Raw genomic sequence first — 40975 nt, 5'->3', positions numbered from 1 at the left:
CGGGCGCGCCGTCGTCGGGGAACGCCGGGGCACGCCCGCGCGGGCCCCCGGCGCGCGGCCCACGGTGTTCTGGGCCGGGCTCCCCGCCGCGCACTGGCACCACGGGCACTGGGACCACGGGCCGGCCGACCGGGCCGTCGCCGCGTACGACCACGCGGTCGCGGTGCTCGCCGACGCGTTCGCGGCCGGGGAACGCCGCAGCCGGGCCGCCGCGGCGAACGGCCGCGCGGCGGCGCTGCCGGGCCTCGCGCCCTCGGCCGTCCGGGAACGCGGACCGCCCGCCTCCACGGGTCCCGACGTTCCCCTTTCCTGACCGCGGCGCTCCGTAGGGGTGCGCCGCGGCGTACCCCTGTGGAGGCAAGTCATCTCTCGCCATGTTCCGGCGAACGCGTGCGCCGCGTTCGCCCGGCCGCTGTCGCGCCGGTGCGGGGTGGTCGCGTGCTGAGCGCGTTCACGCGGGCGTTCCGCACGCCCGACCTGCGGCGCAAGCTGCTGTTCACGCTGTTCGTCATCGTGCTGTTCCGGATCGGCCAGAACGTGCCGGTCCCCAACGTCAACGTCGCCGTGCTCCGCGACACGGCCGCCGCCGCGAAGAAGGGCGACCAGCTCTACGGGATGCTCGACCTGTTCAGCGGCGGCGCGCTGCTGAAGCTGTCGATCTTCGCGCTCGGCGTCATCCCCTACATCACCGCCAGCATCATCCTGCAGCTGCTGACGGTCGTGATCCCCCGGCTGGAGGCCCTGAAGAAGGAGGGCCAGGCCGGCACCACGAAGATCACGCAGTACACGCGGTACCTCACCGTCGGGCTGGCGACCCTGGAGGGCGCGGGGCTGGTCGCGATGGCCGCCACCGGGCAGCTGTTCCAGAACGTCCCGGGCGCCGGGTCCCTGCTGCACGACACCGGCGCGTTCGCGATCGTCACCATGGTGGTCTGCCTGGTGGCGGGCACCGCGGTGGTGATGTGGCTGGGCGAGCTGGTCACCGACCGCGGGGTCGGCAACGGCATGTCCATCCTGATCTTCACCCAGGTGGTGGCGGTCTTCCCGGCGCAGTTCTGGGGGATCTACAAGACCCAGGGCCCGTTCGTGTTCGTGCTGGTCATGCTGGTCGGCCTGGCCATCATGGCGGGCGTGGTGTTCGTCGAGCAGGGCCAGCGCCGCATCCCCGTCCAGTACGCCAAGCGGATGGTGGGGCGGCGCATGTACGGCGGGGCCGCGACCTACATCCCGCTGAAGGTCAACCAGGCCGGGATCATCCCGGTGATCTTCGCGTCGTCGCTGCTGTACCTGCCGATCCTGGCCACCCGGCTGTGGCCGGACGTGAAGTGGCTCCAGCAGGTCCAGCCGTACCTGCGGCCGGAGAACCCCTGGCACATGGCCGGCTTCTTCCTGCTGATCGTGTTCTTCACGTACTTCTACGTGGCGATCACCTTCAACCCGGTGGAGGTCGCCGACAACATGAAGAAGTACGGCGGGTTCGTGCCCGGCGTCCGCCCGGGGCGGCCGACCGCCGAGTACCTGGACCACGTGCTGTCGCGGATCACCGCGCCCGGGGCGCTGTACCTGGGGGCGGTGTCGCTGGTGCCGCTGGTGGTGCTGGCGATGCTCGGGGTGGGCGACCAGTTCCCGTTCGGCGGGACGAGCATCCTGATCGTCGTCGGCGTCGGCCTCGACACCGTCAAGCAGATCGAGGCGCAGCTCCAGCAACGCAACTACGAGGGGTTCCTCCGGTGACCCCGTAGCCGCACGGTGCGCGCCGCCCGCCCGGTGGGGCGGGCGGCGCGCCGTTCACCGCGTCAGCAGCGCGCGCGCCCGGGCGAGCGCGGAGTCGCGTCCGGCGGCGAGCTCGGCGTCGGTGAAGACGGGGGTGCGGACGGTGGGCGGCACGCCCCGGCCCTCGTGGGAGACGCCGCCGGCGGAGCGGTAGTCCTCGTTGCCGAGGGCGAAGATCCAGCCGTTGGGCAGCGCGCGGACCAGCACGTCGGAGAACACGCCCTGCGTGGTGGCGCCGACGCGGTGCGGCGCGGGGGAGCGCCCCGTCAGGCCGAGCGTGAACGTCTCGGCGGCGCTGACGCTGAGGTCGCTGGTCAGGACGGCGACCGGGCCGGTGTAGCGGGGCCGGTCGGACGGCCGTACCCGCACCGTCTGGAACGCGGTCCCCGGCGCGCGCTTGCGGTAGGCGACGTAGGGCCGGTCGGTCAGCCGGGACGCGATGCGCACGCCGAGCGCGTCGTGGCCGCCGCCGTTGTACCGCACGTCGATGATCAGGCCGCGCAGGGTGCGGACGCGGTCGCGGGTCAGGACGGCGTCCAGCGCCCGGTCCAGCTCGGCCCGCTGCCGCGCGTAGACGGAGTTCTCGCCGGCGTACCCGGTGAAGGCGGTGACGCGCAGGTAGCCGAGCCGCCGCGGCAGGTCGGCGTAACCGACCCGGCCGTTGGCCCAGGTGCGCAGCGGGACGCCGACGTTGCGCAGCACGGCCTTGTCCACGCGGGCGCGGAACGCGTCGTCGTGCCGGCGGGTGCCGGGGCGCCGCCCGGCGAAGGACCGGCCGCCGGCCGGGTCGGCCACGCCGGTGTGCGCGTCGCCCAGCGGCCGGATCATGTCGCTGAGGATCGTGAACAGCCGGTCGGGGGAGGTGTGCCCGGTGACCCGCGGCCGGTGGCGGGCGCGCAGGGCGTTCCAGTCGACCCCGCGGGCGGCGAAGAAGGGGTAGCGCTCGGCGAACGTCGTCCAGAACACGTCGAAGACCGTGCGGGGGTCCTTCGGCATGGGCCGGGTGCAGCGGTCCGGCAGGGACGGCAGGCGGCGCAGGTCCACCCGGCCCACCGAGCCGGGGACGGTGAGGACGAGACCGCCGCGCGGGCCGGGGCGCAGGACCATCTCGGTGCCGTCGTCGGAGGCGAACCGGACCCCGCCGGAGCCGCCCGGGCCGGCGCGCCGCAGCTCGCCGCCGGGCAGGCAGCTGATCGAGGTGGTCTGGTAGAGCCGCAGCCGGGCGCCGTCGACCACGGCGACCTGGCCGTAGGCGGCGGTCCGCCACACGCCGTCGGGAGGCCGGGCGGTCCCGGCGGCGGCCGGAACGGCCGGGGAGGCGAGGAGGACGAGGGAGGCGGCGACCGGCGCGCCCATCAGGATCCTGCACGGTGTCTTCGTCGGCATGGGAACGACGCTAGGCCGGTCGTACGCGTCACGCATCGTACCCAGGTCGCCACCTGGCGTAGGACCTCGGTCCTACGCCTGGGGCACACCCGGGGCGACCAGCCCGGACTCGTAGGCGGCGATCACCGCCTGGGCGCGGTCCCGCGCGCCGGTCTTGGCGAAGACGCTGGAGATGTGGTTCTTCACGGTGGAGGGGGTGATGGCCAGCTCGGCGGCGATGTCGGCGTTGGACCGCCCGCGCGCGATGAGGGCCAGCACCTCGCGTTCGCGTCCGGTCAGCGCGTCCAGGCCCCTCGGCGGCGTGCCGGGTCCGGTGGGCGCGGCCCGCACGAACGTGCCGATCAGCCGGGTCAGCAGGCGGGGCGCGACGGCGGCCTCGCCGCGGTGCACGGTCCGCACCGCCGCCGTCAGCTCCTCCGGGGACACGTCCTTGGGCAGGAACCCCGACGCCCCGGCGCGCAGCGCGCCGAGCACGTACTCGTCCAGGTCGAACGTGCTGAGCGCCAGCACCCGCGCCTCGGGGACCAGCCGGGCGATCCGGCCGGTGGCGGCCACCCCGTTCAGGCCGGGCAGGTGGATGTCCATCAGCACCACGGCGGGGCGCAGCGCGGCGGCGCGGTCCACGGCCTCGCCGCCGTCGGCGGCCTCCCCGACCACCTCCATGTCGGGCTGCGCCCCGATGATCATCCGGAATCCGGTGCGGACGAGGGCGTGGTCGTCCACCAGCAGCACCGAGATCGTCATGTCGCCTCCTGGGGCAGCGCGTCCGGGGGAAGGGGGAGGCGGGCCCGCACCCGGAACCCGCCCCCGGGAGCGGGCCCGGCGGTGAGCTCGCCGCCGCACAGGGCGACCCGTTCGGCCATGCCGCGCAGCCCGTGCCCGTGGCCCCGCCGGTCCGCGGGGGCCGGCGCGGGGGCGGGCCCGCCGGAGCCGTCGTCGTGGACCTCCGCCTCGACCGCCGTGTCGGTGTAGCGCAGCACGACCCGCACCCGGGCCCCGGCGGCGTGCTTGTGGGCGTTGGTCAGCGCCTCCTGCACGGCCCGGTAGACCGCCAGGTCGGCGGCCGGCGGCAGGGGACGGGCCCGGCCCTCGACGCGCAGGTCGGCGCGGACCCCGGCGGCGCGGGCCCGTTCGACCAGCGCGGGCAGCCGGTCGGCGCGGGCGTCCGGCTCGGGTTCGTCGTCGGCGCGCAGCACCGCCAGGAGCCGCCGCATCTCGGCCATCGCCTCGCGGGCGGTGCGCTCGGTGGTGACCAGCGCCTCGGCCGCCCGTTCGGGGTCGGCGGCCATGGTGGTGCGGGCCGCGCCGACCAGCACGCTCATCACGCTGATGTGGTGGGCGACGACGTCGTGCAGCTCGCGGGCGATGTGCCGGCGTTCGGCGCGGACGGCCTCGGCGGCCCGCTCGGCGCGCCGCCGTTCGGCGGTCTCGGCGCGCAGCCGCGTGTACTGGCCGAGGACGAGCGCCAGCAGCGCGGCCACCACGTTCGCCAGGTCGGTGGGGCTGTGGACGGCGTAGGCGGCGGCGCCCGCGCCGGTCGCCGCCAGGCCGCTCCACCAGCCGGTCCGGTACGGCAGGTACCGGCCGACGGCGTACAGCGCGACGAGGCTGCCCAGGCTGAGCGGGTCGAACGGCAGCTCCGGCAGCAGCAGCCAGCCGGTCAGGTCGGCCGCGACGATCACGGTGAGCGTGAGCAGGGGCCGGGTCCGCCGGACGAGGACCACGCCGACCTGCGCCAGGCCGAGCAGCAGCCCGGCGGGCAGGGCGAGGGGGACCGGACCGTCCGGCCAGCGCTTGACGACGATGTCCAGCAGGACGGCCAGCATCAGCAGCGCCAGAGCCGCGTCGGCGGCCCGGGCCCGCCGCTCTGGGGTGAGCGCCGTGACGAGCGCGTCGGCCCGGCGGCGCGCGACCGCGGTCCGGCGCGGTGCGGACGGCGGAAACGCCCTCGACCCCACGACCATGATCCTGAGCGTAGGACGGTGGGCCGCCCCCGTCGTCCTCCGCTGGGTGGACCCTGACCTGGGACTTCGGTACCACCCGCCGCACGGCGCGTCCGACGGGCGAGGGACGGGGCCGGTGCGGGTCAGGCGGTCGCGGGGGCGGCGGTGTCGCGGCGGGGGACCTGGCTGTAGTCCTGCCCGTCGAGTTTGGTGATGGCGTCGGCGGCGACACGGGTGACGCGGGCCGTCCAGGAATCGCCGTCGATTTCCATCCAGGCGATGCGCGCGCCCCAGGATCCCTCGGGGAGGCGTTCCCAGGCGAGCAGGTAGGCCGGGCCGTCAACGGTGCTGGACTGGACCATCGGAGGCACATGCGACATATGTTTCTTCTACCTGTCCGGTACGACATTCCGCGAGAGTCTTACGGCAATTCCCTTTTTCGTTTTCGGGAATTCCGCGGCGGCGGAGGGCGCCGGGGCGCGCGGGAGGGTTGTCGCTCAGCGTCGCGACAGCCACTCCGAGATCAGGTCGGCGACCATCGCTCCGCCCCGGTCGCTCAGGTGCAGGTGGTCGACGAGGAGTTCGAGGCCGTTGCCGCGGGCCACCTCGTCCCAGCTGTGGCCGAGCAGGTAGTGCCGGGCTCCGGCGAGGAAGGCGAGGGTGAAGCCGAACCCGTAGGGGGCGCCGTCTCCGCCGCGCCGCCGCAGGTGGTCGGTCATCCGCTCGTTCAGCGGCACGTAGTCGGCCCCGGTGCGGTCGGCGGTCTCCCTGAGGGCGGCGTTGTATCCGGCGGCCTTGCGGTTGAGGTCGCTGCCGATCTGCTCGCCGATCGGCGGGAGGGAGACCAGCGCGACCCGGGCGGAGGTCCGCGCCTTCAGGCGGCCGACGATCGCGGTGAGGTTGTCGCGGTAGCGCTGGAGCGGAACGCCGTCCCGCACGTCGTTGGCCCCGATCAGGACCGTGACGGCGGCGGGGCGGCAGGCGACGACGTCGCGGTCGAGGCGCTGGAGCAGGTCGGCGCTGGTGTCGCCGTTCTTCCCGGCGTTGACGAACTCGAAGGCCCGGTGTTCGGCCCGGTCGCGCAGGTCGCCGACCCAGTCGGCGCCCAGGGTGCCCTGGGTCATGCTGGCCCCCGCCGCCACGACGACGGGACGGCCGCCGGGGCGCGGACCGTCCGCGCAGGCGTCGGCGGGCGGGTTGGCGGGCGGGCGGACGAACGTGAGGTACCCGGCGGTCCCGGCCGCGCCGAGCGTTCCGGCGAGCAGCAGGCACAGCGCGATGACGATCCGCCTTCGCAGGCCGGCGCGCCGGGACGGGCGGACGGGGCGCCGTTCTTCGGTGCCGCCGGTCACGGTGGTGCGCATGATGCTCCTCCAGGGGGTTAGTGAACACTAACCCGTATCATGGGCTAGCGTTCACTAACCTGTCAATCGGCGGAGGGCACCGGATGAGCACGCGGGAGCGGATCCTGGACGCGGCGGCGGAGATCCTGCGGACGCGGGGCGTCGCACAGGCCACCACCAAGGAGATCGCGCAGGCGTCGGGGGTGTCGGAGCCGACGCTCTACAAGCACTTCCCGGACAAGGAGCGGCTCCTGCTGGCCGTCCTCCAGGAACGGCTGCCCGGACTGTCGCGGGTCGCGGTCCGGCCCGGGGAGGGCGAGGTGGAGGACAACCTCGCCGCGCTCGCGCACGCGGCCCTGGAGTTCTACCAGCGGTCGATCCCGATGCTGGGCGCGCTGCTGGCGGACCCGCGGCGCATGGAGTCGCACCGGGTGGCGATGGACCGGCACGGCGGCGGCCCGGGAAGGGCGGTCGCGGCGTTCGCCGCCTACCTGAGGGCCGAACGGGACCTCGGGCGCCTGCGCGCGGAGGCGGACCCGGACGCGGCGGCGGCGCTGCTGGTCGGCGGGTGCTTCCAGGAGGCGTTCCTGCGCTACTACGGTCACGGGCCGGAGGCCGCCGCCGCGCCCCGCGGGTTCGCCGAGGCGCTCGCCCGCGCCGTGGTCCGGCCGCTGCTGTGACCGCGGGGGGTCAGGTCGGGCTGTCGGCCTCGGACCGCCCGGACCGGGCGCGGTCGGTGCTGCGGTGCCAGTTGTGGAGGGAGCGCGCGCCCGCGCCGAACAGCAGGGCGGCCACGGCCAGCAGGACGATCTCGGGCGCGTTCGCGCCGCCGGCGTTGACGATCAGCAGGATGTCCACGCCCAGCAGGGCGATGCCGAGGAGGAGAAGGGCGTACCCGACCCAGAAACTGCGGTCCGAGAAATCCTCGCTCGCGGAGGAGCGCGGGATCCTCGTCCCTTCGGACGGGAGGTCCCCCGGGGTGTCGTTCATCTTCCACCTCCGTTCAGGAAAACGCGGTGCTCGCGCGTCAAGGGAAATCGGGACGGTGCCGGGGACTCTTTTGCGTTCCGGCTGCGGCGGCGCTCAGCGCGCGCCGTCGCGCCCCAGGCCGCGGAGGATCGCGACGGCCTCGTCCGCGCGGTCGCGCGGGACGAACAGATGGTCGTGGTGGTAGGCGGAGACCACGTTGCAGCTGATGCCCGCCCCGGCCAGCGCCGTGGAGATCGCGGCCATCATCCCGACCGCCTCCAGGGCGGAGTGGATCCGCAGCACGATCCACGCGCTGGGGAACGCGAACTCCAGACCGGCCGCCTCGGCCCGCTCACGCGGCAGGACCAGCGTGCGACCCTCGGGTTCCTCGAATATCAGCAGCGGTTCGACGTCGGGGGGAGTCGAGCGGTCGGGCGACGTGACGAACACGTATTCACCCGCGTGCAACTCCGGATCGAGTCCGGCCAGCAACTTCGCGAGGTCGGTTTCCCCGCTCATACACCCCCTCCCCTTGAGGTCCTACTGGGAAAACGACCCGCCGCCGGTTTTTGTTTCCGGCGGCGGGTCGGGCGAATTCTTGGTGTTTTCTTGAAGAAGGGCGGGCCGGTGCGTCAGTCGGTGTCGGACTCCAGGTCGCCCTCCACGCGCAGATAGAGCTGCTTCAGGGCTTCCAGGGTCTCGGCCTCCGGGTGCTCCCACATGCCCCGGTCGGCGGCCTCCAGCAGGCGTTCGGCGATGCCGTGCAGGGCCCAGGGGTTGGACTCCTCGAAGAACTTCTGGTTCTCCGGGTCCAGCGCGTAGGTCTGGGCCAGCTTCTCGTACATCCAGTCCGCGACGACCCCGGCGGTCGCGTCGTAGCCGAACAGGTAGTCCACCGTCGCCGCCAGCTCGAACGCGCCCTTGTAGCCGTGGCGGCGCATCGCGGCCAGCCAGCGCGGGTTCACCACCCGGGCACGGAAGACGCGGGAGGTCTCCTCGTTGAGGGTGCGGGTGCGCACGGCGTCGGGACGGGTGCTGTCGCCGATGTAGGCCGCGGGCGCCCTGCCGGTCAGCGCCCGGACCGTGGCGATCATGCCGCCGTGGTACTGGAAGTAGTCGTCGGAGTCGGCGATGTCGTGCTCGCGGGTGTCGGTGTTCTTGGCGGCGACGCTGATGCGGCGGTAGGCGTTCTCCATGTCGGCGCGGGCCGGGACGCCGTCCAGGTCGCGGCCGTAGGCGTAGCCGCCCCAGACCGCGTACACCTCGGCCAGGTCCGAGTCGTCGCGCCAGTTCCGGCTGTCGATCAACGGCAGGATGCCCGCGCCGTACGCGCCCGGCCGGGACCCGAACACGCGCATGGTGGCGCGGCGGCGGTCGCCGTGGGCCGCCTCGTCGGCGCGGACGTGGGCGCGCACGAAGTTGTCGGCGTCGGGCTCGTCCTGCGCGGCGGCCAGCCGGACCGCGTCGTCGAGCATCGCCACGGCGTGCGGGAACGCGTCGCGGAAGAACCCGCTGATGCGGACCGTCACGTCGATGCGCGGACGGCCGAGCTCGGGCAGCGGGATCGGCTCCAGGCCGGTCACGCGGCGGGAGGCGTCGTCCCAGACCGGCCGCACGCCGAGCAGGGCCAGCACCTCGGCGATGTCGTCGCCGGAGGTGCGCATCGCGGAGGTGCCCCACACCGACAGCCCGACCGACTGCGGCCACTCGCCGGTGTCCTCGCGGTAGCGCTCCAGCAGCGAGTCGGCCATCGCGCGGCCGGTCTCCCAGGCCAGCCGGGACGGCACGGCCTTGGGATCGACGGAGTAGAAGTTGCGGCCGGTCGGCAGCACGTTGATCAGGCCCCGCAGCGGGGAGCCGGACGGGCCCGCCGGGACGTAGCCGCCGTCCAGCGCGTGCAGCACCATGCCGATCTCGTCGACGGTCCGGTCCAGCCGCGGGACGATCTCGGTGGCGGCGAACCGCAGGATCTCCGCGACCTTCCCCTCGGCGACCTCGCCGGCGGCGTCCGGGTCCCAGCCCCGCTCCTCCATGGCCAGCACCAGGGCGCGGGCCCTGTCCTCGAACGCGTCCACCTCGCCCCGGTCGCGGCTGCCCTCGTCCAGGCCGAGGGCCTCGCGCAGGCCGGGCAGCGTCACCGAGCCGCCCCACATCTGCCGGGCGCGCAGCAACGCGAGGACCAGGTCGGCGCGGCCCTCCCCGGCCGGGGCCCGGCCGAGGACGTGCAGCCCGTCACGGATCTGGACGTCCTTCACCTCGCACAGCCAGCCGTCCACGTGCAGCAGGAAGTCGTCGAACTCCGCGTCGTGCGGCCGGTCCTCCAGCCCCAGGTCGTGGTCGAGCCGGGCGGCCTGGATCAGCGTCCAGATCTGGGCGCGGATCGCGGGCAGCTTGGCGGGGTCGAGCGCGGCGATGTTGGCGTGCTCGTCCAGCAGCTGTTCCAGGCGGGCGATGTCGCCGTAGCTGTCGGCGCGCGCCATCGGCGGGATCAGGTGGTCGACCAGGGTGGCGTGGGCGCGGCGCTTGGCCTGCGTGCCCTCGCCGGGGTCGTTGACCAGGAACGGGTAGATCAGCGGCAGGTCGCCGAGCGCGGCGTCCGGCCCGCAGGAGGCCGACATCCCGGCGGCCTTGCCGGGCAGCCACTCCAGGTTGCCGTGCTTGCCGACGTGGACGACCGCGTGCGCGCCGAACCCGTCCTGCAACCACCGGTACGCCGCCAGGTAGTGGTGGCTCGGCGGCAGGTCGGGGTCGTGGTAGATCGCCACGGGGTTCTCGCCGAAGCCGCGCGGCGGCTGGACCATCACCACGACGTTGCCGGACCGCAGCGCCGCGAGGACGATCTCACCCTCGGGATCATTGGAGTCGTCCACGAACAGCTCGCCGGGCGGCGGGCCCCAGTGACGCTCGATGTCCTCGCGCAGGTCCTCGGGGAGCGTGGCGTACCACCGCTTGTACCGGGAGGCGGGGATGCGGATCGGGTTGCCGGTGAGCTGCTCCTCGGTGAGCCAGTCGGCGTCCTGGCCGCCCGCCGCGATGAGCGCGTGCATCAGCGCGTCGCCCTCGCCGGGCAGCTCGTCGCCGACGTCGTAGCCGCGCTCGCGCATCGCCTCCAGCAGGGCGATCACGCTGGCGGGGGTGTCGAGGCCGACGGCGTTGCCGATGCGGGCGTGCTTGGTCGGGTACGCCGACAGCATCAGCGCGACGCGGCGCTCCGGCGCGGGAACGTGGCGCAGCGCGCCGTGCCGGACGGCGATCCCGGCGACGCGGGCGGCGCGTTCGGGGTCGGCGACGTAGACGCTCAGCCCGTCCTCGTCGATCTCCTTGAACGAGAACGGCACCGTGATCAGCCGCCCGTCGAACTCCGGCACCGCGACCTGCGTGGCGGTGTCCAGCGGGGACAGGCCGTCGTCGTTGGACTCCCACGCCTCGCGGCCACCGGTCAGGCACAGGCCCTGCAGGATCGGGACGTCGAGGGCGGCCAGCGCGCCGACGTCCCACGCCTCGTCGTCGCCCCCGGCCGACGCGAACGCCGGACGCGTGCCGCCCGCCGCCAGCACCGTGACGACCAGCGCGTCGACCTCGCCGAGCCTGTCGAGCAGCTCCCGTTCGGCGGTGCGCAGGGACGCGCAGTAGACCGGGAGGGCACGGCCCCCGGCGTTCTCGATCGCCGCGCACAGGGCCTCGACGAACGCGGTGTTCCCGGCCAGGTGGTGCGCCCGGTAGTACAGGACGCCGATCAGCGGCCCGTCGCCGCCGGCCGCCTCGCGTTCCAGGACGCCCCAGGTGGGCGTCGGGGTCGGCGGGCCGAAGCCGTGCCCGGTGAGCAGGACCGTGTCGGAAAGGAAGGCGAACAGGTCACCGAGGTTGGCGGGACCGCCGTAGGCGAGGTAGGCGTGCGCCTCCGCCGCCACCCCGGCCGGGACCGTGGACAGCTCCATCAGCTCGGCGTCGGGCTGCTGCTCGCCGCTCAGCACGACGACCGGGCGGGGCCCGGCCAGCAGCGCGTCCAGCCCCTCCTCCCAGGCGCGGCGGCCGCCGAGCAGCCGCACGACGACCAGGTCCACGCCCTCCAGCAGGGCGGGCAGGTCGTCGGCGGAGGTGCGGGCCGGATTGGCGAGACGGAAGGCGGCGCCGGACGCACGCGCGCTGAGCAGGTCGGTGTCCGACGTGGACAGCAGCAGGATCACGCTGGTCGAGTCCTCACCCGGGGTTTCCACGCCCCGAATCGCAGGGTCACTGCGACAACCGGAGTCTCCTGGCTCCCGGATCGACGCTCGCCCCGGCCTTCCCGCTGACGCAGTGGCCCTGGGTGGGGTCCGCTCCCCGGTGACAGTGGCGGGACCGCGCCGGACTCACACCGGCTTCCTCCGCTTTGTCGCTGCTCACACAGTAGTGCCCATGCTTGGCCATCCCGTGCGGCCCGTCAAGCCGGGGTGTCAGGCCGGGGGCTCGGACGGACGCGGGTTCGCGCTTAGTATCCGGGCTGTGTCTGCCTCTTCGTCTGCTTCCTCCCGTTCCGGTCCTGACTCCTGTCCCGGGCTGTTGCGGATCCACCGGGCCGCCGACGGCGGGCTGGCGCGGGTCCGGCTGCCCGGTGGGCGGGTGGACCGGCGAGGGTTCGCGGCGCTGGCGGATGCGGCCGTCGAGCTCGGCAACGGCGGGCTGGAGCTCACCTCCCGGGGGAACGTGCAGGTCAGGGGGCTCGCCGCCGGGGCGGAACGGGAGCTGAGCGGGCGGCTGTGCGACGCGGGGCTGCTGCCGTCGTTCACGCACGAACGGGTGCGGAACATCGTCGCCAGCGCGCTCAGCGGGCGTGACGGGCGGGGGCTGGCCGACGTGCGTCCGCTGGTGGCGGAGCTGGACGCGGGGCTGTGCGCCGATCCGGGGCTGGCGGAGCTGCCGGGGCGGGTGCTGTTCGCGCTGGACGACGGGCGCGGGGACGTGGTCGCGCTGCGTCCGGACGTGGGGCTGTACGCGGTCGCGGAGGACGTGTTCGCGCTGGTCGTGGGCGGACGGGACAGCGGGGTGCGGGTCGGCGCGGACGACGCGGCGGCGGCCGTGCTGGAGGTCGCGCGGGGGTTCCTGCGGGTGCGCGACGGCGAGTGGCGCGTCAACGAGCTGGACGACCCGCTGCGGCTGGCGCCCGGCGGGGCGGAGGCGGTCGAGCTGCCGCGGACGCCCGCGCCGCCGCCGCTCGGGGTGGTCGCGCAGCGGGACGGGCGTAGCGCCCTGTCTGGGCTGGTACCGCTGGGACGGCTGGAGTCCGCGCAGCTCGACGCGTTGCGGGCGGCGGACGAGCTGATCGTCACGCCGTGGCGGACCGTGGTCGTTCCCGATTTGACTGACGTGTCACACTCCTATGGCCTGGTCGCCGCCGACGACTCCCGTTGGGTCGGGCTCACCTCGTGCGCGGGACGGCCCGGCTGTGCCCGATCCCTGACCGACGTGCGCGCCGACGCCGCCGCGGCGCGCGCCGCGTGCGGGAGCGGGCTGCCCGTGCACTGGACCGGATGCGACCGCGGCTGCGGCCGCCCGGCCGGGCGGCACGTCGCGGTGGTGGCGACGCCGGGCGGGTACGAGGTGCGGCTCGGCGACGAGGTTCGCGCGCGGTCCCATGACCTGACGGCGACGGCGGCGGCCGTCGCGACGACACGGAGGAGCGAGTGATCGACTACGTTCGCGACGGCGCCGAGATCTACCGGCGCTCGTTCGCGACCATCCGGGCCGAGGCCGATCTGGCGGGGCTGCCCGGGGACGTCGCCCGGGTCGCCGTCCGCATGATCCACGCCTGCGGGATGGTGGACCTGGTCGGCGACCTGGACTACGCGCCGGGGGCCGTCGCGGCGGCGCGCGGGGCGCTGCTGGAGGGCCGGCCGATCCTGTGCGACGCGAAGATGGTCGCGGCCGGGGTGACGCGCAAGCGCCTGCCCGCCGGCAACGAGGTGATCTGCACGCTCGACGACCCCCGGGTGCCCGCGCTCGCCGCGAAGCTGGGCAACACGCGCAGCGCCGCCGCCCTCGACCTGTGGGGGGACCGGCTGGACGGCGCCGTCGTCGCGATCGGGAACGCGCCGACCGCGCTGTTCCGGCTGCTGGAGCTGGTCGCGGCGGGCGCGCCCCGGCCCGCCTGCGTGCTGGGGATCCCGGTCGGCTTCATCGGCGCCGCCGAGTCCAAGGTCGCGCTCGCCGAGTCCGACCTGCCGCACGTCGTCGTGCACGGGCGGCGCGGCGGCAGCGCCATGACCGCCGCCGCCATCAACGCCATCGCGAGTGAGGAAGAGTGATGACCGGACACCTGTACGGCGTGGGGCTCGGGCCCGGGGATCCGGAGCTGGTCACTCTGAAGGCGGCGCGGCTGATCGAGGGCGCCGACGTGGTCGTGTACCACTCGGCGCGGCACGGGCGCAGCATCGCGCGGTCGATCGCGGCGGCCCACCTGCGGGACGGGCAGATCGAGGAGCCGCTGATCTACCCGGTGACCACCGAGAGGGTCGGCGACTACCGGGGGACGCTGGAGGAGTTCTACGACCGGTGCGCCGAGCGGCTCGCCGAGCATCTGGACGCCGGGCGCTCGGTGGTCGTGCTGTGTGAGGGGGACCCGTTCTTCTACGGGTCCTACATGCATCTGCACAAGCGGCTGGCCTCGCGTTACCCGACCGAGGTCGTGCCGGGGGTGACGTCGGTGAGCGGGGCGTCGGCGGAGCTGGGGCGGCCGCTGGTCGAACGCGACGAGGTGCTGACGGTGCTGCCGGGGACGCTGCCGCCCGAGAAGCTGGCCGAACGGCTCGCCGCCACCGACTCGGCCGCCGTGCTGAAGCTGGGGCGGACGTTCGGGAACGTGCGCGAGGCCCTGGATCGGGCGGGGCGGCTGGACGACGCCTGGTACGTGGAGCGGGCGACGACCGACGAGCAGCGGATGCGGCCGCTGGCGGAGGTCGATCCGGAGAGCGTGCCGTACTTCTCGGTGGCGATCCTGCCCAGCCGGGTGCACGAGGAGACGCGGCGGGCGCTGCCGGAGCCGGTTCCGGCCGGGGAGCGGCGGGGCGAGGTCGTGGTGGTCGGGCTCGGGCCCGCCGGGCGCGAGTGGCTGACGCCGCAGGCGCAGGACGCGCTGGCCTCCGCCGACGACCTGATCGGGTATGGGCCGTACCTGGACCGCGTTCCGCCGAACCCGCGCCAGCGGCGGCACCCGTCCGGCAACACCGTGGAGGCCGAACGCGCCGCCCACGCCCTGGAGCTCGCCGAGCGGGGGCGGCGGGTCGCCGTCGTGTCGTCGGGCGATCCGGGCGTGTTCGCGATGGCGACGGCCGTGCTGGAGGTCGCCTCGGAGGAGCGCTGGCGGCACGTTCCGGTGCGGGTGCTGCCGGGGCTGACCGCCGCGCAGGCGGTCGCGTCCCGGATCGGCGCGCCGCTCGGCCACGACTACTGCGTGATCTCGCTGTCGGACCGGCTCAAGCCGTGGGAGGTGATCGCCGACCGGCTCGCGGCGGCGGCCTCGGCCGATCTGGCGATCGCGGTCTACAACCCGGCGTCCAGGACCCGGCGGCACCAGGTCGCCGAGGCCCGCGACCTGCTGCTCAAGCACCGTTCGCCCGACACGCCCGTGGTGATCGGGCGCGACGTGGGCGGGCCGGAGGAGAGCGTGCGGGTCGTGCGGCTGGCCGAGCTGGACCCGGCGGACGTGGACATGCGCTGCCTGCTGGTGATCGGCTCCTCGCAGACCCGGGTCGCCGAGCGCGGCGACGGCTCCCGGATCGTGTTCACGCCGCGCCGCTACCCGGCGTGACGCGACAGCCAGTCCAGGGCCTGGTCCACCGTTCCCACCGGCGCGACGCCGGGCGGGAGCGGTGGGCGGTCCACCATCACCACCGGGACGCCCAGCTCGCGGGCGGCGGTGAGCTTGGCCTCGGTCATCGGGCTGCCGCTGTCCTTGGTGACCAGGCAGTCGACGGCGTGCTCGCGCAGCAGCGCCCGTTCCTCGTCGAGGGTGAACGGGCCGCGCGCCAGCACCGTCGCGTGGCGCGGCGGCAGCGGCGGCTCGGGCGGGTCGACCGAGCGGATCAGGAACCAGCGCCGGTCGTCGCCGGCGAACGGCGCCAGGTCCTTGCGGCCGGTGGTCAGGAAGACGCGTTCGCCGGGCAGGTCCGCGGCGGCGGCCGCCAGGGTGGGGACGCGCCGCCAGTCGTCGCCGGGCCGTTCGGTCCAGCCGGGGCGGCGCAGCACCAGCAGCGGCAGGCCGGCGCGTTCGGCGGCCCGCACGGCCGAGTCGGTCATCACGGCGGCGAACGGGTGGGTGGCGTCCACCACCGCGTCGATCCGTTCGGCGCGCAGCCACGCGGCCAGGCCGTCCGGGCCGCCGAACCCGCCGACGCGGGTGCGGCCCTCGGGCAGCAGGGGCGCGGCGGTGCGGCCCGCCAGCGAGCTGACGACGTCGAAGGCGGGGTCGGCGTGCAGGCGTCCGGCGAGGTCGCGGGCCTCGCCGGTGCCGCCCAGCAGCAGGATGCGTCGGGTCACACTGGAAGACTAGGAGGGTGAGCGAACTCCGTTACGGCTGGACCACCGGCGCGTGCGCGACGGCCGCGACGAAGGCGGCCCACGCGGCGCTGCTGGGCGGCGAGTTCCCCGACCCCGTCGAGATCGTGCTGCCGAGGGGGCAGCGGCCCGCGTTCGCGCTGGCCGTGGAGGAGCGCGGCGACGGGTTCGCGATGGCGGGGATCGTCAAGGACGCGGGCGACGACCCCGACGTCACGCACGGCGCGCTGGTCCGGTCCACGGTGCGGCCGGGGCCGCCGGGCGGCGGGGTGACGTTCCGGGCGGGGCCGGGCGTGGGGACGGTGACCAAGCCGGGGCTGCCGCTGGACGTCGGGGAGCCCGCCATCAACCCGGTGCCGCGCCGGATGATGCGCGAGGTGCTGGGCGACGCCGACGTCATCGTGGAGATCTCGGTGGACGGCGGCGAGGAGCTGGCGCGCCGGACGTGGAACCCGCGGCTCGGGATCCTCGGCGGGCTGTCGATCCTGGGGACGACGGGGATCGTCGTCCCGTACTCGTGCTCGGCGTGGATCGACAGCATCCGGCGGGGCGTCGACGTGGCGCGGGCGGCGGGGTACACGCACGTCGCGGGCGCCACGGGCAGCACCTCGGAGAAGGTCGCCGCCGAGCTGTACGGGCTGCCGGAGGACGCGTTGCTGGACATGGGCGACTTCGCGGGCGCGGTGCTGAAATACCTGCGGCGGCATCCGGTTCCCCGGCTCACCATCGCGGGCGGGATCGGCAAGCTCGCCAAGCTCGCGAACGGGCACCTGGACCTGCATTCCAAGCGTTCGCAGGTGGACTTCGAGGCGCTGGCCGCGCTGGTGGACGATCCGGAGACCGCCGAGCGGGTCCGGGGCGCGAACACGGCGCTCGACGCGCTGCGGATCTGCCAGGCGGCGGGCCATCCGCTGGGCGACCTGGTGGCGGCCCGCGCCCGCGAGGTGGCGCTGGAGACGCTGCGCGGCGCGCCCGTCGCGGTGGACGTCGTGGTCATCGATCGCGCGGGGACCATCGTCGGCCGAGCCGGGTGACCAGCGGCGCCGCCGCCAGGAGGCCCGCCGCGGCCGCCAGGAGCCGGAAGCCGCCGAACGCCAGGACCGCCGTGCAGGCCAGGGACGCGACGGCGGCCAGGCCCCAGACCGCCGCGTCCACCGCGCCCTCCAGGCTCGCGCGGCCGACGGCCGGGAGGTCGCGGGCCAGCCGGGTGCTGCCGCCGATGAAGCACAGGTTCCAGCCGTACCCGAGCAGGAACATCGCCGCCGCCTGGAACGGGGCGCCGCCGGGGCCCGCCCCGGCCAGCGCGCTCGCCGCCAGGAGCGTCGCCAGGCCCGCCGAGGCCACGCGGTCCGCGCCGTACCGGTCGGTGAGGCGGCCGGTGAGCGGGGACAGGGCGAACATGCCCAGGGTGTGCGCCGACAGCACCGTCCCGATCGGGGCGAGGCCGTGGCCGTGCAGGTGCATCTGGAGGGGGACGGCGGTCATCACGGCGACCATGACGACCTGCGCGGTCGCCATCGTCACGAACGCCGACCGGGCGGCCGGGGAGCGGGTCAGGTCGCGCGGGCGCGGGACGGGAGGCCGCTCGGGCCCGCCGGTGACGGCCGTGGCGACGGCCGCGGCGGCGACCGCGCACACCGCCGCCGCCAGCAGGAACGGGCCGGTGTGCGCCGAGAGCCCGGCGGACTCCGCCAGATCGCCGGAGGGGGACAGCAGCAGCGGCCCGCCCACCGCGCCGACCGTCGCCGCCCACACCACCAGGCCGATGGCGAAGCCGCGGCGGTGCGGCGGGTGGAGCCCGGCGACCGCGTAGCGGGACAGCTGCGCGCTCGCGTTGCCGAGGCCGAGCAGCAGCATCCCCAGGCAGAGCGCCGGGACGTCGTGCCGGGCGGTCGCCCAGACCGCCAGGGCGGCCCCGGCGGTGGCGGCGAGGTAGCCGAGCGGCAGACCGCGGCGGCGGCCGACCAGCAGCGCGCCGACGCCGGTGCCGACGATGCCCGCCGTGACGGGCAGGCCGCCCCGGGCCGGGCCGAGGTGGTCGGTGGCGACCAGGGTGCCGGTCGCCGAGGTGACGGCCATGGCCGCGTTCATCATCGCCGTCCCGGCGCAGAGCGCCGCCGTGTCCCGTCGCTGTCGCACGCGTTCAACGCTAGGGAGGCCGCCCGCGGCGTTGAAGGCGGAAGGCAAGGCGTTGGAGGCTGGTCCCCTGGCGTTCGCAAGGTCGAGGGCGGGGAGGACTTCATGATCGATGGAGAGCTGGATCCGACCGACTGGCGCATCCTGGACGAGCTGCAGCGCGACGGCCGCCTGTCGTTCAACCGGCTCGCCCGCCGGGTGAACCTGTCGCCGCCCGCCGTGGCCGAACGCGTCCGGCGGCTGGAGGAGGCCGGGGTGATCACCGGCTACCGGGCCGTGGTGGACCCGGCGCGGGCGGGGCTGCCGCTGACGGCGTTCGTGCGGATGCGCTGCTCGCTGGGCCGCTGCCTGCTGCGCACGACGACCGCCGAGGACTATCCCGAGGTGACCGAGGTGCACAAGCTCAGCGGCGGGTCCTGCACGATGCTGAAGGCGCGGGTGGCGTCGATGCGGCATCTGGAGGGGCTGCTGGAACGCCTCGGCGAGCACGGCGAGATGCACTCGTCGGTGGTGCTGTCCACCCAGTACGAGGGCCGTCCCGTCGAGCCCCCGCCGGCCGGGGCCCGCCCGGTCACCGCCGCCGAGGGCTGGTCCCGCCGGGACGGTCCGGGGGCCCGCTGACGGCCCGGCCCGCCGACAGCGTCAGGCGGACCATGGGCAGCGTGGTCACCGGCGCCCCGGTCGCCCTCTCGATGACGGCGCGCAGGTTCCGCCAGGCCCGGGGACGGGCGCGGGCGTAGCGGCGCAGGGTCTCGGCGGACTCCTGCTCCGGCATCGGGACCGCCCGGGCGGGGACGCCGCGGCGGAGGCCGGTGGAGACGCGGACGTCGGGGTCCGCCAGGACGTTGCGGTACCACTGGGAGCGCTCGCCGAAGCCGGAGACGACCACGTACGTGTCGGGGGCCGGGCGGTCCACGACCTCCAGCACCACGTGACGCCGGGCGCCGGTGACGCGGCCGGTGTGCTCCAGCATCAGCAGGCGGGCGCCGAACACCGCCCCCAGCCCGGCCCGGTACAGGTGGATCGGGGCCCGCGCGAGCCGCCGCGTGCGCAGGGCCCGGGCGGCCAGCGCGGCGGGCCCGCCGGTCAGATCCATCCCTCCTGCCAGGCGTGGTGGGCGGCCGCGTGGCGGGTGGGGGCGTTGAGCTTGGCCATCGCGGAGGACAGGTAGTTGCGGACGGTGCCGGGGGCCAGGTGGACCTGGGCGGCGATCTCGTTGACGGACGCCCCGGTGCGGGTGGCGCGCAGGATGTCGAGCTCGCGGGCCGTCAGCGGGCAGGCGTCCTCGGTAAGGGCGGAGGCGGCGATGTCGGGGTCCACGTAGCGGCGGCCCGCCGCGATGTCGCGGATGATCTCGGCGAGGCGGGCGGCCGGGGTCGTCTTGGCGACGAAGCCGCTCGCGCCCGCCGCCAGGGCGCGGCGCAGGACGCCGGGGCGCGCGTGCCGGGTGACGATGACCACCTTGGTGGGCAGGTCGGCGCGGATCTCCTCGGCGGCGCGCAGGCCGTCGGCCGGGGGCATCTCCAGGTCGAGGACCGCGATGTCGGGGCGGTGCTCGCGGGCCAGGCGGACCGCGTCGGTGGAGGTGGCGGCCTCGGCGACGACCTCCAGGTCGGGTTCCAGGGCGAGCAGCGACGCCAGGGCGCTGCGCAGCAGGTCCTCGTCGTCGGCGATGAGCAGGCGGATCATGTCGGCTCCGTGGGGACAACGGCCGTCACCGTGAACCGGTCGTCGGTCCGCTCCCAGGTCAGGGTGCCTCCGGCGGCGCGGAGGCGGTCGGCGAGGGTGGTCAGGCCCGTTCCGTCCGAGGCGGTGCCCGGGGCGGCGTCCGGGGTGGCGGCGCCGTCGTTGGTGATGGTCAGGCGGGCCTCGGCGGCGGTGACCGCGTAGGCGATGCGGGCGTTGCGGGCGTGGCTGTGGCGGAGGATGTTGGTGACCGTCTCCCGCATCACCAGGCCGAGCAGGTGCCGGGCCGCGGGCGGCAGGTCGCCGGGGGACGGGTCGCCGGGGGACGGGTCGGTGCGGGCGTCGATGTCGGCGGCGGTCAGCACGCGGGTGGCGTTGGCGATCTCCTCGTCGAGGGTGGTGCGGCGGTAGCCCTGGACCAGGGCGCGGGTGTCCTGGAGGGCGGTGACGGCCAGGGTGTGGACCTCGGCCATCTCGGTGGCGGCGCGGGCCGGGTCGGCGGCGGCCAGACGCGCGGCCAGCTCGCTCTTGAGGGCGATCACCTGGAGGTGGTGGCCCTGGATGTCGTGCAGGTCGGCGGAGAAGCGGAGGCGTTCCTCCCGGACGGCCAGCTCCGCCGACAGGCGGCGGGCCACGTCCAGGCGGGCGGCGATGTCCCAGGCCCACAGCGGCCCGAGGACCGCCCACACGGTGAACGCCAGCAGCCCCACCGGGAACAGCGCCGCGTAGAGCGGGTCGTCACCGTGGGCCGGGGCCACCAGGGCGCCGGGGGCCGCGAAGACCGGCAGGGCGACGGCGAGCAGGACGGCGCGGCGGCGCAGCGGCAGGAACGCCGCCGCGACCGCCACCATCACCGCCGGGGCCAGCGCCCACCGCCCGTACTCCCGCGTGGACAGGGCGAGCGCCGCCAGGACGGCCGCGCCCGCGACCCCGACGGCCAGCCAGGGGACGGGCGGGCCACCGTCGTCGCCGATCCGGTGGCCGAGCAGGACCACGCTCGCCGCCGCCGTGGCGGCCAGGGCGGCCACGGCGACGGCGCGGGGCACCGGCGGCAGGTCCGGCAGCCACAGGGCCGTGATCAGGACCAGCAGGAACGCGGTCGTCCCCGGAACGGTCCACCACGTGTAACGGCGGAAGCCCGTCCAGCCCGTTCCGCTTTCGGCCGCGCCGTCGCTCATGGGGACATTGTGGGGCAGGAAGGGGCCCCGGTCGTGGACGCGTGACGGCTGTCATCGAAGAACGTGACATCCGCACGCCGGGGGGTGGGGCTTCGGCACTACGCGCGGCGTCCGCCGGAGCGCAGGCTGAGAGCGCGAAGACACCCCGCCCGAGTATGAGGGAGACCCGAGATGACACAGCCGACGGAGACGGCGCGCGGAGGCCGGATCGACGCGGTGAAGCGGCGCTGGCCCACCCTGGTGGCCTGCCTCCTCGCCCCCCTCATGGTCATGCCCGGCGACGACCCGGATCCGGGGGGCCAGGTGCGGGCCCTCGCCGAGGCGATGCTCATGCTGCCGCTGATCTACCTGATCGTGGCGAAGCTCGACCGCAGGCGCCTGACCTGGCCGGTGCTGTTCGGGGTCGCCGGCCTGTTCGTCGTGGCGAAGGCGCTGGACGTGGTCGCGCCGTCGGTCGTCCTCGGGGCGGTCGCGCTGGTCGTGCTGCTGTGGGGGATCGCCGGGGGGCGGTTGCGGCGCGGCGACGTGTTCACGACGCAGGCGGCCGGGCTGGTGGGGTTCGGGGCGCTGGTGCTGGCCGGGCTGGTCATGGACCCGGACGTGGGGCTCTACCTGGTGGCGGCGGGCTGGTTCCTGCACGGCGTCTGGGACTTCGCGCACATCCGGCTGCGGCGGACGGTGGCGTCGTCGTTCGCCGAGTGGTGCGGGATCGTGGACGTGCTGGTCGCCGTCGGGCTGATCGTGCTGCTGTAGGAACGCGGGCGGCCCGTCGCGGGAACGGGCCGCCCGGCGCCGTCACGGGCGCAGCAGGAGCTTGCCGACCGTCGCGCGGCCGCTGATGTCGCGGTGGGCGCGGGCGGCCTCGGCCAGCGGGTACTCGCCGTGGATCCGCAGGTGGAGGCGGTCCTCGGCGATCCAGGAGAGCAGGTCGCGGTAGCGGCTGAGGTACTCGTCCCGGTCGTCGGCGAAGTGGCGCAGCGTCGGGCGCGTCAGGAACAGCGAGCCCCCCTTGGACAGCCGCATCGGATCGACCGGCGGGACCGGCCCGCTGGAGCCGCCGAACAGCACCAGCGTCCCGCGCCGCCGCACCGCGTCCAGGGACCGGTCGAACGTCGCCCGCCCCACCCCGTCGTACACCGCGTGCACGCCCCGCCCGTCGGTGAGCTCGCGGGCCCGCGCGTCGAAGTCGTCGTAGCCGAGGACGTGGTCGGCCCCCGCCGCGCGCGAGATCTCCGCCTTCTCCGGCGTGGAGACCGTGGTGAGGACCGTCGCGCCGAGGATCTTGGCGATCTGGGTGAGCAGCAGCCCCGCGCCGCCCGCGCCCGCGTGGACCAGGACGGTGTCGCCGGGCCGGATCGCGTAGGAGTCGGTGGCCAGGTAGTGGGCGGTCAGGCCCTGGAGCGGGAGCGCGGCGGCCCGCGCGTCGGTCAGCGCGTCCGGAACGGGCAGCAGCCGGTCGGCCGGGGCGACCAGCCGCGCCGCGTAGGAGCCGGGGACGCCCTCCCAGGCGACCCGGTCGCCGGGCGCGACGCCGGTGACATCCGCGCCGACCGCGACGACCCGGCCGGAGCCCTCGGCGCCCGGCACCCACGGCAGCCGCTGCGGATAGGTGCCGTCGCGGCCGTAGACGTCCATGTAGTTGACCCCGGCGTAGGCGACGTCGAGGAGGACCTGCCCGGGACCGGGCGCGTCGGGGACGTCGATCTCGGCGGGCGTCAGGACGTCGGGCCCGCCGGTCTCGCGGACGACGATGGCGGTGGTGTTCATCGGTGCTGCTCCCGGTTGCGAAGGTGAAGGGTCTCGATGACGCGCTGGACGCGGAGCCCGGCGGCGAAGTCGGCCAGCGTCGTGGTCTCTCCCCGGACCGCGCGGGCGAACTCGGCGAGGCGCGCGCGTTCGTCGCCGTGCGGGCCGTCGTCGACCGGCACCGGCGTCCAGCCGTGCGCTCCGGCCGTCTCCAGGCGGCTCCAGCCGGTGATCCGGTACGACCGGCGGCTGCCGTACAGCGTCCACTCGTAGCTCTCGGGGACGGCCGCGACCTGCCCGGACAGCCGGACCGGAACATCGCCCGCCCGCAGCGTCGCGGCCGCGAAGCGTTCGGCGCCGGAGTAGTCGACCGCGGCGTCGGCCACGTCGAGCGGGCCCAGCAGGCGGTCGGTGAGGAACACGAAGTGGGAGGCGACCTCGCGCAGGAACCCGCCCTGCGCGGGCCCCGCGACCCACGCCGCGTCCCGCTGGAACGCCCGCGGCCACTCCGGGAACGCGAACCGCATCTCCACGCCGAGCACCTCCCCGGCCTCCCCGGCGCGCACGGCTGCCAGGACCTTCACGGCGGCGCGGCGGTCGGACAGGACGAAGTTCAGCGCGTTGGCGACGCCGGACGCCTCGGCCGCCGCGACCATCTCCGCGCCCTCGTCGAGGTCGACGGCCAGCGGCTTCTCGCAGAACACCGCCCGGCCCGCCTTCATCGCCCCGATCGCGTGGCGCGCGTGGGTCGCGGGCGGGGAGGCGATGTAGACGGCGTCGACGCCGTCGCCGGTCAGCGCCCTCTCGGGGGAGGCGGTGAACGCGAGGTGCGGATGCGCGGTACGGGAACGTTCCACCGCCGCCGGGGACGGGTCGGCGGCGAGGGCGACCTCGACGTCGGGGTGGTCGGCGGCGGCGTCGAGCATCGCGCGGCCCATCGCGCCCAGGCCGACGACGCCCAGGCGGATGCGCTGGTCGGTGTGCATGCGTCCAGGCTGGCGGCTTCCCAATCATCAGCACAAGCGATGATTTCTGAAGAATGGTTAAGTCAGGCTGTATCGTCGGGGTGTGCTCGACGTTCACCGGCTCATGGTGCTGCGGTCCGTGGTGGAGACCGGCTCGATCAAGGCCGCCGCCGTCCACCTCGGCTACACGCCCTCGGCCGTCAGCCAGCATGTGGCCGCGTTGCAACGGGAGACCGGGACGGCGTTGCTGGAGCGCCACGGGCGCGGGATCCGGCCGACGGCCGCCGGGCGGCTGCTGGCCGAGCACGCGCGCAGGGTGCAGGCCGACCTCGCCGCCGCCGAGACCGCGCTGAACGACCTGCGCCGGGGCGTGTCCGAACGGCTGGTCGTGCGGTACTTCTCCTCCGCCGGGGCCGCGCTGGTGCCCCCGGTCGTCGCGCGCTTCCGGAAGCGGTTCCCCGGCGTGCGGGTCGAGCTGCGCGTCGGGAAGGGGCTGGCGATGGCCGCCGACCCGGACGGCGCGGCCGACGCGGAGATCGTCCTGGCGGCCGACCTCGCCGGGATGCCGCCCGGGCTGCGGGCCGTTCCGCTGCTGGAGGACCCGTTCGTGGCGGTGCTGCCGCCGGACCACCCGCTGGCCGGGAACGCGACCGTGGAGCTGGGCGCGCTGCGCGGCGAGCCGTGGGTGGACAACGAGTGGCCGCCCGGCAACTGCCGCGAGGCGATGCTCCGGGGGTGCGGGGCGGCGGGCTTCACCCCCGACTTCGTGGTGGAGGCGCACGACTACGCGGCGGCGGTCGCGTTCGTCGCCGCCGGGCTCGGCGTGACGCTGGTGCCCGGCCTGGCGCTGCGGGCGATCTCCACCGAGGGCGTGGTGTGCCGCCCGGTCGAGCGCCCCACTCCCACCCGCCAGGTGTACGTCGTGGTCAAGGACCAGCCGCCGCGCCCGGAACTGGCGGCGTTCCTGGAGATCCTGCGAGAAATGGCCTGACGAGGACCGCAGCGGAGCGAGGATCTTCGTCAGGCGTTCTCGCCGGGGGGAGCGCCGGCTCAGGCGCGGCGGCGGGCCGCCGAGTACAGGTGGCTGTCGGTGAAGTTCTCGGCGGTGAGGACCCGGCCGACGACGATCACGGCGGTGCGGACGATGCCCGCCCGCTCCACCTGGTCCGCGATGTCGGCGAGGGTGCCGCGCAGGATCACCTCGTCGGGGCGGCTGGCGAACGCGACCACGGCGGCCGGGCAGTCGGCGCCGTAGTTCGGGACCAGCTCGGCGACCACCGCCCCGATGCGCTGCACGGCCAGGTGCAGCACGATCGTCGCCCGGGACCGGCCGAGGGTGGCCAGGTCCTCGCCGGGCGGCATGGGGGTCGCGCGGGCCGAGGTGCGGGTGAGGATCACCGACTGGGCGACCTCGGGGACGGTCAGCTCGCGGTTGAGGGAGGCCGCGGCGGCGGCGAACGCGGGGACGCCCGGCACCACGTCGTAGGGGACGCCCGCGGCGTCCAGGCGGCGCATCTGCTCGGCCATCGCGGAGAACACCGACGGGTCGCCGGAGTGCAGGCGGGCGACGTCGTGGCCGTCGGCGTGGGCCGCCACCATCTCGGCGACGATGTCGTCCAGGGTCATCTTCGCGGTGTTCACCAGGCGGGCGTCCGGCGGGCACCACGCCAGCATCTCCGGCGGGACGAGGCTGCCCGCGTACAGGCACACCGGGGACGCCGCGATCAGGTCCCGGCCGCGCACCGTGATCAGGTCGGGCGCGCCGGGGCCCGCGCCGACGAAGTGGACGGTCATCGCGCCGCCTCCCCCTTCACGGCCGTCCACGTGGTGACCGGCATCATCGTCCTCCATCCTGTGAAGCCGCCGACCGGGGCGGCGCGGGACACCTGGATCCGGGTCAGGTCGCCGCCGATCCGGGCCTGCCACTCGCCGACGAGGCGTTCGGTCTCCAGGGTGACGGCGTTGACGACGAGCCGGCCGCCGGGCCGCAGGGCCCGCCAGCACGTCTCCACCATGCCGGGGACGGTCGCGCCGCCCCCGACGAAGACCGCGTCGGGGGCGGGCAGGCCGCGCAGCGCCTCGGGGGCGCGGCCCTCCACCAGGCGCAGGCCGGGGACGCCGAGGGCGGCGGCGTTGGCGGTGACGCGGGCGGCGCGCTCGGGGCGGTGTTCGACCGCGACGGCGCGGCAGGAGGGGTGGGCGCGCATCCACTCGATGCCGATGCTGCCGCTGCCCGCGCCGACGTCCCACAGCAGCGCGCCGGGCGTGGGGGCGAGGCGGGCGAGGGTGAGGGCGCGGACCTCGCGCTTGGTGAGCTGCCCGTCGTGGTCGTAGGCGTCGTCGGGCAGGCCGGGGACGAGGGGGAGCGGGTCCCCGGCGCGGCAGTGGACGGCGACGATGTTGAGCGGGTCGACGGCGTCCGCGCCGCCGGGCGGGAGGGGGCCGACGCGTTCGTCGGGGGCGCCGAGGCGTTCCAGGACGGTGAGGTCGGCGGTGTGGCCGCGTTCGGCGAGCAGCGCGGCGACGCGGGTGGGGGTGGCGGCGTCGGCGCTGAGCACGAGGACGCGGCGGCCCGGCGCGAGGACCCGGTGCAGCGTCTCCAGCGGGCGGCCCACCGCGCTGACCACCTCGGTGTCCTCCAGCGGCCAGCCGAGCCGCGCGCAGGCCAGGGAGACCGAGGAGGGGTGCGGCAGCACGCGCAGGCGCTCGGGGCCGAGCAGGCGCGCGAGGGTGCCGCCGATGCCGTGGAACATGGGGTCGCCGCTGGCCAGGACGGCGATCCGCTGCCCGGCGTGCTCGTCGAACAGGCCGGGCAGGGCGGGCAGCATGGGCGACGGCCACGGGACGCGCCGCGCGGTGACCGCGCCGGGGAGCAGCGCGAGCTGGCGCGGCCCGCCGAAGACCACCTCGGCGTCGCGCAGCGCGCGGCGGGCGTCGTCGGCCAGGCCCGTCCAGCCGTCGGCCCCGATCCCGACCACGACGACGGGCGGTCCGTCCGGCGCGGGCCGGTCGGCGGACCCCCGTTCAGACATTGCCGAGGACCCGGGTGATCCGGATCTCCAGGACCACGCGCTCGGGATTCTCGCGCGGGGGCTTGTAGCGCTCGGCGTAGCGGGCCTCCGCCTCGGCGACCTCCGCGGGGGCGTCGCGGACCACGGCGCGGCCCTCCAGCGTGGACCAGCGGCGGCCGTCCACCTGGCACAGCGCCACCGGCAGGCCCTCGGGCCCGGCGGCGGCGACGTTGCGGGCCTTGCGGGACCCGCCCGAGGTGATCACGCGGGCGAGGCCGCGCGCGGGGTCCAGGGTCGCGCCGACCGGGGCGACGTGCGGGGTGCCGTCGGGGCGGAGCGTGGTGAGCGTGCAGATGTGGCGTTCCCGCCAGAACGCCAGCACGTCCGGGTCCGTCAGGCTCCGCCGGTGCCTGGTCTGCGACATTCCGCCCCCTCTATGGTCTGACCAGCAGGATCATCCCACAGCGGGGGGGTCGCCCCCGCGCCGTGCCGGGTCGCCTGCGGCGCGGGGGCGGCGGGGAGGGCGGTCAGGTGCGGAACGGTCCGGTGACGCAGTAGGTGATGCCGCCGGACGAGGAGCCGCTGGTGCCGCGCTGCGACGAGAAGTAGAGGCGGTTCCCGGCGGGGTTGAACGCCGGTCCGGTGATCTCCGAGCCGCTCTGCCCGTTGATCCGCAGGAACACCGAGATCCTGTCGTCCGGAGTGATCATGCAGATGTCCATGGTGCCGCCGTCCTCGGCGACGTACAGGTCGCCCGCGGTGGAGCCGGTGACGTTGTCGACACCGGTCAGCGGCGGCGTGCCGGGGCTGACCAGGCTGTCGTCGTAGGCGAGCTCGTAGGTGTTGGAAGCGAGGTCGACCTGCCAGACGCGGTTGTCGCCCTTGGTGGTGAACCACACGGTGTCGTCGGCGTAGTAGCAGCCCTCGCCCCCGTTGAAGCGCTTGGCGCCCGACACCTGGCTGCGGGTGGCGGTGGGGGAGCCGTCGGGGTCGGGCACGGTCGCCCAGGTGAAGGTCCCGGACGTGGCGCTGCCCGCCACCATGACCTGGAGCGTCCCGGACGACAGGTCGCCCCAGGTGTTCGGGACGAAGCGGTAGAAGCAGCCGTCGGACCGGTCCTCGGTCATGTAGATCGCCCTGCGCACCGGGTCGGCCGCCGCGGCCTCGTGGGTGAAGCGGCCCATCGCGGGCCGGGCGACCGCCGTCCCCCCGAACGGGTAGGTCTCCCACACGCGCCCCGTGCTGGTCTCCTCGCATGACAGCCAGGTGTTCCACGGGGTCTTGCCGCCCGCGCAGTTGGTGTTGGTGCCCGACAGGATCCGCCGGGCCTGCGTCACCTTCCCCGTGGCGTCGAAGCGGAGCATCGAGGCCCCGCCTCCGGCCGAGGCGCTGACCTCGGAGTTGGACACGTAGATCCATCCGGTGCCGTCGGCGAAGCACGCCCCGCCGTCGGGCGCGTCGTGCCAGACGTAGGAGGTGCCGGGCACGGTCTGCCGCGACCGTGCGACGACCTGGCCGGTGAACCCGGCGGGGAGCTGGATGCCGTTGGCGTCGGCGGGCTGGAGGGGGCCGTAGGGGCTGGGGGCGTTCTGCGCGGGGGCCGCCAGCGCGGCGCTCTGCCACAGGCTCCCGGTGAACGCGACGGCGGTGCCGCCGAGGACCGAGGCGCGCAGGAAGCTACGACGTTCCACTGCTGTCTCCTTGGGGGGATGAGACGTCGGGTTGCCGCGGCAGCGCTGCGATCGTAGGTACCTGTCATGAACATCCCCACCCGCTCCGCGTGAACGCCGCGTGTCCGGGACCGCTCCCGGACACGCGGGCCGGGCTCAGGCGCGGAACGGCCCGGTGACGCAGTAGGTGATGCCGCCGGTCCCGAGCCGGTCGCCGCTGGTGCCGCGCTGGGAGGAGAAGTAGAGGCGGTTCCCGGCGGGGTTGAACGCCGGTCCGGTGATCTCCGAGGAGCCCTGCCCGTTGATCCGCAGGAACACCGACACCTTGTCGTCGGGGGTGATCATGCAGATCTGCATGCTGCCGCCGTCCTCGGCGACGTACAGGTCGCCCGCGGTGGAGCCGGTGACGTTGTCCACGCCCTTCAGTGGCGCGGTGCCCGGGGACACCAGGTCGTCGTCGTAGGCCAGCTCGTAGGTGCCCGAGGCCAGGTTGACCTGCCAGACGCGGTTGTCGCCCTTGGTGGTGAACCACACGGTGTCGTCGGCGTAGTAACAGCCCTCGCCGCCGTCGAACCGCTTGGCGCCCGACACCTGGCTGCGCGTCGCGATGGGGAACCCGTCGGGGTCGGGCACGTTCGTCCAGGTGAAGGTCCCGGACGTGGCGCTGCCCGCCACCATGACCTGGAGCGTCCCGGACGACAGGTCGCCCCAGGTACTGGGGACGAAGCGGTAGAAGCAGCCGTCCCCCTTGTCCTCGGTGAGGTAGATCGCCCGGCGTACCGGGTCGGCGGCCGCCGCCTCGTGGGTGAAGCGGCCCATCGCGGGCCGGGCGACCGCCCTGCCGCCGAACGGGTAGGTCTCCCACACGCGTCCCAGGTCGGTCTCCTCGCATGACAGCCAGGTGTTCCACGGGGTCTTGCCGCCCGCGCAGTTGATGTTGGTGCCCGACAGGAGGCGCGAGGCCCCCGTCACCCGCCCGGCGGCGTCGAACCGGATCATCGAGGCGCCGCCGCCCAGCAGGGAGATCGTCTCGGAGTTGGACACGTAGATCCAGCCGGTGCCGTCGGCGAAACAGGCGCCGCCGTCGGGGGCGCTGTGCCAGCGGTAGGCCGTGCCGGGCACGGCCTGTCCCGACCGTGCGACGACCTGGCTGGTGAACCCGGCGGGCAGGTGGACGCCGTTGGCGTCGGCGGGCTGGAGGGGGCCGTAGGGGCTGGGGGCGTTCTGCGCGGGAGCGGCCAGTGCGGCGCCCTGCCACAGGCTTCCGGTGAAGGCGGCGGCCGTGCCGCCGAGGACCGAGGCGCGCAGGAAGCTACGACGTTCCACGGGTGCGTCTCCTTGGGGGGATGAGACCTTCGGTTGCCGCGGCGGCGCTGTGAACGTAGGTGCCCCCAGTGAACATCCGGGCTCGTTCCCTGTGAACACCAAATGTCCGACTTTCTGCCTCGGAGGGCGGAAAACCGGATGGCTTCGCGCGGGAGCGCCGGTCGCCGACGGCGCATACGGGCTCGACCCCGAGCGGATCCGGGCCACCGTCCACCCGGACGACGAGATCTGCGGCTACGCGCCGTGTCGTCGGCCGCGCCGGGTCGTCGCCGCGCACGAGGGGCGGATCGTCACGGTCGTGACGGCGCCGCCGGAGACGCTCGGCGAGGTCGAGGAGGCCTCCCACTTGCGGGCCCTGGACCGGCTGGTGGGCCTGCTGCGCACGTCCTGACCGATGTGGTGGGATTGGCCCTTTGATCAAGCTTTCGCGAGAGAAGAGGGCCGATGGGGAGTGTCGTTGTCATCGGGATGCTGATCCTGCTCATCCTGCTGGGGATGGCCGGGGCGTTGGTGGCCGTGGTCGCGCTGGCGACGCGGCGCCGGTAGCGGGCGGCTGTGCACGTCCTGTCCGATGTGATGGGATCGGGTGTCTGATCGAGCTTTTGCGAGAGAAGAGGGCCCATGCCGGGTATCGGGGTTTCCGAAGTGCTGATCCTGCTCGTCGTGCTCGGAGCGGTCGCCGCGCTGGTGGTCGCGATCACGCTGGCGACGCGGCGGCGCTAGGCCGTTCCGCCATGGACACCGCCACCGGCCTCGGGGAGTTCGCGCGCCGTTTCGCCGCGGAGTGGGCGACGCCGCTCACCGTGCGGGACGGGTTCACCGAGGAGGAGCTGGACGCCGCCGAGGCGCGGCTGGGCGTCCGGCTGCCCGGGGCGCTGCGGGAGGCGTACCGGCTGTTCGGGCGGCGCGCCGACCTGACGAGCAACCACGACACGCTGCTCGCCCCGTCCGAGCTGTACGTGCTCGACGGCGCGCTGGTCTTCCGGAGCGAGAACCAGGGGGCGGCGAACTGGGGCGTCCGGTCGGCCGACTCCGGGCTCGCGGACCCGGCGACGTTCGTCCGCGCGGACCTGGCCGACAAGTCCGCCGAGAGGTGGGAGCCGTGGCTCGGCGGCCTCACGCGGACCGTCCAGGAGATCCTGCTGTCGGAGGCCCTGCACGTGTCCGAGGACCTGTGCGACGGCCGCGACCTGGAAGAGGACGATGCGGAACGGCTGGAGCGCGCGTTCACCGCCCGCCCCGACCTCCCCGCCCCGTGGGGACGCTGGTTCACCGGCCCCGACCTGATGATCCGGGTGGAGGGCGACGACTGGCTGTCGGTCCGCGCGAGGACCGGGGAGGCGCTGGACCGCTTCCGCGACGACTTCGACGGCCACTGGGTCAACGCCTGACCGCTCAGCGGTCGGCCGCCCACGCCGCGTCCGGCGGTGGGGATCCGTGGGCGATGGCGTGCCGGACGATCCGGAACGCCTCGGCGAGCGGCACCGTGTCCGCGTCGGGGTACTCGTCGGCCTGCCCGTTCGCCAGGACGAAGCCGCCGCTCCGGCCCTCGGCCCCGGGCGATGTCGCGTGCCCGCCGGGATCGCCCGGCTCGTCGACCAGCATGACCATCGCGCGTTCCGCGTTGGTCACGAACGCCAGCGCCCTCCCGGCGGAGCTGTGGAGCCACGTCTCCAGCCGCCCCTCGGCGATCCTCGCCCGGATCCCGTGAACCGCGGTGTCGGGCGTCACGGACGCGGTGCCGTCGAAGCTCCAGGTCTCGGCCATGCCGAGATCATCCCAGCGGCGGGCGGCGACCGGTTCCGTCGGTGGGCGGGGTTAGGGTGCCGGCGTGAGGGGGTGGTCGGCGTGGTCACCGTGGAGGACGTGCGGCGGGTGGCGGCGGCGTTGCCGCGCACCTCGGAGCACCTGATACGCGACCGGGTGAAGTTCCGCGTCGGGAGCATCGTCTACGTGGCGTTCTCGCGGGACGAGACGGTGATGGGGTTCGCGTTCCCCAAGGAGGAACGCGACGGCCTCATCACCGAACGCCCCGACGTCTTCCACCTGCCCCGCCCGTCCGACCAGCGCTTCAACTGGGTGAACGCCTGGACGGCCGCGCTCGACGAGGACGAGATGCGCGAGCTGGTCGTGGACGCCTGGCGCATGGTGGTGCCCAAGTTCCTGCACGATCACCCCGCGACGCTGCTCACCCGCGACGAGTGACCCGGCCCGCGGTGAGGACCAGGCCGAGGGCGGCGCGGACGGCGGGGGAGGCGGTCGGCAGCGCGAACGCGCCGCGCGGCCTTGGTGGCGGTCGCGGCGCCGACGTCGGTGGCCTCCTCCGGGCGGCGCCGGGTCTTACCGCCCGTGCCCGCCGTCGGCAGCGCCGGCGGCGGGCACGCCCCGCCCCGGACAGGACGGTCGAGTCGGCGGTGAAGGGGAGGCGACCGGCGCCGGGTCCGGTCAGGGGGTCAGGGGCTCCTGGAGTTCGGTGACCCACTCCGACATCGGGCCGCAGGCGTTCAGGTACAGCTCGCGGGACGGGCCGGCGGTGCGGCGGTCGTTGTCGGCGATCCAGCGGGCGAGGGCCTGGTGGGTGGGGGACACGTCGTCCATGTCGCCGCGGTGGACGATCGTCGCGGCCTCGGCGACGGCGGGCAGGTCCACGACCGCGAAGTCGCGGGCGCGGTCCGGGTCGGCGTTGACCGTGGCCCCGGCGTGCACGGTGACGGTGCCGTCCTCCCGCTGGTCGTAGTAGGCGATGCTCGGCCCGGCGGGGGTGATCCCGGCCGCTTCGAGCCGCCGGAACAGCTCCTCGTACAGCGGGCGGATGACGGGGCTGATCTCCTCGGGGGCGAAGCCGCCCGCGGTGGCGGTCAGCTCCGCCACGCGGACGGCGGGCAGTGACTTGATCACGATGTCGTCGGCGGGCATGTGCCCCTCGCTCTCGATCAGTCGGAGCCGTGCCTCGACCCGGGTCAGGCGGGCGGTCTCGGCGGCCAGCCGCTGGTGCAGCTCGGCCTGGCGGAGGCGGAGCATGCCGCGCAGTTCCTCGGCGGTGACCTTGTCGTCGAGGATGTCGCGGACCTGCTCCAGCGTGAAGCCGAGGTCCTTCAGGGCGAGCACGCGGTTCAGCCGGGTCAGCTGGGCGGCCTCGTAGTACCGGTAGCCGGTGGCGGGGTCGACGCGGGCCGGGCGCAGCAGCCCGAGCGCGTCGTAGTGCCGCAGCATCCGGACCGACACCTGGCCGTGCCGGGCGAAGTCTCCGATGGTGAACATGATGGATCCAGAGGTACGAGCTGACACCGTGTCAGGGTCAAGCGGCCGTGCCAGAGTCGGGGAATGGTGGACGACTCGACGCTACTCGGGCGGATGCGGACGGGCACGGCGGTGCTGGGGGACGTGCAGCGGCTCCCCGGCTACAGCCTGCTGATCTACGAGGGGGAGGCCGGGCAGCTCAACGACCTGCCGCAGCCGGAGCGGGTCGCGTTCCTGGCGGACCTGGCGCTGCTCGGGGAGGCGGTGAAGCGGGCCTGCTCGGCGCTGGACCCGGAGTTCTGGCGGATCAACTACAGCGTCTACGGGAACTCGTGGGAGCACCTGCACGGGCACGTGTTCGCGCGGTACCGGTGGGAGGAGGAGACGCTGCGGCACGGGCCGGTGTGGAGGTATCCCGACCTGCGGGACGAGCGGTACGCGCTGGGGGAGCGGCACGCGGCGCTGCGGGCGGCGGTCGCGGCGGCGCTGGCCGAGGTGGTGGCCGAGGACGCGGGAGGGCCCGGGTGAGAGGGCCGGGGTGAAGAGGTCACGGCGGCCGGTGCGCACCCCCGACCGGTCCGCCGCGACCTCCTTCCCCCCGCCCGATGCGTGGGGTCGATCAGCTGGCGTCCGGGACGGCCTTGATCCGTCCCGCCCCCGATGGACCGTGCGGAACGTCCCCACAGGGTGCGATGAAGCTAACCGCGTTACCCGGCCGTAGGTTGCCCGAACGGCGGGCGGCGTCGGCGAGCGGTCGGACCGTTGCGATGAGCGGAAGGTGAGGATAGGTGAACGGTGCGTGACGGCCGTCGAGGGGGCGCGGCACGTCGGACATGGTCGATTCTCCGGGGCGGGTCGCACTACGGTGTGGCTGCCACTCGAAACGTTTGGGGCGATATGAACGGGTTCTTTGTCGGGCGTTCGCTGGCGGAACTGGGTGCCGGGCTGCGGTCCGGGCGGTGGTCGGCGCTGTTCCTGGTGGAACGGGCGCTGGCGTCGATCGACCCCGGACTGAACGCGTTCTCGCACGTGGACGCCGAGGGCGCGCGGGCGGCGGCGCGGCGGGCCGACGAGGAGGCGGGGCGGGGCGCCTGGCGCGGGCCGCTGCACGGCGTCCCGGTCGCGGTGAAGGACCTGATCGACGTGGCGGGCCTGCCGTGCGGGATGGGTTCGGCGCACTTCGCCGGGAACGTTCCCGAGCGGGACGCCGCGTGCGTGCGGCTGCTCCGCGCGGCGGGAGCGGTGATCGTGGGGATGACGGTCACGCACGAGTTCGCCTACGGGTCCACCGGGGACGTCTCGGTGAACGGGCCGGTCCGCAACCCGCACGACCGTTCGCGCATGTCGGGCGGGTCGAGCGCGGGCAGCGCGGCGGCGGTGGCGTCGGGCGCGGTGCCGCTGGCGCTGGGGACCGACACCGGCGGCTCGGTGCGGATCCCGGCGGCGCTGTGCGGGGTGGCGGGGTTCAAGCCCCCGCACGGGGCCCTGCCCGTGGACGGGGTGTTCCCGCTGTCGGTGTCGCTGGACCACGTCGGGGTGCTGGCGGGGAGCGCGGAGGACTGCCGGACCGCCTACCGCGCGCTCCGCGACGCGCCGGAAGCGGACGCGCCGGTCGGGGACGGCCCGCGGATGGCCTGGGTGGAGGGGGCGCCGGTGGACGCGCGGGTCGAGGGCGTGGTGCGGGCCCCGTTCAAGGGGCTGGCCGTCGAGCGGCTCGACCTGGCGGCGATGTGGCGGACGTTCGTGGCGATCCAGAGCGCCGAGGTCGCCGACGTCCACGTGGAACGGGCCGAGCGCGCCCCCGAGCTGTACCAGCCGGAGGTGCTGGGCCGCGTCCGGACGGCGGCGGAGGCGCCCGCCTGGCGTTACCTGCGGGCGCTGCGGGAGCGGGAGGCGTTCGCCGCCGAGGTCGCCGCGCTGCTGGAGCGCCACGACGTGCTCGTGATGCCCGCGGCGGCGATCCCCGCGCCGCCGGTCGGGGAGCGGGAGGGGCCGTTCGGGCCGGTCCCGCCGACGTTGATCTCGTGGACCTGCCCGTGGAACCTGCTGGGCCTGCCCGCGCTGAGCGTCCCGGCCGGAACGGTGGACGGCCTGCCGGTCGGCGTCCAGTTCGTGACGCGGGCGGGCGCGGAGGAGGCGCTGTTCACCGCGGCGCGGACGGTCCGCCGGGACTGACCGCCTCGGCGAGGGCCGCGGTGACCAGGGAGGGCGGCAGGTCCAGGCGGGCCGCCAGGCGGGCCACGTGGCGGGCGTACTCCGGTGGTCGGGTCGCGGCGATCAGGGGGACGGCCGTGCGGAGCGCGGCCAGGCGCCGTTCCGGGGTGTCGGCCGGGCCGTCCAGGGCGCGGTCGATGACCAGGTCGGTGAGCGGGACCGTGTCGGCCAGCGCCGCGCGGACCGCGGGGCGGCCGTGCGCCGCCAGCACGGCCGCCGGGTCCCGGCCGGGCGGCAGCAGCACCGCGTCGGCCGGGAGGTGGCGCAGGACCTCCCAGGCGCGGCGGGTGGCCGCGTGGCCCGCCGGGTCGCCGTCCAGCGCCAGCAGCACGCCCGTCGCCGCCAGGTCCGCCGCCGTCGCGTCCAGGGCCTCCACCTGGGCACGCGTCAGGGTCAGGCCGCACGTCGCCACCGCCGCGTGGTCGCGGGAGGAGGCGTTCACCGCGATCGCGTCGAGCGGGCCCTCCACCAGGACCGGGCGGGCGCCGCGGGCCAGGCGGTCGCGGGTCTCGTGCAGGCCGTACAGCAGCTCGCCCTTGTGGAAGAGCGGGGTGTCGGGGGTGTTGAGGTACTTGGGGCCGGAGGCGCGGTCGGAGCGGCGGCCGATGAAGCCCGCGATCGTCCCGTCCGCCGCGCGGATCGCGAACATCATCCGGTCGCGGAACGCGTCGTACAGCCGCCCCGAGCGGCCCCGGCGGGCCAGGCCGGTCGCGACGAGCGCGTCCTCGGGGTGGCCCGCCGCGCGCAGGTGGTCGGTGAGGGCGCGGCCGCCGGGCGGGGCGTGGCCGATCTGCCAGCGGCGCTGCACCGTCCGGGAGAACCCCCGGTCCACCAGGTAGGACGGCACCCAGCTCGCGGCCAGGCGCGTCCGGAAGAACACGTGCGCGGCCGCCAGCACGTCGCCGGACGGGTCGGTGGCGTGGGCGTGCAGGACGCCGGTGAGGCGCAGGACGCGGTCGCCGAACGCCGCGTTCGCCCACGGCACGGCGGGCGGGAAGGCGAGGGTCGGCGGCGTCAGGCCGAGCCGGGTCATGACCAGGTGGGCGACCGAGTCGGCCTCGACCCGGCGCGGTCCGTGGCATCCCGCGCCGGGCGGGTCCAGCGGGTCGCCGCGCAGCGCGTGGACGAGCTGGTGCAGCAGCGCGGCCAGGTCGCCCGAGGGCAGGGGCGCGTGGGGGAAGCGGCGGGCGGCCAGCGCCGCCAGGCGGTCGCGGGCCCGCGCGGCGTCGGCCGGGCGGGGCGTGGGCGGCGGCAGGCCCGCGGTCTGGGACAGGTCGAACACCGAGACGGGCGTGTCGGGGGCCGCGATGATCCGCAGGCCCTTCTCGCCCCGGCGGACCTGGCGGCCCGCCGTCTGCCACTCCTCGTAGGAGCGCACGTCGGTGGCCGCCCGCCACTGCGCGGCGATCAGCAGCGTGTTGGTGAAGCCGAACCGGCCGAACCGCGCGGCCTTGTCCAGCCACCACGTCCACGGCAGCGTCCCGTCGCGCAGCCGCGCCAGCTCGTGCGCGGCGACGTCGCGCAGCACCGCCGTCTCGGTAGGGATGACACCGGGCATGCCGGACTCCTCGCCGTCGTCACGGTCGGGGAAGCCGGGACTCGCATTTCCGTCATACCCCCACAGAGGGGATTTCAGAGGTACAGGCCGAGAAGTTCCTGGGGGAGTTCCGGGAGCGGCGGCAGGTCCTCGGCACGCAGGGTGACCAGGTCCTTCCTCGTCACGCGGGGCTCGCGGCCCGCGCGGCGGGCGGCGCGGTCGGCGGAGGCGACGCGTTCGGACTGGTTGGCGATCGCGACGTCCAGCAGGTTGCGCATCAGACGGCCGTTGCCGAACGACGGCCCGCGCGGCACCCGCCGCAGCATCCCCGCCAGCGCCTCGGGCAGGTTCTCGCCCAGCCCGAACCCCGCCTCGGCGGCCAGCTTGGCGAAGACCTCCAGCAGCTCCTCGTCGGTGTAGTCGGGGAAGTGCAGCTGCTTGGGGAACCGCGACTCCAGGCCCGGGTTGGCGGCCAGGAACGACGCCATCTCGCGCTGGTACCCGGCGACGATGACGATCAGGTCGTCGCGGTGGTCCTCCATCATCTTGACCAGCTCGGCGATGGCCTCGTGCCCGTAGTCGTCCTTGTGCGGGGACTGCGTGAGCGTGTACGCCTCGTCGATGAACAGGACGCCGCCGAGGGCGCGTTCCACCAGGCGGCGGGTGCGCGGCGCGGTCTGGCCGATGTACTCGCCGACCAGGTGCGCGCGGGTCGCCTCCACCAGATGGCCCGACGACAGCACGCCCAGCTTCTTGTAGATGCGGCCGACCAGGCGCGCCACCATCGTCTTGCCGGTGCCGGGGTTGCCGGTGAACACCATGTGCCGCGTCGGGACGCTCACCCGCACGCCCGCCGCCGCGCGCATCCGGTCGGCGCGGGTGCCCGCCACCAGCAGGGAGATCTCCTGCTTGACGGTGTGCAGGCCGGTGAGGTCGGCCAGCTCGGTGAGCGGGTTGCCGGGGTGCCCGGCGGTGTCGAGGGTCTCGGGGATGTCGGGCTTGCGGACCAGGTCCCCGGCGAGGCCCGCCAGCACCAGGTCGGCCAGGTGGGCGGCCAGCCGGGCGTTGCGCAGCGACTGGAGCGGAGGGGTCGCCGCCAGCAGCTCGCCCGCCGCCGCGAGGGCCTGGCGGGTCGCGCGGACGTCGCGCGCGGCCAGCTCGCGGCGGAACAGCTCGGCGTGCTCCGCGGCGGTGAACGGCCGGGTGCGCGCGACCCGGAACCTGAGCGGGAGCGCCGGGTCCACCTCGCGGATGCGGGTGTCGCCGTCGGCGTCGCACAGGGCCACGACGTTGAGGTCGGGGTGGACGGAGAGGAGCTGGCGGAGCTCGCGGGCGAGGGCCTCGCCGTTGCCGGGGTCGGTGACGATCGCGTCGAGGCCCTCGATGACGAGCAGGCGCTCGGCGGCGCAGTCCCGGGCGTCGGCGTGCAGCCGGGCGACGGCGTCGGTGAGGCGCTGCCCCGCGAACAGGTTGTCGGTGACCCACAGGGGGTCGCGGGGCAGGGGGAGGGACCTGGCGAGCTCCTGGGCGGCGTCGCGTTTGCCGGTGCCGTCGGGACCGGCGACCAGCAGCCGGACCGGACCCCGGGCGCCGGCGGCCTCCGCCAGGGCCGCGACCAGCTCCGGCTGGCCGACCAGCGAGGTCTCCAGTGCGGGCCGGAGCTCGCCGGCCTCCTTCCGGGCCTCGGGGACCCGCAGCCGCGCGGTGAGCGGGTTGACGACCCGGCGGCGCGGCGCGAACATCCGGCGCAGGTCCGTCTGGAACAGCGCGACCGGCAGGTACTCGTTCTTCGGGAACCACGGCTCGCCGGGCAGCCCCTGCACGATCGCGGTGAACCGCATCGCCATGTCCAGCCACGCCCGGCACGCGTCGGCCTCACCCTCCAGCAGCGCCCGCAGCAGCCAGGACCGCGTCTCCTCCTGCCACGGCCCGGCCTTGAACTCGCGCCGGTCTCCCGGGAACCGCGCCGCCACCTCCCGGTAGCGCTCCTCGCCCAGCGCGACCATCAGCTCGGCCGGGACGTGCTCCATCTCGGCCTGGAGCAGCAGCCGCGACAGGTGCCGGTCGAGCGCCTCGTCGCGCGGGGCGGCGGCGGTGAGCCGTTCGCGGGCGGCGAGCAGCCCCGCGCACACCCACTCCAGGTACCCGACGGGCCCGAGCAGCTCCGGGACGGCCGCGAGGACCTCCTCGTCGGCGTGCCGGGCCCACAGCTCCAGCAGGTCGGCCTTGGGGAGGTCGACGTCACAGGGCGGGGGCTCGTCGTACAGCCGCAGCAGCGCCCGCCGCCGTCCCTCCAGCGGCTCGATGCCCTCCAGCGCGCCCAGGCAGTCACGGGCGAGCTCGATGGCGAGCTTGCGGTCGGGGGCCTCCAGCAGCCAGTCCCCCGGCGGCCGCCACCGCCCGCCCGGGGCCTCCCACAGGGTCATGCGGTCGCTGAGCCGCGGCGGCTTGGCCAGATGGGGGCCGAGGAGCCGCTCCGACAGCTGGCACCGCGACCCGCCCTTGATCGCGCCGCCCCCCGGCAGGAACGCCAGGATGCCCATCACCTCGGCCAGCACGAGCGAGGCGGGCAGCCGCAGCAGCATGTGCTGCTCGGTGGTCAGCCCGGCCCCGCGCGGGTCGGCGGCGAGCGCGTCGACGCGTTCGGCGACCGTCTCCAACAGCCCGTCAGGAACCCGCCACGGTCCGTGGGCGTACACGTCCAGGACCGGTTCGTCGGTGAGCAGCAGTTCCAGATGCTCAGGCAGCCGCAACGCGTCCCCCCAAAAGCGATCAAAACAGAATGCCAAGCCTACGGTCGCCCCCGACCACCCGTGGCCCGCTCCGCCCAGCAGCGTAGGGGGTGACGATCCCGGATGTCCGATGTGCCGGGAAGGTGGTCAGGAGAGGCAGCCCCGGCAGGAGCGGAGGGCGGTGACGGCGGCCCGCAGGAGCTCGGTCGCGGGCCGGCGGGCCGCGGCGTCGGTGACGGGCCGGGCGGTCCCGGCGTCGGGCAGCCCGAGCCCGTCGAGCCGGACGGTGCGGCCGCCGTACTCGGCCTTGACGATCGCGTTGTCCAGGCGGGCCACCGCCGTCGCCGTCCCGGTGGGCCCGAGACCCATGCCCTTGCTCAGCTCGTACCCGGTGAACGCGGCGTGGCCCACGCCGGTCAGGTCCTGGACCGGGCCGTGCTCGACCTCGGCGACCTCGAAGCGGCGGTCCGGGGCGCGGGCGCCGTCGCGCTGCTGGGCGAAGCGGCGGGTGGCCCAGGCGATGCCCGGCTCGCCGCTCTGCGGGCCCGCCAGGCTGATCTCGATCTTGGCGTCGCGGGTGGTCCGGACGGAGCCCTCGGTCCGGGTGGAGGACCACTCGCACACCCAGCCGGAGGATTCCAGGCCCGACTTGGGGGCGGCGTGCAGGGCCAGTCGTTCGGGGAGGCCGTCGGGGACCAGGGCGCAGGCGTCGTCGTTGAGGATCTTCTTGTAGGGGCCCGCCTCGGGGGAGGGGAGCTGCGCCCGGGGGGCCGGCGGGCGCTCCTTCCCGCGCCGGTCCTCCTGGTCGAGGCGCACGGCCGCCACCACCAGGGCCGCGCCCAGGGCCAGCAGGGTGAGGAGCGCCGCGGCCACCACGGCCGCGCGGCGGCGGTTCCGGGGGCGCTTCGGCCGTTCGTAGGCGGGGTCGCTCCAGGGCGATCGGCCCTGCTGCACGTGATCTCTCCTTGCTCGGGGATGCTCAGCGGCTCTTGTCGAGCGCCGCCAGGATCAGGCGGGCCGCCCTCTGCGCGCCGACGCGCGACCGGTCCTCGTCCCCGGTCTCGTAGCTGACCTCGGCGATGAGGTTGCTCCGCCGGAACACCACGAACGCGATCGGGCTCGTGTCGCGCTCGTAGTGGACGAACGCCTCGTCGCCCAGCCCGTTCAGCGGACGGACGGGATGGTGGACGGGCGCCGGCGTGATCTCCCGGTACTCCTGGAAGAACTGGTCGTGCGCGGCGGGCACGGACGAGACGACCCGCAACTCCGTCCTCAGCGTCCGCCCGCCGCCACCGCCGGGCATCCAGGCGCAGGACTGGGTCCGGGGACCGTCGCGGCCCGGATGGGAGGAGGGCTCCGGCACCAGCGTGGCCACCGTTTCCGCGCTGAGCAGCGAGCACGCCCTCGGGACCGCGGTGAACGCGGGGCGGGTCCGCGGCGCCGTGGCCGGCCCGGACGCGGTGGCCGACCCCGAGGCGGTGGCCGGCCGGGAACCGGTGACACCCGGCCGGGGCGCCGGGGTCCCGCCGTCGCCGGGCCACAGGACGAACGCCAGGACCGCCGCGACGGCGACCGCCGCGGCGAGCAG

40 protein-coding genes and 1 riboswitch are annotated in these 40975 nt (G+C 75.1%); of the genes, 14 read left to right on the top strand and 26 right to left on the bottom strand.

The window, feature by feature from the left end; translation table 11 throughout:
- The coding region (locus AKI01S_RS51885; protein WP_218009883.1) for a hypothetical protein at positions 1–313 on the top strand (313 nt) is incomplete at its 5' end.
- A gap of 125 nt (positions 314–438) precedes the next feature.
- On the top strand, positions 439–1734 hold the full coding sequence (secY, locus tag AKI01S_RS31015) for a preprotein translocase subunit SecY (RefSeq protein ID WP_084000409.1): 1296 nt from the start codon (positions 439–441) through the stop codon (positions 1732–1734).
- A 54-nt stretch (positions 1735–1788) separates the two neighbouring features.
- On the opposite strand, the gene AKI01S_RS31010 is transcribed toward secY, so the two are convergent.
- From AKI01S_RS31010 to AKI01S_RS30990, 5 genes are all read right to left on the bottom strand, one after another.
- Entirely contained in the window at positions 1789–3159 is a 1371-nt protein-coding gene (locus AKI01S_RS31010; RefSeq protein WP_067825677.1) for a S41 family peptidase, read from the bottom strand.
- A gap of 72 nt (positions 3160–3231) precedes the next feature.
- Entirely contained in the window at positions 3232–3903 is a 672-nt protein-coding gene (locus tag AKI01S_RS31005) for a response regulator transcription factor (RefSeq protein WP_067825675.1), read from the bottom strand.
- Positions 3900–5123 (bottom strand): sensor histidine kinase, encoded by a 1224-nt coding sequence (locus tag AKI01S_RS31000; protein ID WP_084000408.1) that lies wholly within the window; start codon positions 5121–5123, stop codon positions 3900–3902. The genes AKI01S_RS31005 and AKI01S_RS31000 overlap by 4 nt, the downstream gene beginning before the upstream one ends.
- Before the next feature lie 122 nt (positions 5124–5245).
- Positions 5246–5482 (bottom strand): hypothetical protein, encoded by a 237-nt coding sequence (locus AKI01S_RS30995; RefSeq protein ID WP_157420264.1) that lies wholly within the window; start codon positions 5480–5482, stop codon positions 5246–5248.
- A 117-nt stretch (positions 5483–5599) separates the two neighbouring features.
- Positions 5600–6466 carry an SGNH/GDSL hydrolase family protein gene (locus AKI01S_RS30990; protein ID WP_067825671.1) on the bottom strand — a complete coding sequence of 289 codons (867 nt, stop codon included), beginning with the start codon at positions 6464–6466 and terminating at the stop codon, positions 5600–5602.
- 83 nt (positions 6467–6549) lie between these two features.
- On the opposite strand from AKI01S_RS30990, the gene AKI01S_RS30985 reads away from it, so the two are divergent.
- The gene (locus tag AKI01S_RS30985) at positions 6550–7125 is read left to right on the top strand and encodes a TetR/AcrR family transcriptional regulator (protein WP_067825669.1); all 576 of its coding nucleotides are present in this window, start codon (positions 6550–6552) and stop codon (positions 7123–7125) included.
- Between the two features lie 10 nt (positions 7126–7135).
- On the opposite strand, the gene AKI01S_RS30980 is transcribed toward AKI01S_RS30985, so the two are convergent.
- From AKI01S_RS30980 to cobN, 3 genes are all read right to left on the bottom strand, one after another.
- Positions 7136–7435, bottom strand: a complete 300-nt coding sequence (locus AKI01S_RS30980) for a hypothetical protein (protein ID WP_067825666.1) — start codon at positions 7433–7435, stop codon at positions 7136–7138.
- A gap of 93 nt (positions 7436–7528) precedes the next feature.
- Positions 7529–7933, bottom strand: coding sequence for an ACT domain-containing protein (locus AKI01S_RS30975; protein WP_067825664.1), 405 nt, complete (start codon positions 7931–7933; stop codon positions 7529–7531).
- A gap of 113 nt (positions 7934–8046) precedes the next feature.
- Positions 8047–11631: a cobaltochelatase subunit CobN gene (gene cobN / locus AKI01S_RS30970; RefSeq protein WP_439951693.1), complete on the bottom strand. Its 3585-nt coding sequence runs from the start codon at positions 11629–11631 to the stop codon at positions 8047–8049.
- Positions 11632–11663: 32 nt separating this feature from the next.
- A riboswitch (cobalamin riboswitch) is annotated at positions 11664–11781 on the bottom strand.
- A gap of 31 nt (positions 11782–11812) precedes the next feature.
- On the opposite strand from cobN, the gene cobG reads away from it, so the two are divergent.
- The 3 genes from cobG to AKI01S_RS30955 are packed head-to-tail and all read left to right on the top strand — an operon-like array spanning position 11813 to position 15200.
- On the top strand, positions 11813–13081 hold the full coding sequence (gene cobG, locus AKI01S_RS30965; protein ID WP_084000407.1) for a precorrin-3B synthase: 1269 nt from the start codon (positions 11813–11815) through the stop codon (positions 13079–13081).
- On the top strand, positions 13078–13698 hold the full coding sequence (locus AKI01S_RS30960; protein WP_169814038.1) for a precorrin-8X methylmutase: 621 nt from the start codon (positions 13078–13080) through the stop codon (positions 13696–13698). Before cobG ends, AKI01S_RS30960 begins: the two co-directional genes overlap by 4 nt.
- Positions 13698–15200, top strand: a complete 1503-nt coding sequence (locus AKI01S_RS30955; RefSeq protein ID WP_067825662.1) for a precorrin-2 C(20)-methyltransferase — start codon at positions 13698–13700, stop codon at positions 15198–15200. The genes AKI01S_RS30960 and AKI01S_RS30955 overlap by 1 nt, the downstream gene beginning before the upstream one ends.
- Here the strand turns inward: AKI01S_RS30955 and AKI01S_RS30950 are convergent.
- On the bottom strand, positions 15188–15928 hold the full coding sequence (locus AKI01S_RS30950) for a cobalt-precorrin-6A reductase (RefSeq protein ID WP_245681851.1): 741 nt from the start codon (positions 15926–15928) through the stop codon (positions 15188–15190). The two genes, AKI01S_RS30955 and AKI01S_RS30950, sit on opposite strands and share 13 nt — an antisense overlap.
- 17 nt (positions 15929–15945) lie before the next feature.
- Here AKI01S_RS30950 and AKI01S_RS30945 point away from each other — a divergent pair, with 17 nt between their 5' ends.
- Entirely contained in the window at positions 15946–16980 is a 1035-nt protein-coding gene (locus AKI01S_RS30945) for a cobalt-precorrin-5B (C(1))-methyltransferase (protein ID WP_067825660.1), read from the top strand.
- Here the strand turns inward: AKI01S_RS30945 and AKI01S_RS30940 are convergent.
- Positions 16940–18085: an MFS transporter gene (locus AKI01S_RS30940; protein ID WP_157420263.1), complete on the bottom strand. Its 1146-nt coding sequence runs from the start codon at positions 18083–18085 to the stop codon at positions 16940–16942. The two genes, AKI01S_RS30945 and AKI01S_RS30940, sit on opposite strands and share 41 nt — an antisense overlap.
- A gap of 102 nt (positions 18086–18187) precedes the next feature.
- Here AKI01S_RS30940 and AKI01S_RS30935 point away from each other — a divergent pair, with 102 nt between their 5' ends.
- On the top strand, positions 18188–18703 hold the full coding sequence (locus tag AKI01S_RS30935) for an Lrp/AsnC family transcriptional regulator (protein ID WP_067825655.1): 516 nt from the start codon (positions 18188–18190) through the stop codon (positions 18701–18703).
- Here AKI01S_RS30935 and AKI01S_RS30930 read toward each other — a convergent pair.
- From AKI01S_RS30930 to AKI01S_RS30920, 3 genes are read right to left on the bottom strand one after another with little or no spacing between them, the layout of a single operon-like run.
- Positions 18654–19178, bottom strand: a complete 525-nt coding sequence (locus tag AKI01S_RS30930) for a nitroreductase family deazaflavin-dependent oxidoreductase (protein ID WP_067825654.1) — start codon at positions 19176–19178, stop codon at positions 18654–18656. The two genes, AKI01S_RS30935 and AKI01S_RS30930, sit on opposite strands and share 50 nt — an antisense overlap.
- Positions 19169–19771, bottom strand: a complete 603-nt coding sequence (locus tag AKI01S_RS30925; protein WP_067825652.1) for a response regulator transcription factor — start codon at positions 19769–19771, stop codon at positions 19169–19171. Before AKI01S_RS30925 ends, AKI01S_RS30930 begins: the two co-directional genes overlap by 10 nt.
- Positions 19768–20946, bottom strand: a complete 1179-nt coding sequence (locus AKI01S_RS30920) for a sensor histidine kinase (RefSeq protein WP_067825650.1) — start codon at positions 20944–20946, stop codon at positions 19768–19770. Before AKI01S_RS30920 ends, AKI01S_RS30925 begins: the two co-directional genes overlap by 4 nt.
- Positions 20947–21117: 171 nt before the next feature.
- Between AKI01S_RS30920 and AKI01S_RS30915 the strand changes: the two genes are divergently transcribed.
- Positions 21118–21699, top strand: coding sequence for a hypothetical protein (locus AKI01S_RS30915; protein WP_067825648.1), 582 nt, complete (start codon positions 21118–21120; stop codon positions 21697–21699).
- 42 nt (positions 21700–21741) lie between these two features.
- On the opposite strand, the gene AKI01S_RS30910 is transcribed toward AKI01S_RS30915, so the two are convergent.
- Positions 21742–22713, bottom strand: a complete 972-nt coding sequence (locus tag AKI01S_RS30910; RefSeq protein WP_067825646.1) for a quinone oxidoreductase family protein — start codon at positions 22711–22713, stop codon at positions 21742–21744.
- On the bottom strand, positions 22710–23678 hold the full coding sequence (locus AKI01S_RS30905) for a Gfo/Idh/MocA family protein (RefSeq protein WP_067825644.1): 969 nt from the start codon (positions 23676–23678) through the stop codon (positions 22710–22712). Before AKI01S_RS30905 ends, AKI01S_RS30910 begins: the two co-directional genes overlap by 4 nt.
- Positions 23679–23760: 82 nt before the next feature.
- Between AKI01S_RS30905 and AKI01S_RS30900 the strand changes: the two genes are divergently transcribed.
- The gene (locus AKI01S_RS30900; RefSeq protein ID WP_067825642.1) at positions 23761–24648 is read left to right on the top strand and encodes a LysR family transcriptional regulator; all 888 of its coding nucleotides are present in this window, start codon (positions 23761–23763) and stop codon (positions 24646–24648) included.
- Between the two features lie 59 nt (positions 24649–24707).
- Here the strand turns inward: AKI01S_RS30900 and cobM are convergent, their stop codons facing one another.
- The 5 genes from cobM to AKI01S_RS30875 all read right to left on the bottom strand — a co-directional run bounded on the left by cobM (position 24708) and on the right by AKI01S_RS30875 (position 29664).
- Positions 24708–25451 carry a precorrin-4 C(11)-methyltransferase gene (gene cobM, locus AKI01S_RS30895; RefSeq protein WP_067825683.1) on the bottom strand — a complete coding sequence of 248 codons (744 nt, stop codon included), beginning with the start codon at positions 25449–25451 and terminating at the stop codon, positions 24708–24710.
- Positions 25448–26689 (bottom strand): bifunctional cobalt-precorrin-7 (C(5))-methyltransferase/cobalt-precorrin-6B (C(15))-methyltransferase, encoded by a 1242-nt coding sequence (locus tag AKI01S_RS30890; RefSeq protein WP_067825640.1) that lies wholly within the window; start codon positions 26687–26689, stop codon positions 25448–25450. The genes cobM and AKI01S_RS30890 overlap by 4 nt, the downstream gene beginning before the upstream one ends.
- Positions 26682–27092 carry a pyridoxamine 5'-phosphate oxidase family protein gene (locus tag AKI01S_RS30885; protein WP_067825638.1) on the bottom strand — a complete coding sequence of 137 codons (411 nt, stop codon included), beginning with the start codon at positions 27090–27092 and terminating at the stop codon, positions 26682–26684. Before AKI01S_RS30885 ends, AKI01S_RS30890 begins: the two co-directional genes overlap by 8 nt.
- Before the next feature lie 103 nt (positions 27093–27195).
- The gene (locus tag AKI01S_RS30880) at positions 27196–28359 is read right to left on the bottom strand and encodes an alkaline phosphatase PhoX (RefSeq protein WP_067825637.1); all 1164 of its coding nucleotides are present in this window, start codon (positions 28357–28359) and stop codon (positions 27196–27198) included.
- 135 nt (positions 28360–28494) lie between these two features.
- On the bottom strand, positions 28495–29664 hold the full coding sequence (locus AKI01S_RS30875; protein ID WP_067825635.1) for an alkaline phosphatase PhoX: 1170 nt from the start codon (positions 29662–29664) through the stop codon (positions 28495–28497).
- 734 nt (positions 29665–30398) lie between these two features.
- On the opposite strand from AKI01S_RS30875, the gene AKI01S_RS30865 reads away from it, so the two are divergent.
- Complete coding sequence (locus AKI01S_RS30865; protein ID WP_067825631.1) at positions 30399–31055, top strand: SMI1/KNR4 family protein; 657 nt, start codon at positions 30399–30401, stop codon at positions 31053–31055.
- 4 nt (positions 31056–31059) lie between these two features.
- Here the strand turns inward: AKI01S_RS30865 and AKI01S_RS30860 are convergent, their stop codons facing one another.
- Entirely contained in the window at positions 31060–31431 is a 372-nt protein-coding gene (locus AKI01S_RS30860) for a hypothetical protein (protein ID WP_067825629.1), read from the bottom strand.
- An 81-nt stretch (positions 31432–31512) separates the two neighbouring features.
- On the opposite strand from AKI01S_RS30860, the gene AKI01S_RS30855 reads away from it, so the two are divergent.
- Positions 31513–31869 carry an MmcQ/YjbR family DNA-binding protein gene (locus tag AKI01S_RS30855; protein ID WP_067825679.1) on the top strand — a complete coding sequence of 119 codons (357 nt, stop codon included), beginning with the start codon at positions 31513–31515 and terminating at the stop codon, positions 31867–31869.
- 240 nt (positions 31870–32109) lie between these two features.
- On the opposite strand, the gene AKI01S_RS30850 is transcribed toward AKI01S_RS30855, so the two are convergent.
- Entirely contained in the window at positions 32110–32925 is an 816-nt protein-coding gene (locus AKI01S_RS30850) for a MerR family transcriptional regulator (protein ID WP_067825627.1), read from the bottom strand.
- 63 nt (positions 32926–32988) lie between these two features.
- Between AKI01S_RS30850 and AKI01S_RS30845 the strand changes: the two genes are divergently transcribed.
- Complete coding sequence (locus tag AKI01S_RS30845) at positions 32989–33432, top strand: HIT family protein (RefSeq protein WP_067825625.1); 444 nt, start codon at positions 32989–32991, stop codon at positions 33430–33432.
- A 369-nt stretch (positions 33433–33801) separates the two neighbouring features.
- Positions 33802–35079 carry an amidase gene (locus AKI01S_RS30840; RefSeq protein ID WP_067825623.1) on the top strand — a complete coding sequence of 426 codons (1278 nt, stop codon included), beginning with the start codon at positions 33802–33804 and terminating at the stop codon, positions 35077–35079.
- Here the strand turns inward: AKI01S_RS30840 and AKI01S_RS30835 are convergent.
- The 4 genes from AKI01S_RS30835 to AKI01S_RS51880 all read right to left on the bottom strand — a co-directional run.
- Entirely contained in the window at positions 35048–36676 is a 1629-nt protein-coding gene (locus AKI01S_RS30835; RefSeq protein ID WP_067825621.1) for a toprim domain-containing protein, read from the bottom strand. The two genes, AKI01S_RS30840 and AKI01S_RS30835, sit on opposite strands and share 32 nt — an antisense overlap.
- A 74-nt stretch (positions 36677–36750) precedes the next feature.
- Positions 36751–39408 (bottom strand): AAA family ATPase, encoded by a 2658-nt coding sequence (locus AKI01S_RS30830; protein ID WP_067825619.1) that lies wholly within the window; start codon positions 39406–39408, stop codon positions 36751–36753.
- A 126-nt stretch (positions 39409–39534) separates the two neighbouring features.
- A complete protein-coding gene (locus tag AKI01S_RS30825) occupies positions 39535–40341 on the bottom strand; it encodes a hypothetical protein (protein ID WP_067825617.1) in 807 nt (268 codons plus the stop codon).
- A gap of 25 nt (positions 40342–40366) precedes the next feature.
- A partial coding sequence (locus AKI01S_RS51880) for a hypothetical protein (RefSeq protein ID WP_067825615.1) occupies positions 40367–40975 on the bottom strand: 609 nt, incomplete at its 5' end.

This window comes from Actinomadura kijaniata NBRC 14229 (genome assembly GCF_001552175.1).
Classification (GTDB): Bacteria; Actinomycetota; Actinomycetes; order Streptosporangiales; family Streptosporangiaceae; genus Spirillospora; species Spirillospora kijaniata.
This window is presented reverse-complemented; position numbering and strand designations above follow the sequence as displayed.

Excerpts from the sequence above, each read along its gene's own strand:
- AKI01S_RS30990 (WP_067825671.1), bottom strand. The coding sequence starts at position 6,466 with ATGCGCACCACCGTGACCGGCGGCACCGAAGAACGGCGCCCCGTCCGC.
- AKI01S_RS30885 (WP_067825638.1), bottom strand. The coding sequence starts at position 27,092 with ATGTCGCAGACCAGGCACCGGCGGAGCCTGACGGACCCGGACGTGCTG.
- AKI01S_RS30955 (WP_067825662.1), top strand. The coding sequence starts at position 13,698 with ATGACCGGACACCTGTACGGCGTGGGGCTCGGGCCCGGGGATCCGGAG.
- AKI01S_RS30980 (WP_067825666.1), bottom strand. The coding sequence starts at position 7,435 with ATGAACGACACCCCGGGGGACCTCCCGTCCGAAGGGACGAGGATCCCG.
- AKI01S_RS31010 (WP_067825677.1), bottom strand. The coding sequence starts at position 3,159 with ATGCCGACGAAGACACCGTGCAGGATCCTGATGGGCGCGCCGGTCGCC.
- AKI01S_RS31005 (WP_067825675.1), bottom strand. The coding sequence starts at position 3,903 with ATGACGATCTCGGTGCTGCTGGTGGACGACCACGCCCTCGTCCGCACC.
- AKI01S_RS30890 (WP_067825640.1), bottom strand. The coding sequence starts at position 26,689 with ATGTCTGAACGGGGGTCCGCCGACCGGCCCGCGCCGGACGGACCGCCC.
- AKI01S_RS30930 (WP_067825654.1), bottom strand. The coding sequence starts at position 19,178 with ATGGATCTGACCGGCGGGCCCGCCGCGCTGGCCGCCCGGGCCCTGCGC.
- AKI01S_RS30835 (WP_067825621.1), bottom strand. The coding sequence starts at position 36,676 with ATGCCCGGTGTCATCCCTACCGAGACGGCGGTGCTGCGCGACGTCGCC.
- AKI01S_RS30860 (WP_067825629.1), bottom strand. The coding sequence starts at position 31,431 with ATGGCCGAGACCTGGAGCTTCGACGGCACCGCGTCCGTGACGCCCGAC.
- AKI01S_RS30910 (WP_067825646.1), bottom strand. The coding sequence starts at position 22,713 with ATGAACACCACCGCCATCGTCGTCCGCGAGACCGGCGGGCCCGACGTC.
- cobM (WP_067825683.1), bottom strand. The coding sequence starts at position 25,451 with ATGACCGTCCACTTCGTCGGCGCGGGCCCCGGCGCGCCCGACCTGATC.
- AKI01S_RS30840 (WP_067825623.1), top strand. The coding sequence starts at position 33,802 with ATGAACGGGTTCTTTGTCGGGCGTTCGCTGGCGGAACTGGGTGCCGGG.
- AKI01S_RS30995 (WP_157420264.1), bottom strand. The coding sequence starts at position 5,482 with ATGTCGCATGTGCCTCCGATGGTCCAGTCCAGCACCGTTGACGGCCCG.
- AKI01S_RS30925 (WP_067825652.1), bottom strand. The coding sequence starts at position 19,771 with ATGATCCGCCTGCTCATCGCCGACGACGAGGACCTGCTGCGCAGCGCC.
- AKI01S_RS30865 (WP_067825631.1), top strand. The coding sequence starts at position 30,399 with ATGGACACCGCCACCGGCCTCGGGGAGTTCGCGCGCCGTTTCGCCGCG.
- AKI01S_RS30920 (WP_067825650.1), bottom strand. The coding sequence starts at position 20,946 with ATGAGCGACGGCGCGGCCGAAAGCGGAACGGGCTGGACGGGCTTCCGC.
- cobG (WP_084000407.1), top strand. The coding sequence starts at position 11,813 with ATGCTTGGCCATCCCGTGCGGCCCGTCAAGCCGGGGTGTCAGGCCGGG.
- AKI01S_RS31000 (WP_084000408.1), bottom strand. The coding sequence starts at position 5,123 with ATGGTCGTGGGGTCGAGGGCGTTTCCGCCGTCCGCACCGCGCCGGACC.
- AKI01S_RS30915 (WP_067825648.1), top strand. The coding sequence starts at position 21,118 with ATGACACAGCCGACGGAGACGGCGCGCGGAGGCCGGATCGACGCGGTG.
- AKI01S_RS30850 (WP_067825627.1), bottom strand. The coding sequence starts at position 32,925 with ATGTTCACCATCGGAGACTTCGCCCGGCACGGCCAGGTGTCGGTCCGG.
- AKI01S_RS30905 (WP_067825644.1), bottom strand. The coding sequence starts at position 23,678 with ATGCACACCGACCAGCGCATCCGCCTGGGCGTCGTCGGCCTGGGCGCG.
- AKI01S_RS30985 (WP_067825669.1), top strand. The coding sequence starts at position 6,550 with ATGAGCACGCGGGAGCGGATCCTGGACGCGGCGGCGGAGATCCTGCGG.
- AKI01S_RS30935 (WP_067825655.1), top strand. The coding sequence starts at position 18,188 with ATGATCGATGGAGAGCTGGATCCGACCGACTGGCGCATCCTGGACGAG.
- AKI01S_RS30975 (WP_067825664.1), bottom strand. The coding sequence starts at position 7,933 with ATGAGCGGGGAAACCGACCTCGCGAAGTTGCTGGCCGGACTCGATCCG.
- AKI01S_RS30845 (WP_067825625.1), top strand. The coding sequence starts at position 32,989 with ATGGTGGACGACTCGACGCTACTCGGGCGGATGCGGACGGGCACGGCG.